We start from the raw sequence: 56,567 nt of genomic DNA, 5'->3' as shown, positions 1-56,567 counted from the left end.
ACCGGTACGCGTGGGGCTGGGGCGACCCGCACCACGCCCAGCCCAGGATCGTGTCCATCACCCAGAGCACCGAGATGGGCACCCTCTACACGGCCGAGGAGGTCGCGGCGCTCGCCGCGTGCGCGCACGAGCGCGGAATGCTGCTGCACATGGACGGCGCCCGCCTGTCCAACGCCGCGGCCGCGCTGGACCTGCCGCCGCGGGCGTTCACCACCGACGCCGGGGTGGACGTCCTGTCGTACGGCGGCACCAAGAACGGCCTCATGGTCGGCGAGGCGATCGTCGTGCTCGACCCGTCCGCCGTGCGGGGCATGGAGTTCCTGCGCAAGATGGGGATGCAGCTGGCGTCCAAGATGCGCTTCCTGTCGGCGCAGCTGATCGCCCTGTTGGAGGGCGATCTGTGGCTGCGCAACGCCGCGCACGCCAACGCGATGGCCCAGCACCTGGCCTCGGCGGTACGCGCCGTACCGGGGGTGCGGATCACCCAGCCGGTGCAGGCGAACGCAGTGTTCGCCATCATCCCGCCGGACGTGGCCGACCGGCTGCGCAAGCGCTACGCCTTCTCGACATGGAACGAGCACACCGGCGAGGTCCGCTGGATGTGCGCCTTCGACACCACCGAGGACGACATCGCCGCCTTCGCCCGCGCCCTCACCGACGAAATGACCACCTAACCCACCAGCGGCCCGACACCCCGCCCCAACCGAACGCACCGCGCCCCCGCATAGCCGCGCGGGCACACCGCATCCCCGGCGAACAGCACTGCCCCGACAAATCACACCCTGCGTCCCGCAGCGCCCCGACGTACGGCATCCCCTGGGCACAGCGCCGAGGGCGCGAGCAGATGCGGCAAGTACCACGGCCAACCTCATCGAGGACGGCCGCAGGGCACCAAAGCGGCTGCGATCCGGTGGGCGGGCAAAACGACCGCACAGCACTGGCCTGGCACACCGCAGCGTCCTGGGGTGGAACGTCTCCGCAGGTGGCACCGGGGTTGCGGGGAGCCGGGGCGGGCACTCTCGTGCGCATGGGAACTGTGAGCGTGCGCTACATCGTGGACGACGTCGACGCCGCCGCCGCGTTCTACCGCGATCGGCTGGGCTTCGAGGTGAAGTTCCAGCCCGGTCCGGGGTTCGCCATGCTGTCGCGGGGCGACCTGCGGCTGCTGCTGAGCGCGGTGTCGGGGCCGGGCGGGGCGTCCCAGCCCATGCCAGACGGCAGGCGCCCCGAGCCGGGCGGGTGGAACCGCTTCCAGATCGAGGTCGCGGACCTGGCCCGGACGGCCGAGGAGCTCCGGGAGGCGCGGGTGACGTTCCGCGGCGCGATCGTCGAGGGCCGGGGCGGGCGGCAGCTGCTGATCGAGGATCCCGCGGGCAACCCGGTGGAGCTGTTCGAACCGGCGCCGCGCGGCTGACGTCCCGCCCGAGCGAGCGCTCGATCGGGCCGCGCGTTATCGTGAACCCGAACTGGATTCGGTATGAGGAGGCGGGCCTGATGGGCCAGCGCACGTTCGTCGTCGGCGTCGGCATGACCAAGTTCGAGAAGCCGGGCTCCCGCGACTGGGAGTACCCCGACATGGCCAAGGAGGCCGTCGGCAAGGCCCTGGAGGACGCGGGCGTCGCCTTCGACCAGGTGGAGCAGGCGTACGCCGGATCCGCCTACGGCGCGATGGGCCAGCGCGCGCTCTACGAGACCGGCATGACGGGCATCCCCGTGATGACCGTCTCCAACGCGTGCGCCACCGGGTCCAGCGCCCTGTTCATGGCCCGGCAGGCCGTCAAGGGCGGCCTCGCCGAGTGCGCGCTCGCCTTCGGCATGGAGAAGATGGAGAAGGGCTCGCTCGGCGCCGGCATGGGCAAGTCCAAGGTCACCATCATCGACCACCACCTCAACTCGATGGTCGCCGGGCGCCCGTGGGAGATGGACAAGGCGCCGATGCCGCAGATGTTCGGCAACGCCGGCCGCGAGCACATCGAGAAGTACGGCTCCACCCCCGACCACTACGCCTGGATCGGCTGGAAGAACCACAAGCACTCGGTGAACAACCCCTACGCCCAGTTCCAGGACGAGTACTCCCTGGACGACGTCAAGAACGCCACGATGATCTACGAGCCGCTCACCAAGCTGCAGTGCTCGCCGACCTCCGACGGCGCCGCCGCGGCCATCGTGGTCAGCGAGCGGTTCGTGGACGAGCACGACCTGTGGGGCCGCGCCATCGAGATCGCCGGACACCACATCGCCACCGACACCCCCGACAGCTTCGCCGACCACTCCTCCATCCGCGTCGTCGGGTTCGGGTGCTCGCAGCGCGCCGCGCGGAAGGCGATGGACGAGGCGCAGGTCGGCATCGACGACGTCGACGTGATCGAACTGCACGACTGCTTCAGCGCCAACGAGCTCATCACCTACGAGGCCCTCGGCATGGCGGAGGCCGGCGAGGGCCACAAGCTCGTGGACGACGAGGCCACCACGTACGGCGGCAGGTGGGTGGTCAACCCGTCCGGCGGACTCATCTCCAAGGGCCACCCGCTCGGCGCCACCGGCCTCGCCCAGTGCGCCGAACTCACCTGGCAGCTGCGCGGCGAGGCCGGCAAGCGCCAGGTCGAGAACGCCCGCGTCGCCCTCCAGCACAACATCGGCCTGGGCAGCGCCTGCGCGGTGGCCGTCTACAAGCCCGCCTCCTGAAGCACTCCACCCCCGTTCCCGGAACTCACCCGCCCCCCGGGAACGGGGAGGGCCCGCACCTGGCCCGCGCCAGATCTAGACATTAGACAAATTACTTCTCTTGTCTCATCATGGCGTCAGCGGCTCGCCGTCACTGGAGGTGCGATGTCCACGCCCACCACCCACATGGCCCCGCTCGGCCCCGGCTCACTCCTGTGGTCGTACGCCGCGGACATGCGCTCCCTACTCCCCGGAGCCGCCGCCGGACTCATGCAGCTCATGCATCCCGGCATCGGCGCGGGCGTCTCCGAGCACTCGCAGTTCTTCGACGCCCCGTTCGACCGCATCTACCGGTCCGTCCCGCAGATCTGGGCCACCGTCCTCGCCCCCGACGGCGAGCAGCGCGCCCGCGGCATCCGCGACCTGCACCGCGCCATCGGCGGCGTCGACGAGCACCGCCGCCGCTACCACGCCCTCGAACCGGAGACCTACTGGTGGGCGCACGCCACGTTCACCTGGGAGATCTTCAAGGCCGCCGAACTCTTCCACCCCCGCGCCCTCACCGCCGAGGACCACGAGCAGCTCTACGCCGAGACCGTCACCTGGTACTCCCGCTACGGCATCAGCATGCGCCCCGTACCGCCCGACTACGCCTCGTTCCAGTCGAAGTTCTGGCACATCTGCGCCAAGCGGCTGGAACTCACCCCGGCCGCCGCCCGCGCCCTCGACATCGCCAAGCACGGCTCCGAGACCGTCTCCCTGATGCCCGTCGGCGGCGCCCGCCTCGAACGCGCCGGCCGTTTCGTGGCCGAACGCCCTCTGCGGCTGCTCACCTTCGGCTGCCTGCCCTCGATCGTCCGCGAGCGCTTCGACATCCCGTGGTCCCCCGCCGACCAGGTCCGCTTCTCCGCCCTGGCCCTGGCCAACCGCCAGGGCTACCGGGTCGTCCCCACCCGCCTGAACCACTGGACGCTCCGCAGCACCCTCCGCTACATCGGCTCCCAAACCCGCCCCGCCCGCTACCAACCCGCCGCCTGACCCGCCCCCGCCGCTGAACAGGACGCCCAGTCATCGTCGAGGTGCCCCAGGTAGGAACCGGGCAAGACCCACTCTTGAGCCGAGCAACGTGCTCATCCGCAACACATCCCGTGCCCATCAGCCCCAACCCGCCATCGACCCCACACACCGAGCACCAAACACCCGCTAAGCGGGGCCACCCTCCCACCCCCAAGAGCCGCTCAGCCCTCCACACACACACCCAAACCCCCGCGCCAAGGACACCCCCGACCTGAACCCCACGCCCCCACCCGCTGAACATGGGCCGACCTCCCAACCAACGTCGCCCCCAAGAGTCATCTCCGCCTTTCCACACACACACCCAAACCCCCGCGCCAAGGACATCGCCAGTTTGAACCCCACGCACCACCCCACCCGTTGAGCAGCGGCCGACCTCCCGACCGACATCCGGACCCCGAGGCCACCCCACCCTCCCCAGCGTGCACCCAAGGGCTCCCGCGCCCAAAGGGTGCCGTTTGGAAACCCGCGCCCACCCACCCACGCTTAGGCCCGGTGGGGCCCGGCGCGTCGGCCGCCGCTCTCGGGGCGCGCCCGCCCAGTTCGGGCTGCGCCCACCGCACCGCTTCCCCTCACACCAGCTGCGCCCGGTCATCTACGCCGGGGCTGCCCGCCCGCGCCACGCACGCCCTCCCCTCCCCACGCTTGGAACCTCCGCGCCCAGGAGGCCGCCCCCCGAAGACAAAGACCAGCCTCCGCCCACGACAACCCGCGCCCCTCGACCAGTGCTGACCCAAGCCTCGTAAGCCCGCGCCCCGAAGCACCAGCGCCAAACCACGAGCGTCCCCGACAACCCACGCGCCCGCGCCGTTCACGTGCTGACCAGCCCAGGTCCGAGCCGCCCAGCGTTCCGAAGAACGCCGCGCTGTAAACGCCCTCGCAAAGCGCACCGCCCCTGCGTTGCAACACTGTCGTACGGAAACGACGGCATTGGGATCGGCGCGTCTTGCCTGGTGGCGAGCTAGGTGATGGAGCGTGCCTTGTTGTTCGTCTGAGGTGTAGCGGGCAGTCGCATACTCTTCAGACAACTAGCCGACAACTGAAGGTGTGGAGACGATCGCCGCCGGCGCCGAACGCGCGGTGTCCGCCGGGCTCCCGGCCCCCAACGGTGACGCCGCGAACATCACGACCACCCCCACAACACCGCAGCCGCTCCAAGCGTCTCCCGACCAGACGCCCGCCACCCCCGCGTCCGCACGTCCACACGACGCACGCAGGCATGCACAAGGCACCGCACAGCCGCGAGGCGCCCCAACAACCACGGAGAGCGCCCCGGCAACCGCGCAAGGCTGCCCAGCAAGCGCGCAGGCCGCCCCGCCAACGGCGCAAGACGCCCTTGAAACCGCGCAAGCCGCCCCCACAACCGCGCAAGGTCCCCCGGGAACCGCGCAAGGCGGCGCAGCAACCACACAGGACACCTCGGCAACTGCGCAAAGCACTCAGGCAACGGCGCAAAGCGACCCACCAACCGCGCAACACACCCCGACAACCGCACAGACCACCCCCACAACCACGCAGGCCGCCCCGGCAACCGCACAACGCAACCCAGCAACCGCACAGGCCGCCCCCACAACCGCGCAGAGCGCCGCGGCAACCGCGCAAGGCTGCCCAGCAAGCGCAGAGGCCGCCCCGACAACCACGCAAGACGTCCCAACAACCGCGCAACGCAACCCAGCAACCGCACAGGCCACCCCGCCGACAACGCAAGACGGTCCCGAAACCGCGCAACGCGCCCTGACAACGGCGCAACGCGCCTCGGCAAGGACGCAAAGCGGCCCAACAACCGCGCAGGGCACCCCGACAACAACGCAACACAGCCCGGCAACGGCGGGCGTCCTGGCAACCGCAGAGCCCACCCCGGCACCTGCGCAAGGTGAACTTTCGGGGCCACAGGTGCCCACCACGGGTCTGCACAACTCCACCGCATGCCAGCCGGAGACCTGTGAACCTCCGCCGGCCACCTGCGAACACCCGCAGGTTGGTGAGGTGCAGATGCAAGGCGCCTCCGTGTGCCCGCAAGATGGCACCGCAAGTTCACCAGCCGCCTCGGGTCGCCTGCGAACTGTGGCCAGCCGCGTGCACCCGCGCACGATGCTTGCCCGGCTCCTACCAGGACCCTTTGCACGTGGCTACGAGCGCATCGCGACAAGCGGGCAGAGGCGTTCCAAGTCGCCCTCCCGCCCACTCCGCCGCTGGAACTGGGTCCTGCACTGCGTGCTGGGCGCAGCGGTCGTGCTCGGGTTGCTCGCCGCACTGTTCGCGCTCTATGGCGACGACCCCTGGCGTTCCATGGCGGCGGCGTTTCGCAACGTCCGCTGGGAGTTCGTGCCCGCGTTGGCGGTGCTGTCGGTCCTGCACTACGTGCTGGCCGCCATCGCGTTGCGCGGCGCAGCCGGGCACAGGCTCCCGCTGTACGAGACGACCCTGACCCAGTTCACAGCGGCCGCCGCCAACCGCGTCACGCCCAGCGGTCTGGGAGCCGTGGCCGTCAACACGCGCTACCTGGTGTGCAGGGGCATGCCCCTCCGCAAGGCGGCCGTGAGCGTCGCCTCCCTCCAGGTGGCCGGAGCACCGGCCGACCTCATCCTGCTGATCATCGTGCTGCTGATCGCCCAGGACTCGCGCATGCTGGAGACGGTGGCCGGCCAGGCCGCCAAGATCGTCGACCTCCTCCCTCCCCTCCCGGCGCTGCTCGCCGCTGCCCTGCTGCTGCCCGTGACCGTCCTCCTCGTCCGACGGGCCATGCGCTCCCCCGCGGTCGGCCAGGCGCTCACCGGGATGACCGACCTGTGCCGCCGCCCCGGAGACCTTGCCCTCACCCTCACGGCCTCCGCCGCGACCACGTTCGTGCTCGGGCTGGCCTTCGCGCTCAGCGTCCTGGCCGTCCCGGGAACCGCCACACCGAACGACATCCTGCCGCTGCTGGCCGCCTACCTGGTGGGCGCCGCCGCCGGCGCGGCACTGCCCGCACCCGGGGGGCTCGGCTCGACCGAGGCCGCGCTGGTCGGCGCGCTCGCCGCGGTGGGCATCGGCGCCGGTACGGCCCTGCAGGCCGTGCTGCTCTTCCGCGCCATCACCTATTGGGCACCGGTGCCGGTCGGGCTGCTCACCTGGCGCACGCTCCGCACCCGGATCAGTCCCGAACCAGCTGCTCCAGAAGCGACTGGAACTCCGCGCTGATCGACACGGCCAGGGTGTCGTCCTGCTCCTCGACCGCGCCCGCCAGCCGCAGTTCCCCCTCCTGCCACCAGTAGACGTTCGGGCTGACCGAACGCGGACCCTCCTGGAAGCCCGCCCACGCCAGCCTGATCAGCATGTTCATGGCGCCCGGCACGTCGTCGCCGCGCACCGGAGCGGCGTGCACCACGCCCTGCGCGGGCACGACGACCAGCGCCCCGTGCGGACCGGTCACCGAATAGTCGCCCGCCCACAGCGCATGCGCCGTGACGTATGCGGTCTCCCCGCCGAGCGAGCACAACCGCACCCCGTCGAAGTCGCCGTCCTCCATCTCCAGCGGGCCGTCGGCCCGCACGTTGTCACGTGCGACGCGGAACAGCTCGTCCGACTCGGTCTCCCACTCCGCCGCCATGTCGGTACTCACGATCAGCAATGAGGTCGGCTTGTCGATGACCAGCACCTCCACCAGGCCGGGCGCCACCGATCGCTGCACGATCTCCAGACCGGCCTGGAAGTCGTCGGCGTACAGCCGCATCCGCAGCAGGGGACGAACCAGCGCGTAGTCGCCCAGGTCGAGCGCGTCGTCGCCCTCGACCTCGGTCGTGGCGATCAGCGTCCCCACGAAGTCGGCCACGATCGCGGGCCACTGGCCCTCGGGCTCTCGCGCGACCCACTGCCGCAGGTTGGTGAGGTACATGCGCACCGGCTCCTCACGCCCCTGCCGCCGGAGTTCCAGCTCGTCACCGTCGACGACCGTGAACCCGTACCCGTGGTGCTCGACCACCGCGCACACCAACCCGACGAGCGGATCATTGGTGACGTCCACCACGGCCCCTCCCCCGACGTCACCGTCACGGCCGTCACCGGCATTTCCTGCTCCACCTCGGGCCGAGTCGCGCCTGCCGAACCACTTCATGTTCTCCGCCCTTCGGCGCTTGTCGTCCACCGGACGGGCTCAGCCTAGGGGCCCCCTCCGACATTCCCGGGAAGCCTGCAAACATCATGCGAATGGAGGTCACGAGGCCATTCCCACTTGACACCACGCCGCCAGAGACCGCTGCCTCTCAAACCATGCCCGGCCCGTGCGACCCACCGAGACGATGAGCCTGATGGCCGACCCACATCAACTACCCGTGCATCGGTACAAGCCATACAGAAGCCCGTTCGCCGCACTCACCCACGCGGCCGACGCAAACCAGTCTTCACTACAACTCGGCCCGGCACCTTCCACCCTTTCAACGAGAGGGCACCGCTTTCATCGCCTCCCCCGAGAGGGAAACCCTCCTTCAACCAGGGCCAGCGACCTCGGATCGATCCGGCGCCTATCATGTACCGACTCCCTGGCGCATTGAAGGACTCGCTACAAGGCCGAACGCTCGAGTGTTCCAGTCTCCCCACCCCCCGATTCGTTTGAACGAGCCAGGCAAGAACGGCTGGGCAACGAGGAACGTCCCTCGTCCGAGCCACGAAGCCACCGAATCGCCACTTCATGGCCATCTCCACTGAGGGCATATAGCACTTCAGTCGATTTCGCACCCACCGAAACGCCAATCAGTCCCACCCGACCTCATCGAACCCCAGCCGTTCACCAGGAAGCACACCCAACAGCGCAGGAGCGCTCTCCGAGTATGCCGCCACGGCACTTCCCCTTCTCGGGAAGCTCTGAAGTGCCGACTCACCGACGATCAGACTGTTCCGCGGGTACCTTCCACACGGATCGGCGCACATGCTCGAAGGGTTCGTCTCCGGCCGGTGCCTTTACATTGTAGATCACAAGCTGAAAACCTTTTGCGCGTTCCCTGCCAGGAACGCCTCTCGCTGCCCGTCCTCCAGCCCCAGGTCGTCCAAACCGCGCAGTGCCCGCTCCGCGGTGATCATCGGGAAGTTGGTGCCGAACATGACCTTGTGGCCGCGCTGCTTCATGTAGCGCACCAGCTCAGGTGGATAGCGCTCCACGGTGTACGCCGAAGTGTCGATGTAGACGTTCGGATGCTTGCGGCATACCGCGACCATCTCCTCCGTCCACGGGTAGCCGATGTGGCCCCCGACGATGACCAGCTCGGGAAAGTCCAGCGCGACTTGATCGATGTACGGAATGGGCCGTCCAACTTCGCTCGGGCGCAACGGCCCGGTGTGGCCCACCTGCGTGCAGAACGGAATGCCCAGCTCGACGCATTCCGCGTACAACGGGTAGAAGAGCCGGTCGGTGGGCGGCCGCTCCCACAGCCAGGGCACCACGCGCAGCGCCTTGAAACCGAGCTCATTCACGCAACGCCGCAATTCCCGTACGGCCTCCATGGGTTTCCGCAGGTCGACCGAGGCAACTCCCACCAGCCGGTCCGGCGCCACCGCCACGAACCCGGCCACCTCGTCGTTGCTCACGAGGTCGCCCTCGGGCCCGTACCAGGCGCTGATGAGCCCGACGTCAACGCCCCCGGAGTCCATCGCGGCCACGGTGACATCGACCGGGACCTCTTCGTCCGAAGGCTTCCGCCCGATCCACCGCCACAGCGAGTCGAGCATCTCGTGCTGCAGGAACCGGACCGTGCCGTGCTGCATCCACGCGTCAACGATCATCCTTGTCTCCTTCCAGAGACCTCCAGGCGGCCTGCCCCAGCCGCGCGATCTGCCGGTCGTCCGGTGCGGGAATCTCCCCGTTGAGCCAGAGCCGGCACAGTTCCTGGGCCGGCCCCAGCCACAGCACGAAGGCGGTCACCAGATCCAGCTCGGGCAAGGCGCCATGGTGTGCGTGCGCCCGCCACCAGCCCTGCACCTCCCCGTAGAACGACCGGTTGCGCCCCCGCAGGACGTTCCCCCCAGGCGGCCGTTCGGTGAACAGGAACCTGGCCCGTTCCGGATGCTCCATGCACCACCGCACGTGGAACGCCACCACGCTGGCGACACCCTCATGCGGATCCGCATGCTCACGCAGTTCCACCAGGAAGTCGGCCTGGTAGAACTCGATGCACTCCACGAACAGCGCTTCGGCGACCTGCTCCTTGGACGCGAAGTGGTGGTAGAAGCTCCCGACGCTGACACCGCCGGCCTCCCGCAACCGGCTCAGCGTCGTCCCGTTCACCCCGTCCCGCCCGAACAGCTCCAGCGCGGCCCGAAGAATCCGCTCCCGTCCCATAGAGCTGAATTCTGTTCTACTAGAACATTCTTCTACAACCCTAGAGAAGCCCCCAGTCGGTACCCCTCCCCCTCACCACGGCCGCCCGGCCACCTCCCTAACCGCAGAAGGCCGCGAGACGCTTCCACCGACCGCAGCGCCAGCCTTGACGAGGACGCACCCGCGGCCCAGGGGCTCACCGTGCGCCAAAGCCCTGACCTGCGGCGGCACGCCTGGCGGCGCTCACCTCACTGGCAGCCGCCTACCGGGTCTTGGCGGGCTCGGTTTTGCTTCGCGATCTGGACGGTGACGCTCGCCTCCGGCACCGCCTCACCCAGGTATCGCGCTTGCGCGGTACCGAGGACGCACCGAGACAGGCTCTAAACACCGGCCGGGGCGACGCGACGGTCGCAGGAACGGCGCCTGTGGTAGTCGACAGTGACGACCATCAGGAGCGGCGCCCAAGCCAGCAGCGGGGCATAGCAGATCACCTCCAGTTGCCCGGCGAGCCCCGATGGCGGCGGGATGGGCTGCTCCCCACCTATCACAACGGGGCCCTGGTCCACCCAGTCGAAGATGTTGTTCAACAAGAGGTAGGCGTAGAGCCCGAAGATGCAGATGCTTCCGGCGACGGCGGGAACAACCGCCGCCATCGGGGGGACCCGCCTGCCTCCGAGCAACGGGATCCATCGCGGCAACGCCTCTCCCCACGGCTGGACGAGTCCCAACGTGAGCAGGGCCAGCACCATGGAAACGACGCTGAGCGACGGCACGTAGATCTGCTCCGCCAACGACCCGCCGATCGGGTGCACCTCGTCTTCGTCGAAGAGCCCGGCCACCAGTGCGAGCCGCCACAGAGCCGACGGCAACACGCACAGCGGCACGGCGTAGGCCGCCCACACGATCCTCTTGGGCGGTGACGGGGCAACGACAAGTTCGTTCGACATGAAGCTCCTCTCTTCGCTCCGTCACCCTCTGCCACCCACTACCGGGTCGGCTTCCCTCGCGAGCACTGGCCGCCTCCCCCTCGAGGACCATCCCAGCCGCCAACCACCACCGCCCAACCCCGCACCCGGCGGCGTCTGGACCGGCTGCTCGGCGGACTCGTTCTCGGCGGCGGTGTCGGTCACCTGGCGTCTCCTTGATCATCGGATCCGCCGTTCATTAGACACTCCCGGCTCCGACAGCGGCCGAAGCATGGCCCCTGGACTGTCGAGCGGCCCGTGCCGCCAGGGGCCCGCCGATCACGGCGCAGCCCGTTGCCTCGCTGAACGAGATTGCGGCTCGCAGAACAAGGTCAAAGCGGGGATGGCCCCTGCACCGGCGACCACACCGCTGGATGGAAACTCCATTGAACGGGCCAGCGCCCGTTGATCGGTGGCGGTCTGCAAATGAGGGCTGGCGTCTGGAACGGCGATTTGGTGGAGTATTGGTTCGTCGTCGGCCACCAACTGCAGGTCATGGTGTGACGGCAGGGAGAGCATCGGCGGGGCCTCGTCCCTCCTCGATGCTGGAGGCGTTGGCGGTTCAGCAGCGCGCACGTGATCTCCTTCTGAGTCCGCTACGGGCGAGATCGCATTGGTTGGGTGGGAGCGTGGACGCGGGGTTCATCCGTTGCTCCCCAAGCCTCTGTGGAGGCGGGCCAGGCGGTCGGCTATGCGGTCCATGGTCTTGTCGTTCGGGTTCCAGCCGCGGTGGAGGAGAGCCGTGAGCAGGGCCTCGAGGTAGGGGCCCGGGCGTGGGAGGAAGTCCCTGGTGACGGGGATGATCTCCCATCCCTTCTGGCGGGCGAGCCAGCGGCGGCGTCCCTCGTCCCTGGCCCTCGCCCGGGGGCCGATGTGGTGCGGTTCGCCGTCGTACTCCATGCCGACGCGGAACTCCTCGTAGCCGAGGTCGATGTAGAAAGGGTCACCGCGCGGGCCCATGACGGGAATCTGCGTCTGGGGCCTCGGAAAACCCGTGTCGACGAGGACGAAACGGGTCCAGCTTTCACCTGGGGACGCGGCGCCCGGATCGCCCAAGCGGAGCATTTCGCACAGACGGGAGGAATGGGGAAGCCCTTTCAGATCTTGGGCCATGCGTTTGAGCGTGGCCGGCTCGACTCCCGCGCGCAGGAACTGGTCGAGGGCCGCGATCGCTTCGAGGCGGGGAAGCCAGCGGGCGCAGTCGAGGGCCGTCCGGGACACGGACGTCAGCCGTACTCCCGCCTCCTCGACGATGTGGGACGGCGGCAGATCCTCGCCGGAGGTCATGTCGATCTCCCGATCCGGCTCGGGCGGGCCGGGCGGTAAGACGTCCAGGCCCCAGATCCACGCGGCGGTACGGCGCGCGACGACCTTGGGCGGACGGAGCCTGCCGATCAGGGCCGCACGAGCTGCGGTGGAGGTCGCCTGGTCGTGGTCGAGCGGACCGACGGTGGTGCCGGCGAACCGCCAGCTGAGGTTCGTCGTGGTCATGACGTCGATGCTGCCGACCGGGCCGGGTGATCGGAAGAAGGTCCGCGAACTGTGGATAACCGGGGAGACTACAAGCATGATCATGGAGCATCGGGGACGGCGGCCGGTGGTGCCGGAGTCGGCGTACGTTGCGCCCTCGGCGGTGTTGTGCGGGGCGGTGGTACTGGGCGAACGCGTCCGCGTTTTGCACGGGGCCGTGTTGACGGCCGAGGACGGCGAGGTGCGGATCGGCTCGGACGTCGTGGTGATGGAGAACGCGCTCGTCAGGGGACGGGCGGCGCATGCGGCAACGGTGGGCGACGCGGTGCTCGTCGGTCCTCACGCGCACGTGAACGGGGCGACGATCGAGGACGAGGTCTTCCTCGCGACAGGAGTGTCGGTGTTCCCCGGAGCGGTCGCCGGGGCCGGATCGGAGCTGCGCATCAATAGCGTGCTGCACGTCAATTCGCGGCTGGCCCCTGAGACGGTGCTGCCCATTGGGTGGATCGCTGCAGGGGACCCCGCGGAGCTGTTCTCACCGGACCGGCATGAGGAGCTGTGGGAGGTCCAACGCGAGATGGACTTCCCCGGCACGGTATATGGGCTTCCCAGGGGTTCGTCCATGCGCGAGGTGATGGCGCGCCAGGTCGACTATTACGCGGCTCATAGGCACGACCGGCTCGTTGAATGACGCGCCTGGCACACCGCGGTCTGCATACAGGTGGGCCGAATGCACGTCTTGTTGACGATGCGCCCTGAGTGACCGTGCCCCGGGCGGCTGTCGCGTCTGGAGGAAGGCACTTCCTCTTGGGCGTTGCGCCTTGGCGAGTACGCGGCCGTGCAGGGATGGGGCTTTGGGTGGCTTGGCCTAGCGTTGCGCGAGGGCCCACTTGCCTATGCGCTTGATGAGGTCTGGGGTCGCCGCCACCTCGGCGTGCCCGAATCCGGGTTCGATCCACAGCTCACGTGGGTCACGCGCCGCGTCGTACAACTGGTGGGCGTGCTCCAGGGGTAGGAACGGGTCGGCGTCGCCGTGGACGACCAGCAGCGGAGTCGGGGCGATGCGTGAGGCGACCATGTGCGGCGCCTCCGGTTCAGGGTTCCAGCCATTCGCGGCGACGCGCGTACCCCGGGCCAGGCGCACCGCGAGTCGGCCCACGCGACGTTCGATCACCCAGTGAACGCGCCGCATGGGAACCGTGTCGCGGTAGTACCAGCGTGCGGGTGCGCTCACGGAGACGACGGCATCGACGCCGCCGTACAGGGCCGCGTGCCGTACGGCCACGGCTCCGCCCAGGGAGAAGCCCGCCACGGCGACGCGTTCGTATCCGCGGCGGCGGGCCGCGGCGACGGCGGCCTCGATGTCGAAGACCTCCCTGTCGCCCACCGTGGAGCGGCCGCCGGACCGTCCATGACCGCGAAGATCGAGGCCGAGCACGCCGCCGTGGGCGCTGAGCACGACGGCGATCCGGCGCAGTGGGGGCTGCCGCCAGGAGCAGGTGAACCCGTGGGCCAGGACGATGCACAGTCTGGGGTCGCCCGGGGTGTGACCCGCGTCGATGCGAACGCCGTCGCGGGTGAACAGGGTCAGCGGCTCGGTTTCCCTCACATCCGTATCATCGCGAACTTCCGGATTTGTCCGATTAGCGGGTCCCGATGCCGCATGCCGCTTCGCCTCGGCGGCCTCGCCATCGTCCGGCTTCCACCCGCCCATCCCCGCCCCCGTTCAGAACCCGCAGCCCCAAGCATCCCCTCTGGGGCGCGCGATCATCCCGCGCAAGCGGCCGTGTCCTGCGATTTCAGCCGCAGGGCTGACACCTGACGCTCGCCATGGCGTCGATTGTGCCGGGTGACGGCACGCGGGTGATCGGCCTCCGCATGATTCGCCCAGAGGATGCCCACGCGTACGAACCGCCCACCTCGGATAATTTCTTATAAAAACGGTATGTATAGTCAGCTAGCCAGGGATATGGCTGCAAGAAGGAGGGCATGTGACGGCGGCGAGCGGCCGGGGGCTGCATCTGAACGCCTTCATCCAGGGCGTCGGGCATCACGAGGCGGCATGGCGGCATCCGGAGACCGACCCGGCGCGGCTGACCGACGTGCGGTCCGGAGCGGATCGGGCAAGAGCACGCTGCTGCGGGCCCTGGCACGGCTCGATCCGGACGTGAAGGGCTCCGGGCACCTAGAGGTCCCCGAGAACCGTTCAGTGATGTTCCAGGACTCCCGCCTGCTTCCCTGGGCACGGGCACTCGACAACGTCGTCCTGGGCCTGGACGCCCCCGACTCCACCGTGCGGGGCCGCGAGGCGTTGGCGGACGTGGGCCTGGCCGGACGGGAACGCGCCTGGCCCAACGCACTGTCGGGCGGCGAGCAGCAGCGCGTCGCGCTGGCACGTTCCCTGGTGCGCGAACCGGCACTGCTCCTGGCCGACGAGCCGTTCGGCGCCCTGGACGCACTGACCAACTGCGCAAAGCACCGTCCCGCAGTGCTTCTGGTGACACACGACGTGGACGAGGCCATCACCCTGGCCGACCGCGTCCTGGTACTGGACGAGGAGCGCATCGCCGTCGACCTGCAGATCGGCCTGGCGCGGCCAAGGGACCACGAGCACCCCGACTTCCTGGCCACGAGAAGGACCCTGCTGCAAGGGCTGGGCATCACGAAGGAGGACGCCCGCGATGGCGCCGGACCGACTGCACCTTAACGTTTTCGTGATGGGCCACGGCCACCACGAGGCGGCCTGGCGCCATCCGCGTTCCACCACCGCCGCCATCACCGATGTCACCCACTACAGGCGGCTGGCGCAACGCGCCGAGGAGGGCCTGCTCGACTCGGTGTTCTTCGCCGACCAGCTCATCGTGGGCGGCGACACCGAGCACCGCCCCCGCAGCGGCCTGGAACCGCTGACGCTGCTGGCCGCGCTCGCCACCGCGACCGAGCGGATCGGGCTGATCGCGACGGCGTCCACCACCTACACCGAGCCGTACAACCTCGCCCGGCAGTTCGCCTCGCTCGACCACATCAGCCATGGCCGGATCGGGTGGAACATCGTCACCTCGTGGGCGCGGGGCGCCGCGCGCAACTTCGGGCTGGACCGGCCCATCCCGCACGACGAGCGGTACGCCCGCGCGTTCGAGTACATGGAGGTCGTCACCAGGCTGTGGGACAGCTGGACCGACGACGCGATCCTGCACGACCGGGAGTCCGGGCGCTTCGCCGACCCCGGCAGGATCAAGGGGGCCGGGTTCGAGGGCCGCTACTACCGGGTGAACGGCGCGCTGACCGTCCCGCGGCCGCCGCAGGGGATCCCGTCCTCGTGCAGGCCGGGTCGTCGGAGGAGGGCCGCCAGTTCGCCGCGCGGTACGCGGAGGCGATCTTCACCGCGCAGCAGGATCTGGCCGCGGCGCGCGACTTCGCCGCCGACGTCCGGCGCCGTGCGTCCGCCGCGGGCCGCGACCCCCGGCACATCAAGATCCTGCCGGGGATCAGCCCCATCATCGGCTCGACCGAGGAGGAGGCCCGGCGGCTTGAGCGGGAACTGAACGAGCTGACCGTCCCCGAGGTGGGGCTGCGCCACCTGTCGGCCCGCTTCGACGGCGTGGACCTGTCGGGCCTGCCGCTGGACGAGCCCGTCCCCCTCGACGCGCTCCCACAGCCCGGCGACGTGCAGGGGCCGCAGAGCCGGGCCGCGCTCATCACCGAGCTCGTCCAGCGGGAACGTCCCACCCTGCGCGAGCTCCTGTACCGCCTCGCCGGGGGCCGCGGCCACCTGGTCGTGACCGGGACGCCCGAGCAGATCGCCGACCGGATCGAGGAATGGGCCGAGGCGGGCGCCGCCGACGGCTTCAACGTCATGCCCCCGTACCTGCCGGGGGGCCTGGACGACTTCATCGACCACGTGGTGCCCGAACTCCAGCGCCGCGGCCTCTTCCGCAAGGAGTACACGGGCACGACGCTGCGCGACCACTACGACCTGCCCCGCCCCCGCAACACCGTCTTCGAGCCCGAACCGAACGCCTCGAACGAGCCCGCCTAACGCCTCGTACGGGACCGCCTGGCCCGCGCCCGACATCGCCGGGCTGGGCCGGGCGGTCGCAGCGGTGCGGGCCGTCGCGGCGGTCCGGAGGCCCGGACATCGTCGACAATACGCCCGGTCACGATCAAGCGCTGATCGATTACGCTGAGTGATGGGATTTTTTCCGCGTCCGGGCGTCGGAGATCCCGGGCGTCGAGCGATGGAGGGGTATGGGACGACCGAGGCAGGAGGTGGAACCGGACCCGGGCCCAGCGCTGCTCTCCCTCTACGACAAGGCGCTGCCCGAGGTCTACGGCTACCTGCTGTCCCGGTGCGGTCGGCGGGCCCTCGCCGAGGATCTGACCGCGGAGACGTTCCTGGCCGCGGTCGAGGCGGTGCGCAAGGAGCCGCCGCCCGACCTGTCGGCGGCCTGGCTGGTGGGGGTGGCCCGGCACAAGCTGGCCGACCACTGGCGGCGCGCGGCGCGCGAGGAGCGCGGGCTGCGCGAGGCCGACGCCGGCCGCCCGGACACCGACGACCCCTGGGAGGAGCGGCTGGACGCGCTGGTGGCCCGGGACGTCCTGGCCGCGCTGGGCCCGCACCATCAGGCGGCGCTGACCCTGCGCTACCTCGACGGGCTCCCGGTCCCGCAGGTCGCCGACCACCTGGGCCGCACCCTGCACGCCACCGAGGCGCTGCTGGTACGGGCGAGAGCCGCGTTCCGGCGCGCCTACAACGAACGCTGCCACGGAGAGGAGGGCCGCGATGGCTGACCCGTTGGAGGCCCTCCGCGCCTCGATCACCCCGGCCGACCCCGATCCGGTCTTCGCCGCCCGGCTGCGCGAGCGGCTGCGCCGGGAACTCCTGCGCCCCACGGGCGCCGACACGGGAGGCATCATGCCCACCACGACCGCCCGCACGGGCGGGGCCTCGGGCCCCGCGACCCCGGCCGAGCCCGCGGAGCCCGAGGCCCGGGTGCACTCGCTCACGCCCTATCTGTGCGTCGACGACGCCCCGCGCGCCCTCGAGTGGTACGCCCGGGTGCTCGGCGCCCGGCGGCGCGGCGAGCCGGTGATGATGGAGGACGGCCGCGTCGGCCACGCCGAGCTGGAGATCGGCGACTCGGTGCTGATGCTGGCCGACGAATGGCCCGAGCTGGAGCTGCTGGGGCCCAAGACGCGCGGCGGCCCCAGCCAGTCCGTCTACCTCACCGTGCCCGACGTCGACACGGTCGTCGCCCGCGCCGTCGAGGAGGGCGCCGAGCTCGCCCGGCCGGTCGCCGACTACCCCCACGGCCGCAACGGCGTGATCGTCGACCCCTTCGGTCACCGCTGGATGGTCACCTCCCCGCCCGCGCCCACGCCCGGTCCCCGGCACGGCGACATCGCCTACGCCTCGCTGTTGCTGCCCGACGTCGAACGGGCCACCGACTTCTACGGCTCCGTCCTGGGCTGGCGCTTCGCCCCCGGCAGCGCCGCGCAGGGCCGCCGGGTCCAGGGGCTCCCCCACCAGCGCATCGGGCTGTGGGGCGGCCAGGGCCACCGCACCCTGTTCCTGTACTTCGCGGTCGACGACGTCCACGCGGCCGCAGAGCGCGTCCGCTCAGCCGGCGGAGCAGCCGAGGAGCCGCACGACGAGCCGTTCGGGCGGGTCTCGAAGTGCACCGACGACCAGGGAATGGACTTCGCCCTCTTCAACGAGCCCGGAAGCGCCCCGGCATCCTCCACCGGCGCCGGCCGGCCCTCCCCGCCCGTGAGCGCGTCCCAGGGGGAGATCTCCTACCTGACCCTGCAAGTCCCCGACTCCGCGCGCGCCCGGGCCTTCTTCGGGACGGTGCTCGACTGGAACTTCTCCCCGGGCCGCGTCCCCGACGGCTGGTCGGTGCAGATCGACGACGGTGAGCTCCACCCCATGACGGGCATGCACGGCGGCCACGACCGTCCCACCATCGTCCCCGTGTACGCGGTCGACGACATCGACGCCGCCGTCTCCCGCGTCCGGGCCGCCGGCGGCACCGCCACCGAGCCGGAACGGCGGCCCTACGGCACCCTCGCCGAATGCGTCGACGACCAGGGCAGCCGCTTCTACCTGGGAAGCGAGTGACCGCCCCCGCGAGCCCGATCTCGGCCCGCGACCGGGCCGAGATCGCTGCGGGGGGCCGCGGTGAGCTGCGGACCGCGACGCATCCGACCGCGCCGCATACTGCCGCACAGCCGGCGCGCGCCCGCCGCCGGCGACGCGGCCCCGGTGGCGAGGTAGCCGCGTTCGAGTGCGCCGGCCACACCGGACTCCTCCACCTGACCAGTCGCCCGGCGGGTCGGCCTCGGCGTGAGTCAGGAGGCGGGGAGGCCCAGGGCTCGGGCGATGAGCATGCGCTGCACCTCCGACGTCCCCTCCCCCACCTCGAGGATCTTGGCGTCCCGGTAGAACCGGCCGACGGCGTACTCGTTCATGAAGCCGTAGCCGCCGAAGATCTGGGTGGCCTCCCGCGCGTTGTCCATCGCGGCGTTGGAGGCGGCGAGCTTGGCGATGGCGGCCTCCTTCTTGAACGGCTGCCCGGCCAGCAGCTTCGCGGCCGCGGCGTAGTAGGCGAGACGGGCGGTGTGGGCGCGCAGCTCCATGTCGGCGATCTTGAACTGGATGGCCTGGTAGCGGCCGATCTCCTTGCCGAACGCCTCGCGCTCCCGGACGTAGCGGAGGCACTCGTCCACGCAGCCCTGGGCCAGCCCGACCGACAGGGCGGCGATCGCGATCCGGCCCTCGTCCAGGATGCGCAGGAACTGGGCGTAGCCCCGGCCGCGCTCGCCGACGAGGTTCGCCGCCGGTACGCGGACGTCGTCGAACGACAGCTCGCGGGTGTCGGACGCCGACCAGCCGACCTTGGAGTACTTCTTCCCCACGGTGAAGCCCGGGGTCCCGTTCGGCACGATGATCGTGGAGATCTCGCGTTCCCCGGTGAGGGCCGTGACGGTGACGAACGCGGTGATGTCGGTGCCGGAGTTGGTGATGAACGACTTCGTCCCGTTGATGATCCACTGGTCCCCGTCGAGCCGCGCGGTGGTGCGCATGCCACCGGGGACGTCCGAGCCCCCGCCCGGTTCCGTGAGCCCGAACGCGGCGAGCCGCTCGGCGGAGGTCAGGCGGGGCAGCCACTCGGCCTTCTGCGCGTCGGAGCCGAACCGGTAGATGGGCATCGCCCCCAGGGACACCCCCGCCTCCAGGGTGATGGCGACGGAGGAGTCGACGCGGGCGAGCTCCTCCAGGGCGAGGCAGAGCGCGAAGTAGTCGCCGCCCATGCCGCCGTGCTCCTCCGGGAACGGCAGGCCGAACAGCCCCATCTTGCCCATGGCGGCGACGATCTCGTACGGGAACTCGCCCCGCTCGTACAGGTCCCCGATGACGGGGGCGACACTCTCACGGGCGAACCGTTCGACGGTGCGCCGCAGCTCTTCCTGCTCGTCGGTGAGCGTGAAGTCGATCATCGGGGGTCACTCCTTCGTCGTCGATGGTCGCGCCCTGGGCGCTCCCCGTTCAGCGGTGTCACGGCCCCGCGCGGGGCGGGTCGTCGCGGCGGGGGTCTTCACTCGGTGCGGTCAGGGGGACAGGGCCTGCACCACGCGGGAGGGGCTGGGACGTCCCAGACGGCCCGCCATCCAGCGGCTGGTGGCGGCGAGTTTCTCCAGGTCGACACCGGTCTCGATGCCCAGCCCGTGCAGCATCCACACCAGGTCCTCGGTGGCGAGGTTGCCGGTGGAGCTCTCCGCGTACGGGCAGCCGCCGATGCCGCCGGCGGAGGCGTCCACGACGGTCACTCCCGCACGGAGCGCGGCGAGGGTGTTGGCGAGGGCCTGGCCGTAGGTGTCGTGGAAGTGGACGGCGAGCCGGTCGGGGCCGATCCCGGCCTCGGCGAGCGCGGTGATGAGCGCGGTGACCTGGCCCGGCGTGCCGACGCCGATGGTGTCGCCCAGGCTGAGCTGGGAGCAGCCCAGGTCCATCACGCGCCTGGCCACGGAGACGACCTGCTCGATCGGCACGTCGCCCTCCCACGGGTCGCCGCAGGCCATCGAGACGTACACGCGGACCCACAGCCCCTCGGCCCGGGCCCGCTCGACCACGGGCGCGAACATGGCCAGGGACTCGTCGACCGTGCGGTTGAGGTTGCGGCGGGCGAACGACTCGGTGGCGCTGGCGAAGATGGCGATGTCGGTGACGCCGTTGGCGAGCGCGCGGTCGAGCCCGCGCTCGTTGGGGACCAGGACGGGCCTCCGCACCGCGTCCGTGCCGGGCAGCGCGCCGATGAGTTCCTCCGCGTCGGCGAGCTGCGGGACCCACTTGGGGTGGACGAAGCTGGTGGTCTCGATGGTCCGCAGCCCGGCGTCGGCGAGCCGCACGATGAACTCGGCCTTGTCGGCGACCGGGATGATCGCCTTCTCGTTCTGCAGCCCGTCGCGGGGGCCGACCTCGTAGATCGTCACCCGTTCGGGGAGCCCGTCAAGCGGAACCTGCATCGCCCACGCCTCCATATGTCGTTCTCCGGCCGCCGGTCGGATCGGGCCGGCTCGGTCGTCGCGTCCCGGCGTCCGCCGCCCGCGGCGGGGCCGCCCGGTGGCGGGTGCGCGTCATCGGTCCGCGCTCTCGATCACGGCGAGGACGGCGTCCAGGGCCACCTGGGCCCCGGTGCGGGCGGGCAGCTGCGCGACGACGCCGGTGACCGGCGCGGTGACCGTGTGCTCCATCTTCATCGCCTCCACGACGACCAGCGGCTGGCCCTCGGTGACGTGGTCGCCCTCGGCGGCCTTGACGGCCAGGACGGTCCCGGGCATGGGGCTGCGCAGCACGCCGTCGCCTGCGGTGGACGCGGCGGCGCCGGTCTCCGCCCTGACGTGCTCGGCCAGCGCCCAGGTGCGCCCGCCCCGGCCGAGCCACAGCGTGTGGTCCTCGCGGGCGGCGGTGAACACGGTCGTCCTGCCTCCGAAGCCGAGGATCAGCGCCGGTCCGTCCGCCCGCAGGGACGCGGGCACGGGCGCGTCACCGCCGACGGCCACGCGGGCGTCGTGCGCGCGGCCCTGCACGCGCACCTCGACCGGGTCGCCGCCGGACGGGGTGATGATCCACGGGGTCCAGGCGGGCGCGCCGGGGCGCCAGCCGTCCGGTACGGCCCACGGGTCGGGGTCCCCGGTCTCCAGCGCGAGCATCCGTTCGAGGGCCGCGGTGGCCAGGACCTCGGGCGGGGCGGACGCGGAGGCGGCGGTCCCGGTGAGGTCGTCGAGGGAGCGTTCGACCAGCCCGGTGTCGAGGCGTCCCGCGGCCACCTCGGGATGCCGCACGAGGGCCCGCAGGAAGGCGACGTTGGTGGGGACGCCCAGCAGCGTGTACGAGGCCAGCGCGCGGTCGAGCCGGCCGAGGGCCTCGGCGCGGTCCGCGCCCCAGGTGATGACCTTGGCGAGCATGGGGTCGTAGGAGCCGCCGACCTCGGTGCCCTCGGCGAGCCCGGAGTCGACGCGGACGTGTTCGCCCGCCGGCTCGTCCAGCGACAGCACGCGGCCGCCCGTCGGCAGGAAGCCGCGGGCGGGGTCCTCGGCGTAGACACGGGCCTCGACCGCGTGCCCGCGCAGCGCGACCTCGTCCTGGGTGATCGGGAGGGGCTCCCCCGCGGCGACGCGGAGCTGGAGTTCGACCAGGTCGAGGCCGGTGACCAGCTCGGTGACGGGGTGCTCCACCTGGAGGCGGGTGTTCATCTCCATGAAGAAGTACTCGTCGGGCCGGTCGGCGGAGACGATGTACTCCACCGTTCCGGCGCCGGTGTAGCCGACCGCGCGGGCCGCGGCGACGGCGGCGGCGCCCATGCGCTCCCGGGCGGCCTCGTCCAGCAGCGGCGACGGGGCCTCCTCGACGATCTTCTGGTGGCGGCGCTGCAGGCTGCACTCGCGCTCACCGAGGTGGACCGCGCCGCCGTGCGCGTCGGCGAAGATCTGGATCTCGATGTGCCGGGGGTTGCCGACGTACCGCTCGGCCAGCAGGGTGGCGTCGCCGAACGACGCGCGCGCCTCGCGGCGGGCGGAGGCGATCGCGTCGGTCAGTTCGCCCTCCTCCCGGACCAGCCGCATGCCCTTGCCGCCGCCGCCCGCGGAGGGCTTGAGCAGCACGGGCAGCCCGATGGCGAGGGCGGCCTCGGCGAGTTGCTCGTCGGACAGGCCCGGTTCGTCCCGTCCGGGCACGACCGGGACCCCGGCCGCGGCCACGGTCCGCTTGGCGCGGATCTTGTCGCCCATCGTCTCGATCGCCTCGGCGGGCGGTCCGACGAAGGCGATCCCGGCGGCCGAGCAGGCCCGCGCGAACGCGGCGTTCTCGGCGAGGAACCCGTATCCCGGATGGATCGCCTCGGCCCCGGCGTCGCGGGCCGCCTCGATGATCGCCTCGATGTCCAGGTAGGACGCGATCCGCACCGCCTCGTCGGAGTCCCGCACATGCGGTGCCCCGGCGTCGGCGTCGGTGTGCACGGCCACGGACCGGATTCCGAGGCGGCGCAGCGTCCGGAACACCCGGACCGCGATCTCTCCCCGGTTGGCGACCAGGACGCTTTCGAACATCACGCTCCCCACACCCTCAGGCCTCCACATTCCCCGATACCGGCGATCCCGCCCGCACGCTCCGTCCCGACACCCTCCGCACGAACGCGGACGTGGACGCCGTGGTCTTCACGGCCGTGCACGGCAGGTCGGGTTGATTTCTCGGCATCCCGGGCCGCCTCACATGCGGAAGACGCCGTAGCCGACAGGCTCCAGCGGCGCGTTGGCGGCGGCGGACAGGCCCAGGCCGAGGACGCGGCGGGTGTCGCGGGGGTCGATGACGCCGTCGTCCCAGAGCCGGGCGGTGGAGTAGTACGGGTTGCCCTGGTGCTCGTACTGCTCGCGGATCGGCGCCTTGAACTCCTCCTCGGCCTCGGCCGTCCAGGAGTCGCCGAGCTGGTCGCGGCGCACCGTGGCCAGGACGCTGGCGGCCTGCTCGCCTCCCATGACCGAGATCCGGGCGTTCGGCCACATCCACAGGAAGCGGGGCGAGTAGGCGCGGCCGCACATGGCGTAGTTCCCGGCGCCGAACGACCCGCCGATCACCACCGTGAACTTCGGGACGCGCGCGCACGACACCGCCGTGACCATCTTCGCGCCGTTCTTGGCGATGCCGCCCGCCTCGTACTCGCGGCCGACCATGAAGCCGGTGATGTTCTGCAGGAACACCAGCGGGATCGAGCGGCGGTCGCACAGCTCGATGAAGTGGGCGCCCTTCAGCGCCGACTCGCTGAACAGGATCCCGTTGTTGGCGATGATCCCGACCGGGTGGCCGTGGATGCGGGCGAAGCCGGTGACGAGCGTCGTCCCGTACTCCTTCTTGAACTCCTGGAAACGGCTCCCGTCGACGACCCGGGCGATGACCTCGCGCACGTCGTAGGGGGTGCGGGCGTCGGACGGGACGACGCCGTACAGCTCCCCGGGGTCGTATGCGGGCTCCTCGGGGGCGGCGACGTCCCAGGGGCGCGGCTCGCGCGGGCCGAACGTGCCGACGATGTCGCGGACGATCGCCAGCGCGTGCGCGTCGTTCTCGGCCAGATGGTCGGTGACGCCGGAGGTGCGGGAGTGCAGTTCGCCGCCGCCGAGCTCCTCGGCGGTGACGACCTCGCCGGTGGCGGCCTTCACCAGCGGCGGGCCGCCCAGGAAGATCGTGCCCTGGCCGCGCACGATCACGGCCTCGTCGCTCATCGCCGGGACGTACGCGCCGCCGGCCGTGCACGAGCCCAGCACCGCCGCGATCTGCGGGATGCCCTCGCGCGACATGGTGGCCTGGTTGTAGAAGATGCGCCCGAAGTGCTCGCGGTCGGGGAAGACCTCGTCCTGGCGGGGCAGGAAGGCTCCGCCCGAGTCGACCAGGTACACGCACGGGAGCCGGTTGTGGAGGGCCGCCTCCTGAGCGCGCAGGTGCTTCTTCACCGTGACCGGATAGTAGGTGCCGCCCTTGACCGTGGCGTCGTTGGCGACCACGACGCATTCGCGGCCCGCGATCCGCCCGATCCCGGTGATGATCCCGGCGCCGGGGGCCTCGTCGTCGTACATGCCGTGCGCCGCGAGCGGGGACAGCTCCAGAAACGGCGAGCCGGGGTCGAGCAGCGTGTCGACGCGGTCGCGCGGCAGGAGCTTTCCGCGCGCCACGTGCCGCTCGCGGGAGCGCGGCGGCCCGCCCTGCCCGGCCCGGTCGATGTTCTCGCGCAACTCGGCGACCAGGGCCTCGTTGTGCTCGACGTTGCGCTTGAACGCCTCGTCGCCGGGATCGGCGCGGGTGCCCAGCTCAGGTGGTCCGCTCATCGTCCGTCCTCGCCCGTCCTCGTTCTCTGGCGCGACAGTTAATGGTCATTAACAAAGCCGATGTTAACCACTATTAACAACGCCAGTCTAGACTGTCCCCATGACCCGGGCCACCAGCGACCCCGCCCGCTCCCCCAGAGGCGGCTCCACCCCAGCCCAGGGGCGCCCCGACCCTGCCCCGGGCGCACCGGACTCACCTGCGGACGGAGGCGGCACGCGACGGGCCGCCCCGGCGAATCCGCGGCGGACCGAGATCCTGGGAGCGGCGGCCGAACTGTTCGCCCGGCGCGGCTACCACGGCGTGTCGATCGGGGAACTAGGACGCGCGGTCGGCCTGACCGGGCCCGCGCTCTACCGGCACTTCCGGAGCAAGGAGACGGTGCTGGCGGAGATGCTGCTGGACATCAGCGAGCGGCTGCTCGCGGAGGGCGCCCGCCGGGCTGCCTCCGGCGACCCGGCCGAGGCGCTGGACGCCCTGCTGCGCGGGCACATCGCGTTCGCGCTCGACGAGCCCGCGCTGATCACCGTGCACGGGCGGGAACTGGACAACGTCCCCGAGGCCGAACGCCATCGCGTCCGGCGGTTGCAGCGGGCCTACGTCGAGGAGTGGGTGGGCGTCCTGCGACGGCTGCGCCCGGACGAGCCCGTGGACCGCGCCCGCGCCGCCGTCCACGCCTGCTTCGGGCTGATCAACTCCACCCCGCACAGCGCCAGCGGCCTGGACCGCGAGGCCATGGCGTCCCTGCTCCACACCATGGCCCACGCCGCCTTGTGCGCCACTCCCCCCTCTCACTGAGCACCGGCGCCCATCCGACGGTCTCGCCACCCGGCACCAGGCACGGCGTCCGCCGCCGCCTCCTCGTCGGCCGCTCCGACGCCATCGTCGACCGAGAGGTAATCGGCCACTTACTTTGGACCGATCCAAGCCTTGACTTCCCGGCGGTGGCGTAGCTCCATGGACGGACCACCCACCCCGCCGGAGGAGCACCGCATGGGAATCGAAGGCGTCAGCTTCTACGAGATCGCCGCCGCGCATCCCGACCGGCCCGCGTTCCTGGGCACCCCCGCCGGAACGGTCACCTACGGAGAACTGCACGCCGAGGTCAACCGCCTCTCACACGGCCTGCGCGCCCTCGGACTCGGCAAGGGCGACACGGTGGCCACCGTCCTGGGCAACCGGCCCGAGTTCCTGACCGTGCTGCTGGCGGCCATGCAGACCGGCCTCTACCTGGTCCCGGTGAGCCGACACCTCACCGCCCCCGAGATCGGCTACATCCTCGCCGACAGCGGCGCCAAGGCCGTGATCACCGAACCCGCGTACACGGACACCGTGACCGGCGCGGTGACGGAACCCAGCCCGCACGCGACCACCAAATCGACCGCAGGAACCGCCCCAGCCACGGCAACCGGCACCGGAAGCGCCACAAAGACGATCACAGGCACGGCGACTGCCCCAGACACCGAGACTGGCCTGCGCACGGGGACCGGCACGGGCGCGGAGACCGGCTTGGCAATCAATACGGGTGCAGGAAGCAGCACGGAGACGGGGGCCGGCACGGGGACGGGGAGCAGCACGGGCACCGGGGGCGGCACGGGAAGTGGCATGGGGGCGGGGGGTGCTGCGGATGTGGTCGGTGGGGTTGGGGTTGGTGCTGGGACGGGGGGTGGTGGGGTGGGGGGTTCCTCGCGGGTGCTGATCACGCTCGGTCCGTCCACCGAAGCGCCTGACGGGTACACGAGCCTTGCCGAGCTTGTGCGGGGCGGGTCGGGTGAGCCGCCGGCCGAGCGCACGATGGGCTCGATAATGCTCTACACCTCCGGGACGACCGGCAGGCCCAAGGGCGTACGGCGCCCGCAGCTCGACTTCCCACCCGAGCTGCCGATGAGCGTGTTGAGGCAAACCCTCGCCCAGCACCTGGCCCTCGAACCGGGCGACGAGGTGCACCTGGCCATCGGGCCGCTCTACCACTCGGCGCCGTGCGTGCACGCGCTGCTCGCGCTCAATCTGGGGCACGCGGTGGTCGTCGGCGAGCACTTCGAGCCGGAGGACACCCTGGAGCTGATCCAGCGGCACGGCGTCACCAACGCGTTCATGGTGCCGACGATGTTCCACCGCATGCTGAACCTGCCCGCCGAGGTCCGCGACCGGTACGACGTGTCGTCGCTGCGGCAGGTGTACCACAGCGCCGCGCCGGTCCCGGTGGACACCAAGCGGCGCATGCTCGACTGGTGGGGCCCGGTGCTGTACGAGTACTACGGCTCCACCGAGAGCGGGCCCGTGGTGGTGGCGCGGCCGGAGGAGTGGCTCGCCCACCCCGGCACGGTCGGCCGCGCGGTCGAGGGCGTCGAGGTCAAGATCTTCGACGAGGCGGGCGAGGAACTGCCGCCCGGCGAGCCCGGCCTGATCTACGCCCGCGGGCAGGCGGGCTTCGAGTACCACGGGGACCCGGCCAAGACCGCCTCCAGCATGCTCGGCGACTTCTACACCCCCGGCGACATCGGCCACCTGGACGAGGACGGCTGGCTCTACATGAGCGACCGCCGCACCGACCTCATCATCTCCGGGGGTGTGAACATCTACCCGGCGGAGATCGAGGCGGCCCTGCTGCAGCACCCGGCGGTGGGCGACGTCGCCGTCATCGGCGTCCCGGACGAGGACTGGGGGCAGAGCGTCGTCGCCTTGGTCGAACCGGCGAACGGGGCCGCACCGGGCGGGGACCTCGCGGCGGCGCTGCTGGCGCACTGCGAGCCGCGGCTGGCACGGCTCAAGCACCCGCGGCGGATCGAGTTCCGGGCGTCGCTGCCGCGCACCCCTTCCGGCAAGCTGAGCCGCGGCCGGGTCAGGGAGGACTACCTGCGGGAACAGAGCGAGCGGGGATAACGGCCCGGTTCGGCCGGCGAATTGGGACGGCAGTGGCGAATTCGTCGGGCGATGCGTCGAACGATTCGGGACGCGCCTGCGTACAACGGCACATGACGGACCAGAAGGTCGCTCCACTCGGCGATGACGCGCTCACCTGCCGGACCGCACGCGGCGAGGCGGCGACATCGGCCCGGCATGCCCGCCATTCGGCGGCCGCCCCGCCGAACGGTCCCTCAGGCGCCGCCTCGCCCTCCCTCACGTCCACTACCACCATGCCCCTCCCGACCCTGGCCCCCGGCTCGTCCCGTCCAGAGCCCGCGCCTTCGCCGAGCGACGCGGGTCTTGGACGGGCAGGGCCGGCGGCGGGCGATCCTGACGACACCCATCGAGACCTGCCGATCCTGGGCTTCGAGCAGCAGAACGTACGGGCGACCGTCACCGATCTGGAGACGACGCGTTCGCGTGAGACCGCTCCAACGCCCATCGACACCTGCCGCCTGCCGGGGGAGGAGACCGTAGCCTTTCGGTTCCGGCCCTGCGCCACGTGTGGGCGTCCCGTACAGCAGCCCCTGGACGGCTCGCACGCGGTGCGCTACTGCCAGGACAACGGCGGCGCGTGCAGCGACGAGGCACAGCGCTGGCGCGAACGCGGGCACGATCCGTCCAGCCTCACCGGCCAGGTCGCCTGGGTCGGAGAGATGGTCGACCGGCTGCAGACCATGACGGAACGGCTCGCCGGTTCCCTGTCCTCGGAGCTGAGCGTCGCCGGCGTCGAACGCCAGGTGTCCAGCGCGCGCGCAGAAGCCGCCATGCAGGTGGCCATCGCCCAAGAGGAACGCGACGCCTCCCAACGCCACGTCGAAACGGCATGGCGGGAGACGAATTCGGCCCGTGCGCGTGCGGAGAACGCCGAACGTGATGCGGCGGCGGCCCGTGCCGAGGCGGAGAAGGCGGTCGCGGACCGGGACGCCGCGGTCCGTGAAGCCGTCCAGGCCAAGGAGTCCGCCGAACAGGCGGGAGCGGCGCGGCTCGCCGCCGAAAGCGAACGCGACCACGTGCGGGGACGCGAGGGCGAACTGCTGGCCGCCCTGGAGAACGCACGATCGGAGCTCGTCAGCCTGCACGCGCGGCTGTCGGAGTCGGAAACCATCGTGGAAGGCCAGCGCATCGAGGCCGCCGCCGCGCACCGCGCCTCCGAGGACCTGCGCTCCCAGATCCGGGAGGCCGAGACCAAGCGCGGGCACGCGGTCGCCGACCGCGACCAGATGCAGGCGCGGCTGCACGAATTCGAGCAGCACAACTGGCAGTTGTCCCACACCGTCGACGAGTTGCGCGCCGCCGTGTCGGCGCTCACCGGCGAACGGGACGCGGCACGGGCCGAGGCCGAGCGCGCGCGCCGACGTGTGGACGCCCTCGTCCAGCTGAACACCCCGCGCGACGGCGCCCGCCCGCCGACCGAGCAGGAGCCGCCCACCGGCCTGCACCGGCTGAACGGCATGCGCCTCCCCCACGCCGGCTGAGTCCCCAATGCCGGCCGAGTCGGCGTAGAGGAGGTGGTCTCTTCCCACACACAGCATCGGCCCTGGTGGGCCGCCGCGCCGCACCGGGGTGGCGCGGCGGCCCCGCCTGCCACGCCCAGGCCGAAACCAACGCGCGTGCCCGCCTCCGTCCCTAGAAGCCCCTTGCTCGTGGAAGCCGTTGCTTTGGAAGACGCCTCCGCCCTAGAAGCGCGCGTTCTGGAAGGGCCTGTCCTCGGTCCTCGGTCGTTGGTCCTCGGTCCTCGGTCGTTGGTCCGTGGTCCTTGCTCCGTGGTCCTTGAACAGCGCCCACCTCGGGCAGCGCTCGTCTTGGGAAACACTCGCCTGGGGAAGCGCCCACCTCACGCCCACCTCGGCTCGGGCAGCCCCACCACCTCGCCTCGGGAGCCACTTCTCTTGGGAGGCGCTCGCCTCGGGCAGCGCCTGCCTCGGGAAGCACCCGCCTTGGGAACTGCTCGCCTCGGGAAACACCCACCTTGGGAGCCGCTCACCTCGGGAAGCACCTCCCCGGCTCGGGCAGCTCGGCTCGGGCAGCGCCCACTTTGAGAAGCGCTCGCCTCGAGAGCCGCTCGCCTCGGGCAGCACGCCTGGGGAAGCCCCCGCCTCAGACAACGCCCGCCTCGGGCAACGCCCGCCTGGGGACGCCCCTGCCTTGAGCGCTCGCCTCGGGCAACGCCCGCCTCGGGCAGCGCTCGGCTTGGGAGGCGCCTCTTCTAGACAGTCTCGCCGTTCCGGTTTTTGAGCCACTCGGTGTAGTCAAGCGCGCCCTCATAGACGGCGGCGTGTACGGCCCGGGCGATGCGCGCGCCCCACAGAGAACGCGGCCCCGCGAACGGTTCCGCATCGACCTCGGCGGGAATCGGCGCGGCGATGCAGACTGCGTCCGAGGCGGTGCCCGTGCAGGAGTAGCCCGCTTCGAGGAGCGCCTGTGTTTTGGCCTCCGTCGCTGTCATGACGGCGTTCACCAGCGCCGCGTCCGACAGCGCCACCGGGACCTCGACCACGACGTTCACCGTCCCCGGCCGCCACCGTGGCACCGCCACACCATCCGCCCCGCTGACGGGCTCCCCCTGGCCGTCCTGGCCCGTAACGCTGCTCGGGGAGGGTTGCGTCCGTTGAGGCCGGCTCGGCTGTGTTCCGCTACTTGGGACTGGCTCCATCCGGGCGCCCTGGCCTGTAGCGCTGCTCGGGGTGGTTTGCGCCCGGTCGCCTGGCTGGCTCATTTGCGACCCGCCAGGCTGTGCCCTGGTGCCTTGGTCTGGTTGCGTCCTGCCGCCTCGGCTCTGCTCCGTCCCCGCTCTTCCGCTGGGAACAGGTTGTGTCCGTTCAACCTGGCTCGTTCGGGTCATGCCGCTCGGGAGCGGTTGTGTTCTGGCGACCGCGCCGCTGGTTGGGACTGGTTGCGGGGTGGTGCTCGATGTTGGGGCGGTCGCGGGGGCGCTGATCGGGGCCAGTTCCGGGTCTCGGGCATCGGGTGGTGCGGCGGCCCAGGTGGGGACGCGGAGGCCTACCGTGGCCGCGGCCTGTACGCCGCCGTCGGAAGCGCGCGCCGTACGGTCCACCGCGGCGGCGGTGAGCAGGCCGACGCCGGGACCTCGCAGTCCCGACGCGGCGGCCAGTTCGCGCAGGTGCTCGGCGGGGTCCAGCCGCGCGTACTCCCCCGCGACCTGGGCGTTGAGGACCCAGCCGCCCGGGGCGATCCCACCGCCCAGCATCGCCGAGGAGATCATGCGCATGCCCGGGCCCGCGCGCCACACGGTGGACGCGAGCCTGGTGCCGTCTTCGGCACGCCACGTGGTCTGCAGTCTCATGGACGCTCCGGGGAGAGGATGGGACGGCCGTCGGCGCCCGACGTGACCTGGACGCGGGCGTCGAAGTGCGCCGCGACGGCCTCCCGCGTGAGCACCTGCGCGGGCGGCCCGGCCGCCGCCACCCGTCCCGAGGACAACAGCAGCAACCGGTCAGCGTACTGCCCGGCCAGCGTCAGGTCGTGGATCGTGGTCACCACGGTGAGCCGGTCGGCGATCCGCAGCCGGTCGATCAGCTCCAGCACCTGCTGCTGATGCCCGATGTCCAGCGCGGTCGTGGGCTCGTCCAGCAGCAGGACCGAGGTCTGCTGGGCGAGGGCCCGGGCCAGGACGACGCGCTGCCGTTCGCCGCCCGAGAGCTGGTCGAGGGGGCGGGCCGCCAGCCCGGTCAGGTCCAGCCGTTCCAGGACGTCCCGGGCGATCTCACGGTCACCGGTGCTCTCCCGTCCCAGGTGCGGGATGTAGGGGGAACGGCCCAGCAGCGTGTAGTCGAACACCGTCATCCCGACGGGCAGCTGGGGGTTCTGGGGCGCGTAGGCGAGGAGCCGGGCGCGCTGCCGGGGCTTGAGGGTGCGGGGGTCGGTGCCGGCGACCGTGATCCGGCCGGGTCCGGGGCGCAGGCCGAGGACGGCGCGCAGCAGCGTGGACTTGCCCGCGCCGTTCGGGCCGATGATCGCCGTCCAGGAGCCCGGCGGGGCCTCCAGGGACACGCCGTCCAGGACCTTCCGCCCGCCCAGGGTGACGCTGAGGTCGCGCACCTCGATCGTCACGTCCCGACCTCCCTGCGGACGGCGCGCAGCACCACCACGAAGAAGGGCCCGCCGACGAACGCCGTCACCACGCCGAGCGGCAGCTCGCCGGGGGCGACCGCGCTCCGCGCGACCAGGTCCGCCAGGCCGAGGAAGGCGGCCCCGCCCAGCAGCGACAGTGGCAGCACGATCCGGTAGGAGCCGCCGGCGAGGCGCCGCACGATGTGCGGCACCACGATCCCGACGAAGCCGATCAGCCCGCTGACCGCCACCGCGCAGGCCGTGGCCAGCGACGCGGCGACCAGCACGACCAGGCGTACGCGCGCGGCCGCCACCCCGAGCGACGACGCCTCCTCGTCGCCCACGCCCAGCACGTCCAGGAGCCTGCCGTGCAGGAGCAGCACCAGGGTGGAGACCAGCGCGTACGGGGCGACCAGGCCGAGTTGCCGCCAGTCGGCCGAGCCGACGCCGCCGAGGATCCACGAGTAGATCCGCTGGAGTTCCTGCGCCCGCGCCTGCTGGAGGAAAGTCTGGACCGCGGCGAGGAAGCTGGAGACGGCCACGCCCGCCAGGACGAGCGTGGCCGCGCCGGATCCGCCGCCCCCGGCCATGTTGCCCAGCGCGTACGCCAGGAGCACCCCGCCGATCGCGCCCGCGAACGCCGCCACCGGCACGCTGTAGCCCGGGTCCCCGGGCATCAGGACGATGACGAGCGTCGCGCCCACCCCGGCTCCGGCGGCGGCGCCGAGCAGGTACGGGTCGGCGAGGGGGTTGCGGAAGACGCCCTGGTAGCCCGCGCCGGCCAGGGCGAGCATCCCGCCGACCATCGCGGCCATCAGCACGCGCGGGAGGCGCAGCTCGAACAGCACGTTCTGCTCCACGACGCTCAGTCCGGACGCGACGTCCACGAACGGCAGCCGGTCGAGCAGCGCCTTGAGCACCCCGCCCGCGGGCAGTTCCGCCGCGCCGACCAGCAGCCCGGCCACGAGGGTGGCCAGCAGCAGGAGCAGCGTCACCGCCAGGGGCAGGGGCCGCAGCCGCGCGGGCATCGGCCCCGCGGCCACCTCCGCCGCGGACGGTTCGCCCGTGGGGCGGCGGTCGGTCACTGGGCGGCCGGGGACTTCTGCACCGCGTCGCCGATGGCCTGGACGAACTCGGGCAGGCGGGGGCCCCAGCGGGAGGCGATGTCGTCGTCCAGCTCGATGACGCCGCCCTTCTTCACCGAGGTGAGGTCCTGCCAGCCGGGACGCTTGGCGACGGCGGCGGCGTTCTGGCCGCAGCACTTGGTGTCGCCCAGGAACACCAGGTCGGGGTCGCTCTTGACGAGGTACTCGCGGGACAGCTGCGGGTAGCCTCCCGCGGCCTTCTCGGCCTTGTCGGCGATGTTCTCCAGGCCGAACAGGCCGTAGACCTGCCCGATGAAGGTCTTGGACGTCACCGTGTGCAGCTGGTTGTCCAGCTCGTGGTAGTAGGTGAGCCCCTTGCCCTTGGACGAGGCGGCGACGGTCCGCTGGATGCGGGTCCGCATGTCGTCGGTGAGGCGCTTGGCCTCGGCGGAGCGGCCGGTGGCGGCGCCGAGGTCGAGGATCTCGTCGTACGCCTCGTCCAGCTTGGTGGCCGAGGGCTCCAGGAGCACGGGCACCTTGACCTTCTCCAGGGCCTTGACGATGCCGTCCATGTCGTCCGACAGCACCACCAGGTCGGGCTTGTGCCCGATGATCGCCTCGGCGTTCGGCTTGAACCCCGACAGCTTCGTCTTGGGCGCGTTGGCGGGGTGGTTGGAGTACTCGTCCACCGCGACCACCTGCGGGCCCGCGCCGATGGCGAAGAGCGTCTCGGTGTGGGTGGGCGACAGCGACACGATCCGCTTGGGGGTGGCGGGGATGGTGACGGCGCCGTTGGCGGCCTGGACGGTGACCGCGCCGCCTCCCGCCCCGGCCTGGCCGCCGTCGTCTCCGTCACCGGAGCCGCAGCCGGCCGCGAGCGTCACGACACCGATCAGCAGGGCCGCGCCCAGGGCACGTAGGGGTCTCAAGGGGGCCTCCATGGCCGCGGGGGGGGCAGGGAGCCGCCGCCATTGGGGGGACGGATCGCCCCTCCGCGAGGTCGATGATCGTCGGCGCGCGGGGAGGCGACCTGGCTCGCCCATCGGAGGAGGTTCTCGGAGGGGCATCACAGTTGCGGGACAGCGCCGGGATCGCACCGGACTTCGCTCCATGACGCGCTTGAACTGGAACGGTATCAGCCCTCTGATCGGCGTCCCGAGGGCGGGCGGCCGCGGGGCGCGCCTCGGTGCCGGTTCCGGGCGCGCGACCGGAAGCCGAGCTGAAACCGGGACGAACCGGGAGGTGTGGGGTGGGCCACATCGCGGAGGCGGGCGATGAGTCCCGGCGCCGCGCGGGGTCTGCCCTGGTGACGCCGGGGGACGGTGTCGCCTGTGTCACACGCGCTTGACCTCCACTCGACTGGAGGTTCGAGGGTGGCGAGGTGACACGGGGGTTTTGTCGGACCCCGGTGGAATACTCCCTGACCCCTGGAAGTTTAATGGTTCGCAAAAGTGTCAGTCACTGCAGTATTTTCTGCGCATACCTCCCCAGCCCTCTTGACCCCCTTGACGCTGCCCGCGTGCCCGCACGCCCGGGCCCGATGATTGGAAGGCACAGTTGACCGCTACCGCGTCTCCAAAGACCGCGGACTCAGATGGAGGGCTTGACCGCGGCGTACTGGCAGTGGCCATGGTCGTGGTGCTCGGCGCGATCATGTCCATCCTGGACGTCACGGTCGTCAACGTCGCGCTCAAGCATCTGACCGAGGACTTCAACGCCCCGCTGGCGACCATCCAGTGGGTGGCGACCGGCTACACCCTCGCGCTGGCCACGGTGATCCCGGTGACCGGCTGGGCCTCGGCCCGGTTCGGCACCAAGCGCCTCTACATGGTCTCGATCGGCCTGTTCGTCATCGGCTCGGCACTGGCCGGGATGGCGTGGAGCGCCGAGTCGCTGATCGCCTTCCGGATCCTGCAGGGGCTGGGCGGCGGCATGATCATGCCGGCCGGCATGACGATCCTGACCCAGGCCGCCGGACCCCAGCGGGTCGGCCAGGTGATGAGCGTCGTGGGGATCCCGATGCTGCTCGGCCCGATCGCGGGTCCGATCCTGGGCGGCTGGCTCGTGGACGACGTGTCCTGGCGCTGGATCTTCTACATCAACGTGCCGATCGGCGCGGTGGCGCTGGTGCTGGCGGCGCGGATCCTCAAGCGCGACGAGCCCCGTCCGGCCGAGCGGCTGGACTTCCTGGGCCTGGTGCTGCTGTCGCCCGGCCTGGCCGCGCTGCTGTACGGACTGGCCACCGGCGCCGAGAAGCAGGACTTCGGCCGCACCGACGTGCTGATCACCACGATCGGCGGCGCGCTGCTGGTGCTGGGCTTCATCGCGCACGCGCTGCGCCGCTCCAACACCAACCCGCTGATCGACCTGCGGCTGTTCCGGCGCCGCTCGGTGGCCGCCGCGTCCGGCACGCTGGTGCTGTTCGCGTGCGCGTTCTTCGGCGCGATGCTGATCCTGCCGCTGTACTACCAGACGGTCCGGGGCGAGAGCGCGTTCGCCGCGGGCCTGCTACTGGCGCCGCAGGGCTTCGGCGCGATGGTCACGATGCCGATCGGCGGCAGGCTGACCGACCGGCTGGGCCCGGGCAAGGTGGTCCTGGTCGGCCTCACGCTCGTGGTCGCGGGCGTGGCGGGCTTCGCCACCCAGCTCACCCCGGACTCCTCGTACTGGGCCCTGGGCGGGGCGCTGTTCGTGATGGGCCTGGGCATGGGCATGACGATGATGCCGACCATGTCGGCGGCCATGCAGACCCTGCAGCACGACGAGGTCCCGCGGGCCAGCACCTCGCTGAACATCATCCAGCAGGTCGCGGGTTCCATCGGCACCGCGTTCATCGCGGTCATGCTGGCCACCCAGCTGCGCGACCGGGGGCTGGACATGGGCGGCGGCCTCGGCGCGGAGGCGCCCGCCGGCGCCCAGGTCCCGCCGAACATCATGGCGCAGATCATGGACAAGATGGCGGACGCGTTCCAGACCACCTACTGGTGGTCGCTGGGCCTGCTGGTCCTGGCGTTCCTGCCGGCGCTGCTGCTGCCGCGCAAGAAGCCGGTCGCCGACTCCGACGACGCCGTCCCGCTCGAGAAGCCCATGGTCATGCACTGACCGCACGGCGCGTGACGCCCCGTCCCGGGTTTCCGGGACGGGGCGTTCCCGTCTCAACGCCGCGTCGAGCCTCGGGGCTTGGAGCTCGGGGTGAACGCCGGGCCCGCCCGGTCCGGCCGCGGGGTCCTCGCGCTCCGTGTCACGTCCAGGACGGCCCTCAACCGGCCGTGAGGGGCTCGCTAGGCCGTCAGCGTGCCCTTGTGGTCCTTCCAGTACTCGTCGCGCAGGAGGCGCTTGTAGAGCTTGCCGGTGGGGTGGCGGGGCAGCTCGGACCGGAAGTCGACCGTGCGGGGGCACTTGTAGTGCGCGAGGTGCTCGCGCGCGTAGGCGATCAGCTCCGCCTCCAGCTCCGGACCGGCCCCGGCGGGGTCCTGGGGCTGCACGACGGCCTTGACCGCCTCGCCCATCTCGGTGTCCGGCACCCCGAACACGGCCACGTCGGCGACCTTGGGGTGGACGGCCAGGACGTTCTCGGCCTCCTGCGGGTAGATGTTCACCCCGCCGCTGATGATCATGTAGGAGCGGCGGTCGGTGAGGTAGAGGAAGCCGTCCCCGTCGACGTAGCCGACGTCGCCCAGCGTGCTCCAGCCGTGTCCCCAGGGGTCGCGGGACGCCTTGGTCTTGGCCTCGTCCCCGTGGTACTCGAAGACGGGCCCCTCGCCGAAGTAGAGGGTGCCGGCGGTGCCCGGCGGCACCTCCCTGCCCTCCTCGTCGCACACGTGGATCTGGCCGAGCAGGGGGCGCCCCACGGTGCCCTTGTGGGCGAGCCAGTCCTCGGAGTTGGTGTAGACGAAGCAGTTGCCCTCGGTTCCGGCGTAGTACTCGTGGAGCACCGGGCCCCACCAGTCGATCATCCGCTCCTTCACCGGCACGGGGCAGGGCGCGGCGGCGTGGACGGCGCAGCGCAGCGTCGACAGGTCGTACCTGGAGCGCGTCTCCTCGGGCAGCTTGAGCATGCGGATGAACATGGTCGGCACCCACTGGCTGTGGGTGACCCCGTACTTCTCGACGGCCTCCAGCGCGCGCTCGGGATCGAACTTGTCCATCACCACGACCGTGGCGCCGAACCGCTGGAAGGTGAGGCAGTAGCGCAGCGGGGCGGCGTGGTAGAGCGGCGCGGGCGAGAGGTAGACCGAGTTCTCGTCCGGCTGGAAGAGCAGCGAGATGAGCTGGAAGAGCGGGCCGGGAGTTCCCATGGGGGCGAGCGACAGGTTCGGCTTGATGCCCTTGGGGCGGCCCGTGGTGCCTGAGGAGTAGAGCATGTCCACCCCCTCGCACTCGTCGTCGATGGGGGTCGCCGGGTACTCGGCCACCGCGTCCTCGTACGGCTGGAAGCCGGGCGCGGTGCCGTCCAGCATGAGGCGCAGCCGCACCCCGGGGGTCTGCTCGGTGATGGCCCCGGCCGTCTCGGCGAGCGCGTGGCCGGCGATGAAGACCTTGGCCTCGCAGTTGTCGACGATGTAGGCGAGTTCGTCGGCCTGGAGGCGGGAGCTGATGGCGGTGTAGTACAGCCCGGACCGCTGGGCCGCCCAGGCGATCGCCAGGAACAGCGGGTGGTTCTCCAGCATGAAGGCGATGTGGTCGCCGGGACGCAGCCCCTCGGCGCGCAGGAGGTGGGCGAGGCGGTTGGAGGCCTCGTTCAGCTCACGGTAGGTGATGACCAGCCCGGAGCCCGCCATGATGACGGCGGGCTTGCCGGGGGTCCGTTCAGCGATCTGCCCCAGGTGCATGAAACCGCACGCTACCGGGCCGAACACTGATTTGGAATGGGATTCGGTTTACTCGGGCCCGGGACGGTTCAGACCAGCATGTGATCGAAATCACCGTCCTTGGCGCCGCCGACGAAGGCCTCGACCTCCTCTCGCGTGTAGATGAGGACCGGCCCTTCCGGATACCGGGAGTTGCGCACGGCGATCTCCCCGGTCGGGAGCTCCGCCATCTCGACGCAGTTGCCGCTCGGGTTGCTCCGGCGGCTCTTCTGCCAGGCGAGTTCGGCTCGCCGGACGTCCGACAGCTCGGCGCCGTCCATCTTCTGCCCCCTCTAGGCGTACTGCCTCCCAGCGGGAGGCCGCGATCTCGCCCCACCCCAACGTCATGGTACGAGATGCACGTGCATTCGTTCTTGCATCGGTTCATGCAGACGGTCTTGCATCTGCACGACATGGGGAGCAAGATAGCGAACGCTCGGCCCGTACCGACCCGCACGCCTCTGGGGTTTGACAATGATCGTTGACCAGGCAGACGACGTGGCGGCCCCGGCCGCCCCGCGCGGACGCCGGCACCCGCGCCATCACCAGCCGCAGGACCACCCGTCCCGCCCGGCCCTCCGCACTCCGCCGGCGGCGCAGCACGCCACCGGCGCGCCGGTGCCGGTCCCGGGGCTGGCGGGGCTGTGGCCCGCCCCCGCGGCGGGCAGCCCGCGCACCGCGCGGCGGGTCCTGCCGGCCGAGAACACCGCACCGAAGGAGGCCCGCTCCTTCACCAGCGCCACGCTGCGCGAATGGGGCCTGGACGACACCGCCGACGACGTGCTCATCGCCGTCTCCGAGCTGGTGACCAACGCGCTCCAGCACGGTCTGCGCGGACTGCCCAAGCCGCTGCCCGCCGGCCCGATCCAGCTGGTGCTGCTGGGCCACCCGCGGCGCCTGCTGGTGACCGTCACCGACCCCGGGGTGCGCGCGCCCGAGCCCCTCGACATCGAGCCGGGCCGGTTCGGCGAGGGCGGCCGCGGCCTGCTGGTCGTGGGCGCCGTCAGCGGCGCCTGGGGCTGGGCTCCGCTCACCACCGGCGGCAAGGCGGTCTGGGCGGCCTTCGACCTGCGGAACGGCTCCAGGGCGGCCTGAGCACCGCCCAGGCGGAACCAGAACCCCACAGAGGTGGTCGGCGGCGGCCGACCGGCCCGCCGCGGGTGCCGAAGGTCGCCACCGGCGGGCTCAAATGGCGGATTTGGGACGGCCGCAGACGGCCCAGACGGCCCGCCAAAGGGTCTTAATGCAGTGACCCGGCGGTTAGCCCATTGCCGCGCCCAGGGTCTCGGGACGGTGCCGTGACTCCTCCAGCGCGCTCAGGAAGTCCCGGGCCCAGCGGTCCACGTCGTGCTCGATGACCCGCTTGCGCATGGCCCGCATCCGCCGCGCCTGCTCGGCGGGCTCGGCGCTCAGCGCCCGCAGCAGGGTCTCCTTGAGGCCGTCGATGTCGTACGGGTTGACCTGGTACGCGCGGCGCAGCTCGGCGGCCGCCCCGGCGAACTCGCTGAGCACCAGGGTGCCGCGCAGGTCGGACCGGCACGCCACGTACTCCTTGGCGACCAGGTTCATCCCGTCCCGCAGCGGCGTCACCACCATGACGTCGGCGGCGAGGTAGAGCGCTGCGAGCTCGTCCCGGTTGTAGGAGGTGTGCATGTAGTGCACCACCGGGAAGCCGATCTCCCCGTACTCGCCGTTGATCCGGCCGACCTGCTGCTCGATCTGGTCGCGCAGCAGCTGGTACTGCTCGACCCGCTCCCGGCTCGGCGTGGCGATCTGGACGAAGACCGCCTGGCCGGGCTTGAGGTGCCCGTCGCCGAACAGCTCCCCGAACGCCTCCAGCCGCTGGGTGATCCCCTTGGTGTAGTCGAGCCGGTCCACGCCCAGCAGGACGGTGGAGTCCCCCAGGTCGGTGCGGATCTCCTCGGCCCGCTCCCGCACCGAGGGCCGGGCGATGAGCTCGTTCAGCTCGTCCACGTCCACGGAGATGGGGAACGCGCGGGCCCGCACGACCCGGTCGTCCCAGTACACGTCCTGCTTGTTGTAGCGCGCGTCCAGCAGCCGGCGGCACAGCCGCACGAAGTTGGACGCCGCCCCCGGGAGCTGGAACCCGACCAGGTCGGCGCCCAGCAGCCCCTCCAGGATCTGCCGCCGCCACGGCATCTGCCAGAACAGCTCCAGCGGCGGGAACGGGATGTGCAGGAAGAACCCGATGCGCAGGTCGGGGCGGAGCCCGCGCAGCATCGCCGGGACGAGCTGGAGCTGGTAGTCCTGCACCCAGACGATGGCGCCCTCGGCGGCCACCTCCGACGCCGCCTTCGCGAACCTCTCGTTGACGCGGACGTAGGCGTCCCACATCTCGCGGCTGTACACGGGGGGCGCGACCACGTCGTGGTAGAGCGGCCACAGGGTCGCGTTGGAGAAGCCCTCGTAGTAGAGCTCGACGTCCTGGGCGGACTGCGGGACGGGGACCAGCTTCATGCCGTCGGTCTCGAACGGCTCGAGGACCTCGTCGGGCGCCCCGTGCCAGCCCACCCAGGTGCCCTCGCGGCGCCGCATGACCGGGGCGATCGCGCTGACCAGGCCGCCCGGACTGCGCCGCCACGCCGCCCCGTCACCCGTCCCGGTGCCCGGCACCCGATCCACCGGAAGCCGGTTGGCGACCACCACGAACTCACTGACTTGCGACACGAGCGACCAGCCTCCCGAGAGCGTTAACGATCACCATGTGCCCAGAAATGCCGTTGTTAGCCCATTGTGTCAGGTTGACGTTAACTGGCGGTTGCGCGGTACCGGCCGCGCGGTCCCGGCCGACGCCCCTGCTCGAGGCGTCCACGCAGGCCAGAGCGCGTTTTCCGGCGTTATTCGGGACGGGACGCCTCAGGCGTGCGGCACGGCGAGCACCCAGGATTTGACGGAACCGTGGCCTTCCCAGGGGAGGTAGTCGGCGATGTGCGCGAACGCCTCGCTGCTGTCGCCGTTGAGCAGCGTGACCTCGGTGCGGGGGCCGTCGGGCATCCGGGCCGCGTACACGTACGCCCACAGCGGCCGCTCGGGGATCGCGTACCCGGTGAACAGCTCCTGGACGAGGGCCATCGCGGGGGGCCGTTCGGCGGCGGCCTGCCACAGCCTCTCCGCCAGCCCGCCGAAGTCGCGGATCGCCAGCGGCCCGCAGTAGACGTCGGCGGTGCGGTCGCCGCTGGCGATGACGAACGGATGCGCCCGCCCCGCCAGCTCGCTGCCGGGCATCGCCATCGCGGCGAAGACGGGGAAGACGTTGTGCACCCAGCCGTCGACGGCGTCGGCGACCGGATGGCGCTCACCGGAGGCGACGCCCACGGCCTGGTCCCAGGCGAACGCCTCGCCCCACGCCGGATGGTTGACCCCGATCGGGATCCGGATGACCTTGCCATGCGACTCGGGGTCCGGGGCGTCCACGGCGACGCGCAGCCCGGACTCGGGCAGGTGGACGACCGCGCCCTCGACCCGCGTCTCCAGGGCGTGCCCCTCGCCGAGCAGGCGCGCCACGAAGGCCGCGACCTCGGCCGCGTTGATCTCCATCCGACCTCCTCGTCATGACGGAACGCCCACGGTAGTGGGGCAAAGAGGGATCGGTCGCCTCATTTCGATCAACGCCACGTCCGGCGGGGACAGGCCGCCGCCCCGAAGTCAGGAGCCCGGCCATGAGCCGGGCCCGCGGCCGTTCGGGCGGGACGGCGCCGGCGAAGCGGGCCGGTGTCGTCCGGCCCGGCCGAGACCTGACCGAGACCTGACGGACGTCCGCTCCAGGCCCGGTGCGGGGAACGCGGCGCGGGCCCGGTTTCGCACTGTAGCGATCGGGTGACCGGAGGCCCGCGGACGGGAGCGGCGCTCTCTGACTGCGCCCATGACACGGGCTCGGTCATCGACGCCCCGCCACCGGACCGGCGGCCACCCATTACGGTCGAGCAGGAAGACGGGACCAGGGACGGCCGACCGACGCCGATGACGGCGCTGACCTGGACCTATACCGGATATCTCGATTCGGTCGCCCCGAAGAGGGGATTCGCCGGCTTGTTTTCGGTTATCGCCTGGTCGGCGTGTCGCGGCGCCTCGGAGACCCGTTCCGCCCCGATCTCGGGCGGAACGGCCCCGATGCCGCAAATGCGCACGTCACCGGCATTCACCCTCCATACCGGGCCACGGTGAGCCCATCGGCCATCTACGGAGAGTGACGCACCATCTCGCCGCACCCCCAATTACGGACAGGCGAGATATGTAATTTGAGGCGACCCGATCTGGAGAAAGTTGGTGAAGTTGGTGATGTAGGCAGGATTAGGCGGGCTCGATCGGTTTCGGATGCCTTTTCGGCTCTTGTCCCGGGTGGAGGTGGCGGTGCGCCGGCTCGTCCGCCGTGATCGAGTCGGCCAGGGCGCGGGCGAGCGCCTGCCGCACCGCGTTGGCATGCGCCTCGCGAGGCGTCGCCGCCTGACCGTGGAAGCGCGCGCCCGACGTCAGGTGGGTGATGGTGATCGAGGACGGCGGCTCCGGCGAGCGCGTGCAGTAGAGGTCGATGCGCCAGTCCCGCTCCGAGCCCGGCAGCGCCACGCCCTCGTCCGCATGAGGAAGCACCGTCACCCGCGCCGACCGGACGCCCGGGCCGGCGTCCGGGCCGGCGTCCGGGCCGGCGTCCGAGCCTGGAACCGGATGGGGGGTCAGGGGGTGCAGGCCGTTGTGGGTCTTGAGGAGTGACCATGCGCCCGGGCCGCCCTCCCCGGCGGTGATCGCCAGGACCGCCCGGCGCCGCCCGCCGGGCTCGCCGTCGAGGGGCTCGGCCCGCCAGCCTTCCGGGCGTCGCGCGGCCAGGTCGCGGTAGCGGTGCCAGAGCAGCTCCACGTCCGCGGGCTCGGCCTCGATGGCGAGGACCACGTCGTACGGGTCGTAGCGGTCCCACTCGGTCTCGCCGTCCTGGATGTCGTCCAGGAGGTTCTCCAGGGCGGCCACGGCGCGGCGCATGCGCCGGGCGAGCCGGTGGTCGCGGAGGACGGCCGGGTCGGTGAGGCGTTCCTCGAGGCGCGCGTGCTCGGCGAACACCGCCTCGGCCAGCGCCTCGTCCATCCGTCCATGAAAGCACGCGAGCCCCCGGCGCACGGGGGCTCGCGTGAAGGCGGGAGGCGGGAGGCGGGTTCAGACGTGGGCGTGGTCCCGGCCGGAGCGGTCTCGGGCCTCGCTCCGGCCGAACAGGACGGCGTCGAGGCCGAAGCGGCCCGAGCCGGTGCAGGCGAGCAGGAAGGCCGTGGCGCCCAGGATGAGCACCAGTTCGTAACCGCCCTCCGAGGCGAAGAGGCCCTTGCCCATGTGCGCGAACCAGAACGCGCCGATCATGTCGAGCGCCAGCAGCAGCCCGGCCACCGGCACCAGGAGGCCGGCCACCAGGGCGATCCCCCCGACCAGTTCGACCCAGGTGGCGTAGTGGGCGGCCAGGCCGGGCAGCGGGATGCCCATGCCCTCGAAGCCCTTGGTGACGCCCTCGTGCCCGGTTCCTATGAGCTTCTGCCAACCGTGCGCGATGAAGATCGCGCCGAGTGCGACACGGCCGACCAGCAGGCCCACGTCGGCCAGGTACGGGATGCGGCGGGCGGGGAGCATGTGTCCTCCAGGTCTGGATAGGGCGGCTGTCGCCGTTCGCGCATCCGGCGTCCGGTTCCGTTCCGTGGCGGGACGGGCATGCGCGGTTGCTTGAGCGCTCAACTTCTTGAGACCGTACCAGTGGCCGGTTCAAAGACAAACCAACTACTCTCAACGCATGGATGACGGTCCCCTACACGCCCGGGAACCACGCGCCCGGGTCGCGTTCCTGGAGGCCGCCCCTCTGGTCGAGCACGAGGTCGGCCCGCTCACCCCCGCCGAGCTCGACACGCTCGGCGACGCCCTCGGCCGGGTCGCCGACCGGCTCCGGGCCCGGTGACCGGCCCGGTGGCACTGGGCGACTTCGGCGACATGGTGCGGAGGACCCCGGTCGAGGTGGTGCGGCCCGCGTCCGCCCGCGAGGTCGCGGACGTGATGCTGCGGCACGGCCCGGCGCGGCCGCTTTCCGGGGACGGGCACGGCCCCTCTCCGGGAGGCCGGCAGGGCGCCCAGGCCGTGGTGCCGCGCGGCTGCGGGCACTCCACCGACGGGAGCTCCCTGACCGGCGGCGTCTCGCTCGACATGCGCGCCCTCGCCGCGATCGGCGAGGTCCGCGGCGACCGGGTGCGCGTGGAGGCGGGCGCGACCTGGCGGGAGGTCCTGGACGCCGCGCTCCCGCACGGGCTGACCCCGCCCGTCCTCACCGACCTGCTCGACCTGACCGTCGGCGGCACCCTCTCGGCGGGCGGCGTGGGCGGTGCCTCCCACGTCCACGGGCCGCAGACCGCCAACGTGATCGACCTGGAGGTGGTCACCCGGGAGGGCGCGGTCGTCCGGTGCTCGGCGTCGGAGAACCGGACGCTGTTCGGCGCGGTGCGGGGCGGGATGGGCCGGCACGGCGTCATCACCGCCGCCACGCTGCGGCTGGTGCCCGCGCCGCGGCGCGTGCTGGCGTGCACGGTGCCGTGCCGCGACGCCGCCGGGCTGCTGGCCGTCCAGACCCGGACCCGCGCCGATCACATCTCCGGGCAGGCCAGGCCGTCGGAGGGCGGCGGCTGGCGGTTCGAGGCGAAGGCCGTCCTGTACGACGCCGACGAGCCGCCGCCGGGCCTGGAGTGCACCGAGGCCGAGGCGCTCCCCTACCCCGGCTTCGCCGACCGGATGCGTCCCGATGTGCAGGAGCTGATCGTGCTCGGGGAGTGGGCGCGGCCGCACCCGTGGGCGATGGCGTTCCTGCCCGGAGCCGCGGCGGCCCGCCTCATCGAGGACACGCTGGCCGCCATGGGCCCGGCCGATCTCGGACTCAGCGGGATCGTGCTGGTCAAGGCGTTGACCGGCATCGACGGCGTGCCCGATCCCGTGCTGTTCGGGCTGCTGCGCACCGCCTCACCCGGCTGTGCCTCGACCGAGGAGATGATCGAGGCCAACCGGGTCTTCCTTGCCCGCGCCCGCGCCGCGGGCGGCCGCCCCTACCCGGAGGACGGCCGGCCCACCGCGCCGCGGGACGGTCAGGCGGCCGCCACCGGATGAGTCGACTGGTAGGCGATCCGCCGGTCGGCGCCCTCGGCGATGCCGCCGAGCACGTCGTCCAGCATCAGGAACGCCTGCCAGGGCGCCTCCCCCGCCGCCACCGCCAGCCGGTCGACGAGGAGCTGCTCAAGGTCGCGCACCCGCTTGGCCTTCCACACCTTGTCGGCGAGGCTGACCAGCAGGTCGTCGATGCCGATGCCGTCCTCGTGCCAGGCGGCGTGGGTACGGGCGAAACGGGCCAGCCGCTCGTCCACGCCGTAGGAGAGCAGCAGCTCGTAGCCGGCGGGCTCGTGCTCGGCGCCCGGCCCCGACAGCTCGTCCGGGTGCAGTGCCTTGCCGATGTCGTGGGTGGCCGCGCCGAACGCCACCGCGGCCGGGTCGGCGCCCGCCGCCGGGTAGCGCCCGTCGACCCAGCCGGCCAGGTCGCAGGCCACGTCGTGCACGATCCGCAGGTGGGCGGCCAGCCGGGGCGGTGCCTCGACGGCCTCCAGCAGCACGGTGACCGGTCCGGGGAGGGGGCGGAAACCGGGCTCGTCCAGGGCCCGGCGGAGCCCCTCGGTGGCCGTCACCGCGTCCCGCCCAGGGCCAGCGCCAGCACCTCCGCGCCGGGCAGGTCGGCGACGGCCTTGCCCGGCAGCAGCAGCTTGGAGCGCCGCACGCCGCTGCCGATCACCACCTCGGGGGTGGCGGCGACCGCCTCGTCCACCAGGATCGGCCAGCCGGACGGCAGCCCCACCGGGGTGATCCCGCCGTACTCCATCGAGGTGAGGGAGGTCGCCTCCGCCATCGGCGCGAACGAGACCTTGCGGGCCCCCAGATGCCGCCGCACGACGCCGTTCACGTCGGCCCGGCCGGTGGCCGGGACCATGCAGGCGGCGTAGGTCACCTCGCCGCCGCGCTTGGCCGCGACGACCACGCAGTTGGCGCTGGCCTCCGGCGGCACCCCGTACCGCTCGCAGAACGCCGCCGTGTCGGCCAGTTCGGGATCGATCTCGGCGACCCGGGCCTCGGGCCGCGCGCCGATCACCGCGGCGACCGGCCCGGCGAGCAGTCCGGGCCGCTCCGCCGCCGGTCCCCACTCCAGGCTCCCCACCATGGGCGTCCCTCCCCTTTCCGGAAGATTCCGCTCCCTCGCGGAACACGGCTCTCGCCGCCATCGTCGCGGCGGCCCGCCACGGGCACCGCCGCACAGGTCACAAACGATCCACGGACTCCAGGCCCTCCATGAACAGCCGCGGCGCCGCCCGCCCGTCGGCGCCGCGCCAGGCCACGGCCAGCTCGGCGGGCTCCAGCCCGAGCACGGGACGGCACGTCACGCCCGGCCGCCGGTACAGACCGGCGTTCCCCTCGGCCAGCAGGACCACGCCGAGGCCGGAGACCACGGCCTCGAACACCTCGTCGGGCGCGGCGGCCTCGGCGCCGATCCGCGGCGGACGGCCGCCGCGGGCGGGGGTGGCCAGCCAGAAGTCGCGCAGCGGCCCGGCCTCGCGGGGCAGCGCGATGAACGGCTCGTCCAGCAGGTCGGCGAAGGCGATCTCGGTCCGCCCGGCCAGCGGGTGGTCGTCGGGCAGCGCCACCCAGCGGCGCTCCCGGGCCAGCGTGCGGGCGCTGATCCCCGCGGACGTCACGGGCAGCCACACGAACGCCACGTCGCTGGAGCCGTCGGCGAGCCCGGCGGTGGGATCGTCCCAGCCGACCAGGCGCAGCGACACCGACCAGCCCGGCGCCAGCTCGCGGAACCGGGCCAGCGCCCTGCGCTGCAGGTCGCGGCCGACGGCGGTCTGCATCCCGACGGTCAGCGTCGGCGGCCGGTCCAGGGCCCGCGCCCGCGCGTACGCGCCGTCCCAGGTCTCCAGGACCTCCCGCGCGGCCGGGAGCAGCTCCGCGCCCTGCCCGGTCAGGACGACCTCCCGCGACCGGCGCTCGAACAGCTCGAAACCGAGCCGCCGTTCCAGGGCGCGGATCTGCTTGGACAGCGCGGGCTGCGACACGAAGAGCCGGGCCGCCGCCCGGGTGAAGCTCAACTCATCGGCGACCGCGGCGAAATAGCGCAGCTCCCGTAGATGCGCGTCCATAACCCCTGGTTATACCAAGATGTCTTGGACAGGGCGCGCCGGGTCCGGCGAACGTGGACACATGCCTCTATTTCCGGCCCGTCCGGGCCCGGTCGCCGTCCTGCCCCTGGTCCTCGCGGCGGGGATGCTCGCGGGCGGATGCGGCGGCGGCGCCGAGGAGGGCGCCCGCCCCGCGTCCGCCCCGTCCCCCGGCGGGAGCGCGGGCCCGGGGACGACGGGCTCGCCGGCCGTCGCGGGCGTCGACCCCGCGATCGGCGCGTACGTCGCGGCCGTCGGCGCGCGCGACCTGGACGCGCTGGCGGCGGCCTTCGCATCGGACGCGCGGATCGTCGACGTCTCGCGCACGATCTCCGGTCGCGAGGCCATCCGCGCCTGGGCGCGCGACGAGGTCATCGGCGGCGCGCTGCGCGTGCTGTCCATCGCCGAGCGCCGGCCGGACGGGCAGCGGCTGCTGGTCCACTGGGCCCCGTCCGGCTCGCCGGGTTGGCGCGCCCACTACGACTTCACCCTCGCCCGCGGGCTGATCACCAGGGCCGACCTCCAGTACGCCTGACCCCGGGAAGCCACCGAAAATCTTCGTCGATGTGTAGAAACGTGACCCGGGGTAGAAGTCGGCGTGAGGGAGACCTCGAACGACCACGAAGAACCGCGAACACGACAGACGAGGAGTTGAGAAGGATGCGACGCATCGCCGCCGCGCTTCAGGCCGTGATCGCGACCATCGTCAACGTCATCACCCTGCCCTTCCGCGTGCTGTCCCGCCTGATCGGCGGTGGCGGCGCGGCGCCGGCCAGGCGCAGCCGCAGGCCGCGGGGCCGCGCCGCCTGACGCCTCCTGAACGCCGCCCGACGCCGCCGGGCCGCACGGCACCGGCAGGCAACCGGCACCCGGCGGGGCCGCGGGCCGGCCCCGCGACGACCGCCCGGACTAACGGAACCGCCCGGTTCCCGCCGCTCCCCGGCGGGGGGCGGGCGGACGGCCGTACGGCCCCCCTCCCCCGGCGCCCGGCGCCGGTCAGTCGCTCGGGTGCTTGATCATCACCTCGGCGCTCTTGTAGTCGGGGATGCCGGCCTGCGGAGAGCGGCGGGAGCGGTCCAGCAGGACCTCGCCCTCCGGCCAGTGGACCTGCAGGTTTCCGGGGGCGATCGGGGCGCGCAGCACCCGGCCGCGCATCTCCCCGGTCGCGCTGCTCAGCACCACCGGGTCGCCGTCGGAGTACCCCTCCCGGTCGGCGTCGGCGGGGTTCATCAGGACGGCGTCGCGCACGGCCCCGGTCAGGGAGTCCTTGCGCTCGTGCACCATGGAGTTGAACTGCTTGCCGCGCCGGGTGGCCACCGTGTACGAGCCGTCGGCGCGCCGGAGCGGCGGCGGGCTGACGGCGCTGAAACGGGCCTTGCCGTCGGGCGTCGGGAACGTCCAGCCGGCGCACAGGCGCGGCCCGCCGTACTGGAACTGGTCGCCGAAGCGCGCCAGGTTCTGGATGCCGTCGTAGGCGGGCGCGGCCGCGGCGATCTCGGCGCGGATCTGCGGAGTCCCCTCGTAGCGCACCTTGTCCGCGATCTCGGGACGGGCCCGCGCCGCCAGCTCGGTGAAGATCCTCCACTCCGGCCAGGCCCCCTCGATCCGCGGGCCCTCGACCTCGGGGCTGAAGATGACGCGGCGTTCGGTGGAGGTCTCGGTGACGCCGCCGACCATCTCGTACCGGGTCTGCGCGGGCAGCAGCAGCACGGTCTCGGCGGGGTCGACCAGCATCTGGCCGGACACGCAGATGTCGATGTGCACGCGCAGCCGTGCGCGGGAGAGCGCGGCGCGGGTGTACGCGGGGTCGGGCAGCACCTCCAGGAAGTTGCCGCCGGAGCTGACCAGCACGTCCAGCTCGCCGTCGTGGGCCGCGTCGATCATCTCGGGGGCGGTCCGCCCCTTGGCCGTGGGCACCTCGAAGCCCCACAGCTCCGAGAAGCGCGCCGCGTCGGCGAGCGGGCTGCCGCCGGGCAGCACCGTCGCGTACGCGCCCATCTCGGCGCCGCCCTGCACGCCCGAGTGGCCGCGGATCGGCATCAGCCCGCAGCCCTCGCGGCCCACGAAGCCCTTGGACAGGCCCAGGTTGACGATCGCACGGACGTTGTCCTCGCCGAACTCGTGCTGGGTGATGCCCATGCTCCACACGAACACCGCACCGCGCGCCTGCCCGATCATCGTCGCCAGCCGCAGCATCTCCGCCGAGTCCAGGCCGCAGCCGGTCTCCAGCTCCTCCCACGACAGCCTGCCGAGCAGGTCGCGGGTCTCGCCGAAGCCGGTGGTGTGGTCGGCGACGAACGACTCGTCCGCCCAGCCGCGCTCCACCAGGTGCTTGAGCACGCCGGTCAGGAACGCCACGTCGCCGCCCGTGTGGATCTGGAAGTACGCGTCGGCGATCCGGGTGCCGAACACCGCGCTCTCGACGTTGGAGGGCACCCAGTACTTCTCCATGCCCGGCTCGCGGTACGGGTTGACCACCGCGATGCGGGTGCCGGCCTTCTTGGCGTGGTAGAGGTACTTCATCGCGACGGGCTGGTTGTTGGCCACGTTCGAGCCGATGAAGACGATCAGGTCGGTGCCGATCCAGTCCTCGTAGGAGCAGGTCGTCGCCGCCACCCCGAGCGTCTCCTTGAGCATGACCGTGCTCGGCGAGTGGCAGACGCGCGCGGCGTTGTCGATGGAGTTGGAGCCGAGCGCGCGCACCGCCTTCTGCGCGGCGAAGTAGTTCTCGTTCGGCTCGCCGCGGCTGGTCATGTAGAAGCCGAACCTCCCGGGCGCCGCCTCGCGCAGCGCGCCGCCCGCCAGGTCGAGCGCCTCCTCCCACCCGATCCGGGTGAAGCCGGGCTCGCCGCGGCGGCGGACCATCGGGTACGGGAGGCGGCCCAGCTCGCGCAGCTCCGCGCCGCTCTTGCGGGACAGCGCCGCGGCGTCGGCGAGCAGCGCCGGGTCGAGCGCGGGCATGGTGTTGAGCCGCAGCAGCCGCAGCCGGATGTTGCACAGATGGATCTCGTCCATCGTCCAGTCGTGCATGCCCTTGGTGCCCAGCGCGCAGCCGTCGCAGGTGCCCTGCCTGAGGATCCGCCACGCGTACCGCAGCCGGCCGCGGTTCTCCTTGGCCGCGCGCCACAGCTCGGCGTAGTTGTTGGGCCGGTTCTCGCCGATCCCGAACGGCTTCAGGCTCGCCCAGTTGCCCGGGTCGATGAGCTTCTCACGCTTCGCCATGGTGGCCTCCGCGCCCGCCGGTACGCCCCCCGTTTCACCACTCACCGTGACATGAATCACCGGCTGCGGCAATCCGCGCCTTCCGCTCAGTGAAAACGCATTGCCGAGAACGGCTGCGCGTTCGGCCGGAGGGGCGCTTCGGGAGCCCTCAGGAGCCCAGATAGCGGAGGACTGCCAGCACGCGGCGGCTGTAGCCGGCCGCGTGCGACAGATCCAGCTTGTCGAAGATCGCGTTGGCGTGCTTCTCCACCGCGCTCTGCGAGATGTACAGCTGCTCGGCGATCGCCGCGTTGGTCCGGCCCTGCGCCATGTGCCCCAGGACGTCGCGCTCGCGGGGCGTCAGCCGGCTCAGCGGATCGGCGTGCGAGCTGCGCGTCAGCAGCTGCCGCACCACCTCCGGGTCGAACGCGGCGCCGCCCGCCCCCACCCGGTCCAGGGCGTCCAGGAACTCGTCGACCTGCGCCACCCGGTCCTTCAGCAGGTAGCCCACCCCGGTGGTGTCGGCCGTGATCAGCTCGGTGGCGTAGCGCTTCTCCACGTACTGCGACAGCACCAGCACGCCGATCCCCGGGCGGCGCCGCCGGATCTCCAGCGCCGCCCGCAACCCCTCGTCGGTGTGCGTGGGCGGCATCCGCACGTCCACGACCACCACGTCGGGCGCCAGGCCGTCCTCCAGCACCGCCGCCAGCAGCGCCTCGGCGTCGCCGACGGCCGCCAGGACCTCGTGGCCCTCCTCGGCCAGCAGCCGGATCAGGCCCTCCCGCAGCAGCGTGGAGTCCTCCGCCAGGATCACCCGCACGGGAACTCCGCCCCGATCACCGTCGGCCCGCCCGGCGGGCTGTCCACCCGGAACGCCCCGTCCAGGGCCGCCACCCGCCGGGCCAGCCCGGCCAGCCCGCCGCCGGCGGGGTCGGCCCCGCCGCGGCCGTCGTCCTCGATCCGCACCCCGATCACCCTTCCCCCTTCGCCGCCCGCGGTCCCGGACTCCATCTCGGTCTCGGTCTCGGCGACCTGGACGGCGACGCGGGTGGCCCCCGAGTGCTTGGCCGCGTTGGTCACGGCCTCGCAGACCACGAAGTACGCGGCGGTCTCCACCGCGTGCGGGGGCCGCCCGGTCGGCTCGTAGTCGATCGTCACCGGCAGCGGGGACCGCTCGGCCACCGTCTCGAGCGCCGCCCGCAGCCCCTCGCCGTCCAGCGCGGCCGGGTAGACCCGCCAGGTGACCTCGCGCAGGTCCTCCAGCGCCCGCTGCGACTCCTCGTGCGCCTGCCGCAGCAGCTCCCGGGACCGTTCCGCGTCCCCGGCGCGCCGCGCCCGGCCGATCAGCATGCCCAGCGCCACCAGCCGCTGCTGGACGCCGTCGTGCAGGTCCCGCTCGATGCGGCGGCGCTCGTCGTCCACCGCGTCGACGACCTCGGCCCGGGACGCCGCCAGTTCGGCGATGCGGCGCTCGTACTGGGCCAGCGGGCTCGGGCCCAGGCAGCGCCGCGCCACCTTCCGCTCCAGCGCCACCACCCCCGCCAGTCCCTGCACCGCGATGAACAGCAGGATCGCCCCCAGGGCCGCGACGTAGAAGACGATCCACGGCTCGGGCGGGATGCCGTCCAGGTACCGGCCGGTGATCCACCAGCTGCCCGCAAGCGCCACCCCCACGACCGCCCCGTAGGCGGTCAGGACGAGGATCGCCCCGCCGAGCAGCCCCAGCGGGACCCGCAGCACCAGGTAGGCCAGCGCGCGCAGCGGGCCGTACTCGGCCGGCTCGTCATGGCCGAAGAACGCCGCCAGCCTCCTGCGCTCCCAGCGCGCGCCCGCCAGCGCCCCCGCCGCGACCACGCCCGGGACGGCGCGGCGGCCCCGCGAGAACGCGAACGCGTACGCCATGAACAGCGCCGCCAGCGCCAGCAGCACCGCTTCCACGCCCGCGCTGACCGCTCCCAGCGTCAGCCCGGCCGGCGCCCTCACCAGGCGCGCGGCCAGGCCACCGCGTTCCGGCTTCACGACCGCCCCCGCCCGAGGCCGTCCGCTCCGGTCGCCCTCTGCGTTTCAGTTGCCGTAGTGGCCGTACCCCTGCTGCTGGGGCTGGTGCCCCGGCCCCTGCTGCGGGTACTGCCCCTGCTGGGGGTACTGGGGCTGCTGGCCGTAGCCCCGGGGCGGCTGCTGCCCGTAACCCTGCTGGGGCTGCTGCGGTTGCTGCCCATAGCCCTGTTGAGGCTGCTGCTGGCCATAGCCCTGCTGGGGCTGCTGCGGTTGCTGGGGCTGCTGGCCGTAAGCCTGCTGCTGGCCGTAGCCCTGCCCGCCGTGGCCCTGCTGCTGCGGCTGCTGGCCGAACTGCTGCTGGCCGTAGGGAGGCTGCTCATCGGCCTCCTGGTCGGGGGCGCCCGTCCCGTTCTTGCGGCGCGACTTCACGACGCGCAGCACGATGAAGACCACCACCGCCACGGCCGCCACCGCCAGGACGCCCTTGGAGTAGACGCCGACGTACTCCTCGACCTTGTGCCACTGGTCGCCGAGCCCGTACCCGAGCATCACGAACACGGTGTTCCAGATCAGGCTGCCCAGCGTGGTGAACAGCAGGAAGACCGGCAGCGGCATCCGCTCCACGCCCGCCGGAACCGAGATCAGGCTCCGGAAGATCGGGATCATCCGGCCGAAGAACACCGCCTTGGTGCCGTGCTTGGCGAACCAGGCCTCGGTCTTGTCCAGGTCCGACAGCTTGATCAGCGGCATCTTGTCCACGATCCGGCGGATCCGGTCACGGCCGATGACCGCGCCGATCCCGTACAGCGCCAGCGCGCCGACCACCGAACCGAGCGTGGTGAAGATCAGTGCCGCGGCCAGGTTCATCTTGCCCTGCGCGGCGGTGAACCCGGCCAGCGGCAGGATCACCTCGCTCGGCAGCGGAGGGAAGATGTTCTCCAGGGCGATGGCGAGGCCCGCCCCGATCGCGCCGAGGCTTTCCATGAGGTCGGTGGCCCAGCCCGCGATCCCCCCGGCGGGTGCGTCCCCGCCGTTCGCCGCGGCGGCCGCCGTCAGAGTCGTGATCATATGCATACGTTATGGAGTGGTGAGCCTGTTCACCATGGAGACGACCACCGGCGTACCCGGGTACGCGCCGCAATCCTCCCCTGCGGAAAACCGCACCCGCCACGGAGGCTCAGGTGGCGGCGGAAGCGGTCCGATCACGGGCGGCCAGGTAGGCACCGCGCTCGCGTTCGTCCTCGAATACTAGAACGGTTACCGTGAGCGGTCCGTCATTCCCGGCGATCGGGACGACCAGCAGGCACGGCAGCCCGGCGCGCTCGGCCAGGTAGGTGATCTGTTCCGGGGTGCGCTCGTACGACCGGGCGCCCGGGAAACCGGCCAGGACGCGGTGGTCGTAAGGGAAGGTCTGCTCGCGCATGCGGGCCCTCCGAAGGTGCGGGCGGGTCGGGGGTGCGGGGCGGCCGGTCCCGCAGGGGACACGGCGGTGCGGCCCCCATTTCCTCACAGGGGTGTGACGCGCCCGTGTCAGCGCGATGACGGCCCGCCGAACGCCCGGCCACCCTCGCCTCCCGGTCAGCCGCCCCGGGCCCGCGCGGCCGCCCTGCCCTCCATCGGGTCGAGGTCGGGCGGGGCCTGCGGGACGGCGGCGCCGCCGGAGGCCACCGGGAGCCACAGGACGAACGTGCTGCCGACGTCCGGGGTGGAGAACAGCCTGACGTGGCCGCCGTGCGCCTCCACGATGTGCCGGACGATCGCCAGGCCCAGCCCGGTGCGGCGGTCCCGGGAGCGGCGGGCGTCCGAGCCGCGCCAGAACCGGTCGAACACCCGCTCCTGCTCGTCCGGGCCGATGCCGGGCCCGGAGTCCTTGACCGCGACCCACTGCCAGCCGCCGGACCGGTCGGCCGCCACCGTGATCGCGGATCCGGCCGGGGCCAGCCGCACCGCGTTGGACAGCAGGTTGCCCACCGCGCGGCGCAGCGCGTCGTGGTCGCCGATGAGGGTGAGGCCGCGGCGCAGGTCGCGGTCGATGGTGAGGCGGCGGGCGGCGGCCAGCGAGTCGAACTCCTCGGCCGCCTCCCGGGCCACCACCGACAGGTCGACGTCGGTGTCGTGGAAGGCGGGCGCGGAGCGGCGGGCGGTGGCCAGCAGGTCCTCCACCAGCCGGGTCATGCGGGTGGTGGCGCGGTCGACGACCTGGACGGCGCGGCGCCGGTCGGCGTCCTCGGCGTCCGGCGCGGTCAGGACGGTGTCCAGGTTGGCCCGGATGATGGCCAGGGGGCTCCGCAGTTCGTGCGAGGCGTCGTCGATGAGCTGCCGCTGCGCGCCGAACGCCTCGTCCAGCCGGTCGAGCATCGAGTCGACGGTGTCGGCCAGGTAGCGCAGCTCGTCCTTGGGCCCCTCCAGCCGGATCCGCCGGGACAGGTCGGTGGCCTGGATCTCCTCGGCGGCGCGGGCGATCGCGCGGACCGGTTTGAGCGCCCGGCCCGACAGCACCCAGCCGATGCCGAGGCTGGCGACGAACATCCCGCCCAGCATCAGCAGCGAGTAGCGCTTGAGGGCCTGCTGGGTCTCGTAGTTGACGGCCCGCTCCACCTGCTGGACCTTGACGACCTCCACCTCGGCGTACGGGACCAGCGAGCCCTGGTGGTACTTGCCGGCGCGCATCGTGCTGGTGATCGGCTCGGCGTCGGTGCTGGCGTCGACCGCGAGGTAGATGCCGCCGAGCACCGCCGCCGTGAGGACGAACAGCAGGGTGGAGTACATCACCGTCAGCCGGAACCGGATCGACTGGACGAACCCGGGCGGGCGGAGGCGGAGGCGCGGACGCATGATCAGTCGGTCATCTCTCGTGCTCGCCCCGCGGGGGCGCCCGTGGTGGTGGACGTGGTGGCGGACGTGGCGGCGGACGTGGTGGACGCGGGCTCGGATTCGCTCCCCGGGTCCCTGAGCCGGTAGCCCTGCCGCACGACGGTCTCGATCAGCTGCTCCTCCGGCTCCACGGTCAGCTTGCGGCGCAGCGTCCCGATGGTGACCCGGACGGTGTTGGTGAACGGGTCGGCGTGCTCGTCCCAGACGTGCTCCAGCAGATCCTCCGACGACACCACCTGCCCGGGGCGGCTCATCAGGTAGCGCAGCACCGCGAACTCCTTGGGCGTCAGCTGCAGCCGCCGCCCGCCGCGGAAGACCTCGTGCCGTCCCGTGTCCAGCCGCAGCGCGCCGACCTCCCAGACCGCCGAGGCGGCGGGGCCGGTGTCGCGGCGCAGCAGGGCGCGGACCCGGGCCAGCAGTTCGGGGAAGGCGAACGGCTTGACCAGGTAGTCGTCGGCGCCCAGGTCGAGGCCGTGCACGCGGTCGGCCAGGCGGTCCCGCGCGGTGAGCATCAGGATCCGCAGGCCGGGGCCGCTCTCCCCGTCCAGCTCGCCACCCCGGAGGGAGCGGCACAGGTCGAAGCCGTCCCCGTCCGGCAGGTTGAGGTCGAGGATCATCAGGTCGTAGGAGGCCGCGTAGAGCTTCTCCGACGCCTGGGCCACGTCGTAGGCGACGTCGACCGCGTAGTCGGCGCGGACCAGCCCGTACCGGAGCGCCTCGGCGAGGTCCTCCTCGTCCTCGACCACGAGAACCCTCATGCGCCCGTTACCTCCCTCTTCGCCTGCTCGTATCTTCTCAGCCCGGACGCCCGCCGCCGGTCAGCGGATGATCCGCTCGGCGCCGTCCACGGCCCGGTCCACCGGGATGGCGAACCCGATGCCGATGGAGCCGCCCCCGCCGCCCCGGCTCAGCGTCGCGATCGCGGTGTTGACGCCGACGACCTCGCCGCGCGCGTTCACCAGCGGGCCGCCGGAGTTGCCGGGGTTGATGGACGCGTCGGTCTGCAGCGCGGTGCGGCGCCCGCCGTCGCCCAGCCGGACCTCCCGGTCGAGCGCGCTGACGATCCCGCCGGTGACCGTCCCGGCCAGCCCGAGCGGGGAGCCCAGCGCCATCACCGGGTCTCCCACCCGCACGTCCGCGGACCGGCCGAAGACCAGCGGCGACGGGCTGTCGGACGGGCTGATCGACAGTACCGCGAGGTCCTGGTCGGGCAGCGCGCCCAGCACCCGGGCCGAGAGGCGGCGCCGGTCCGACAGCACCACGTCGACCTGGCCCGCGCCCTCCACGACGTGCGCGTTGGTCAGGATGTGGCCGGACCGGTCGATGACGAAGCCGGACCCACCGCCGCGCCCCGACCCGGTCCGGACCTCGACCGACACGACGCTGGGCTGCACGCGCGCCGCGACGTCGCTGAGGTCGCCGGGGCCGTTGGCCGGGCCCGCGGTCGACTGCGCGAGCGGCGCCGCGGCCTGCCCGCCGGTCGCCCGCCCGGCCGCGGCGCCGGCGAGGCCGCCGG

The 56,567-nt window shown here is 72.1% G+C and carries 50 protein-coding genes, 2 pseudogenes and 1 riboswitch (1 of these 53 running past the window's edge); of the genes and pseudogenes, 21 read left to right on the top strand and 31 right to left on the bottom strand.

The annotated features are described in order from the left end of the window. The 5 genes from ACFPZN_RS19455 to ACFPZN_RS19435 form a co-directional block, all read left to right on the top strand. On the top strand, positions 1-674 hold the 3' portion of the coding sequence (locus ACFPZN_RS19455; RefSeq protein ID WP_378283428.1) for a threonine aldolase family protein. The gene continues 379 nt to the left of window position 1, outside the view; only the last 674 of its 1,053 coding nucleotides appear in the window; its start codon lies beyond the left edge, outside the window; it ends in the stop codon at positions 672-674. 353 nt (positions 675-1,027) lie between these two features. After that, positions 1,028-1,414: a VOC family protein gene (locus ACFPZN_RS19450; RefSeq protein WP_378283427.1), complete on the top strand. Its 387-nt coding sequence runs from the start codon at positions 1,028-1,030 to the stop codon at positions 1,412-1,414. Positions 1,415-1,494: 80 nt separating this feature from the next. Further along, entirely contained in the window at positions 1,495-2,685 is a 1,191-nt protein-coding gene (locus ACFPZN_RS19445) for a thiolase C-terminal domain-containing protein (RefSeq protein ID WP_378283426.1), read from the top strand. A 144-nt stretch (positions 2,686-2,829) separates the two neighbouring features. Next, entirely contained in the window at positions 2,830-3,702 is an 873-nt protein-coding gene (locus ACFPZN_RS19440) for an oxygenase MpaB family protein (protein ID WP_378283425.1), read from the top strand. Positions 3,703-5,952: 2,250 nt separating this feature from the next. After that, positions 5,953-6,918, top strand: a complete 966-nt coding sequence (locus ACFPZN_RS19435; protein ID WP_378283424.1) for a lysylphosphatidylglycerol synthase domain-containing protein — start codon at positions 5,953-5,955, stop codon at positions 6,916-6,918. On the opposite strand, the gene ACFPZN_RS19430 is transcribed toward ACFPZN_RS19435, so the two are convergent. From ACFPZN_RS19430 to ACFPZN_RS19410, 5 genes are all read right to left on the bottom strand, one after another. Continuing rightward, complete coding sequence (locus ACFPZN_RS19430) at positions 6,872-7,741, bottom strand: DUF1444 domain-containing protein (RefSeq protein WP_378283423.1); 870 nt, start codon at positions 7,739-7,741, stop codon at positions 6,872-6,874. The genes ACFPZN_RS19435 and ACFPZN_RS19430 overlap by 47 nt on opposite strands. A gap of 944 nt (positions 7,742-8,685) precedes the next feature. Continuing rightward, on the bottom strand, positions 8,686-9,492 hold the full coding sequence (locus tag ACFPZN_RS19425; protein WP_378283422.1) for an amidohydrolase family protein: 807 nt from the start codon (positions 9,490-9,492) through the stop codon (positions 8,686-8,688). Next, entirely contained in the window at positions 9,482-10,048 is a 567-nt protein-coding gene (locus ACFPZN_RS19420; RefSeq protein WP_378283421.1) for a TetR/AcrR family transcriptional regulator, read from the bottom strand. Before ACFPZN_RS19420 ends, ACFPZN_RS19425 begins: the two co-directional genes overlap by 11 nt. A 359-nt stretch (positions 10,049-10,407) precedes the next feature. Further along, on the bottom strand, positions 10,408-10,974 hold the full coding sequence (locus ACFPZN_RS19415) for a hypothetical protein (RefSeq protein ID WP_378283420.1): 567 nt from the start codon (positions 10,972-10,974) through the stop codon (positions 10,408-10,410). Positions 10,975-11,634: 660 nt separating this feature from the next. Beyond that, positions 11,635-12,483, bottom strand: a complete 849-nt coding sequence (locus ACFPZN_RS19410; protein WP_378283419.1) for a hypothetical protein — start codon at positions 12,481-12,483, stop codon at positions 11,635-11,637. Here ACFPZN_RS19410 and ACFPZN_RS19405 point away from each other — a divergent pair. Continuing rightward, positions 12,482-13,153 (top strand): gamma carbonic anhydrase family protein, encoded by a 672-nt coding sequence (locus ACFPZN_RS19405; RefSeq protein ID WP_378283418.1) that lies wholly within the window; start codon positions 12,482-12,484, stop codon positions 13,151-13,153. The two genes, ACFPZN_RS19410 and ACFPZN_RS19405, sit on opposite strands and share 2 nt — an antisense overlap. 177 nt (positions 13,154-13,330) lie before the next feature. Here the strand turns inward: ACFPZN_RS19405 and ACFPZN_RS19400 are convergent, their stop codons facing one another. Next, positions 13,331-14,071 (bottom strand): alpha/beta hydrolase, encoded by a 741-nt coding sequence (locus ACFPZN_RS19400; RefSeq protein WP_378283417.1) that lies wholly within the window; start codon positions 14,069-14,071, stop codon positions 13,331-13,333. Between the two features lie 382 nt (positions 14,072-14,453). On the opposite strand from ACFPZN_RS19400, the gene ACFPZN_RS19395 reads away from it, so the two are divergent. The 6 genes and pseudogenes from ACFPZN_RS19395 to ACFPZN_RS19370 all read left to right on the top strand — a co-directional run bounded on the left by ACFPZN_RS19395 (position 14,454) and on the right by ACFPZN_RS19370 (position 18,583). After that, positions 14,454-14,633 (top strand): hypothetical protein, encoded by a 180-nt coding sequence (locus ACFPZN_RS19395; protein ID WP_378283416.1) that lies wholly within the window; start codon positions 14,454-14,456, stop codon positions 14,631-14,633. Then, entirely contained in the window at positions 14,630-15,169 is a 540-nt protein-coding gene (locus ACFPZN_RS19390; protein ID WP_378283415.1) for an ATP-binding cassette domain-containing protein, read from the top strand. The genes ACFPZN_RS19395 and ACFPZN_RS19390 overlap by 4 nt, the downstream gene beginning before the upstream one ends. Next, positions 15,144-15,728: pseudogene (locus ACFPZN_RS19385) on the top strand (LLM class flavin-dependent oxidoreductase); the annotation flags it as partial. The gene ACFPZN_RS19390 and the pseudogene ACFPZN_RS19385, both read left to right, overlap by 26 nt. Before the next feature lie 53 nt (positions 15,729-15,781). Continuing rightward, positions 15,782-16,501, top strand: coding sequence for an LLM class flavin-dependent oxidoreductase (locus ACFPZN_RS19380; RefSeq protein WP_378283414.1), 720 nt, complete (start codon positions 15,782-15,784; stop codon positions 16,499-16,501). Between the two features lie 209 nt (positions 16,502-16,710). Continuing rightward, entirely contained in the window at positions 16,711-17,253 is a 543-nt protein-coding gene (locus ACFPZN_RS19375; RefSeq protein WP_378283413.1) for an RNA polymerase sigma factor, read from the top strand. After that, positions 17,246-18,583, top strand: a complete 1,338-nt coding sequence (locus ACFPZN_RS19370) for a VOC family protein (RefSeq protein ID WP_378283412.1) — start codon at positions 17,246-17,248, stop codon at positions 18,581-18,583. The genes ACFPZN_RS19375 and ACFPZN_RS19370 overlap by 8 nt, the downstream gene beginning before the upstream one ends. Before the next feature lie 230 nt (positions 18,584-18,813). Here ACFPZN_RS19370 and ACFPZN_RS19365 read toward each other — a convergent pair whose 3' ends face one another. From ACFPZN_RS19365 to ACFPZN_RS19350, 4 genes are all read right to left on the bottom strand, one after another. Further along, on the bottom strand, positions 18,814-19,962 hold the full coding sequence (locus ACFPZN_RS19365; RefSeq protein ID WP_378283411.1) for an acyl-CoA dehydrogenase family protein: 1,149 nt from the start codon (positions 19,960-19,962) through the stop codon (positions 18,814-18,816). 111 nt (positions 19,963-20,073) lie between these two features. Continuing rightward, entirely contained in the window at positions 20,074-20,988 is a 915-nt protein-coding gene (locus tag ACFPZN_RS19360; protein ID WP_378283410.1) for a hydroxymethylglutaryl-CoA lyase, read from the bottom strand. Between the two features lie 111 nt (positions 20,989-21,099). Further along, positions 21,100-23,070, bottom strand: coding sequence for an ATP-binding protein (locus ACFPZN_RS19355; RefSeq protein WP_378283409.1), 1,971 nt, complete (start codon positions 23,068-23,070; stop codon positions 21,100-21,102). 159 nt (positions 23,071-23,229) lie between these two features. Beyond that, positions 23,230-24,837, bottom strand: a complete 1,608-nt coding sequence (locus ACFPZN_RS19350; RefSeq protein WP_378283408.1) for a carboxyl transferase domain-containing protein — start codon at positions 24,835-24,837, stop codon at positions 23,230-23,232. Positions 24,838-24,937: 100 nt separating this feature from the next. On the opposite strand from ACFPZN_RS19350, the gene ACFPZN_RS19345 reads away from it, so the two are divergent. From ACFPZN_RS19345 to ACFPZN_RS19335, 3 genes are all read left to right on the top strand, one after another. After that, positions 24,938-25,633 (top strand): SACE_7040 family transcriptional regulator, encoded by a 696-nt coding sequence (locus ACFPZN_RS19345; RefSeq protein WP_378283407.1) that lies wholly within the window; start codon positions 24,938-24,940, stop codon positions 25,631-25,633. 195 nt (positions 25,634-25,828) lie between these two features. Continuing rightward, positions 25,829-27,718, top strand: coding sequence for an AMP-binding protein (locus tag ACFPZN_RS19340; RefSeq protein WP_378283406.1), 1,890 nt, complete (start codon positions 25,829-25,831; stop codon positions 27,716-27,718). Between the two features lie 254 nt (positions 27,719-27,972). Next, entirely contained in the window at positions 27,973-29,220 is a 1,248-nt protein-coding gene (locus ACFPZN_RS19335) for a coiled-coil domain-containing protein (protein WP_378283405.1), read from the top strand. 731 nt (positions 29,221-29,951) lie between these two features. Here ACFPZN_RS19335 and ACFPZN_RS19330 read toward each other — a convergent pair. The 4 genes from ACFPZN_RS19330 to ACFPZN_RS19315 form a co-directional block, all read right to left on the bottom strand. Continuing rightward, positions 29,952-30,953: an adenosylcobinamide amidohydrolase gene (locus tag ACFPZN_RS19330; protein WP_417281729.1), complete on the bottom strand. Its 1,002-nt coding sequence runs from the start codon at positions 30,951-30,953 to the stop codon at positions 29,952-29,954. 92 nt (positions 30,954-31,045) lie between these two features. Then, positions 31,046-31,816 carry an ABC transporter ATP-binding protein gene (locus ACFPZN_RS19325; protein WP_378283403.1) on the bottom strand — a complete coding sequence of 257 codons (771 nt, stop codon included), beginning with the start codon at positions 31,814-31,816 and terminating at the stop codon, positions 31,046-31,048. After that, entirely contained in the window at positions 31,813-32,844 is a 1,032-nt protein-coding gene (locus ACFPZN_RS19320) for a FecCD family ABC transporter permease (RefSeq protein ID WP_378283401.1), read from the bottom strand. The genes ACFPZN_RS19325 and ACFPZN_RS19320 overlap by 4 nt, the downstream gene beginning before the upstream one ends. A gap of 53 nt (positions 32,845-32,897) precedes the next feature. Beyond that, on the bottom strand, positions 32,898-33,830 hold the full coding sequence (locus ACFPZN_RS19315; RefSeq protein ID WP_378283400.1) for an ABC transporter substrate-binding protein: 933 nt from the start codon (positions 33,828-33,830) through the stop codon (positions 32,898-32,900). A gap of 100 nt (positions 33,831-33,930) precedes the next feature. Then, positions 33,931-34,002, bottom strand: a riboswitch (cobalamin riboswitch). Between the two features lie 528 nt (positions 34,003-34,530). Here ACFPZN_RS19315 and ACFPZN_RS19310 point away from each other — a divergent pair. Next, positions 34,531-36,003, top strand: a complete 1,473-nt coding sequence (locus ACFPZN_RS19310; protein ID WP_378283468.1) for a DHA2 family efflux MFS transporter permease subunit — start codon at positions 34,531-34,533, stop codon at positions 36,001-36,003. A 179-nt stretch (positions 36,004-36,182) separates the two neighbouring features. Here ACFPZN_RS19310 and ACFPZN_RS19305 read toward each other — a convergent pair whose 3' ends face one another. After that, entirely contained in the window at positions 36,183-37,733 is a 1,551-nt protein-coding gene (locus tag ACFPZN_RS19305; protein WP_378283399.1) for an AMP-binding protein, read from the bottom strand. A gap of 68 nt (positions 37,734-37,801) precedes the next feature. Further along, positions 37,802-38,032: a DUF397 domain-containing protein gene (locus ACFPZN_RS19300; protein WP_378283398.1), complete on the bottom strand. Its 231-nt coding sequence runs from the start codon at positions 38,030-38,032 to the stop codon at positions 37,802-37,804. 193 nt (positions 38,033-38,225) lie between these two features. Here ACFPZN_RS19300 and ACFPZN_RS19295 point away from each other — a divergent pair, with 193 nt between their 5' ends. Beyond that, positions 38,226-38,846 carry an ATP-binding protein gene (locus tag ACFPZN_RS19295; RefSeq protein WP_378283397.1) on the top strand — a complete coding sequence of 207 codons (621 nt, stop codon included), beginning with the start codon at positions 38,226-38,228 and terminating at the stop codon, positions 38,844-38,846. A 165-nt stretch (positions 38,847-39,011) separates the two neighbouring features. On the opposite strand, the gene ACFPZN_RS19290 is transcribed toward ACFPZN_RS19295, so the two are convergent. From ACFPZN_RS19290 to ACFPZN_RS19275, 4 genes are all read right to left on the bottom strand, one after another. Beyond that, positions 39,012-40,439 (bottom strand): alpha,alpha-trehalose-phosphate synthase (UDP-forming), encoded by a 1,428-nt coding sequence (locus tag ACFPZN_RS19290; protein ID WP_378283396.1) that lies wholly within the window; start codon positions 40,437-40,439, stop codon positions 39,012-39,014. A 189-nt stretch (positions 40,440-40,628) separates the two neighbouring features. Then, positions 40,629-41,309, bottom strand: a complete 681-nt coding sequence (locus ACFPZN_RS19285) for a DUF6348 family protein (RefSeq protein WP_378283395.1) — start codon at positions 41,307-41,309, stop codon at positions 40,629-40,631. A gap of 753 nt (positions 41,310-42,062) precedes the next feature. After that, positions 42,063-42,845: a hypothetical protein gene (locus ACFPZN_RS19280; protein ID WP_378283394.1), complete on the bottom strand. Its 783-nt coding sequence runs from the start codon at positions 42,843-42,845 to the stop codon at positions 42,063-42,065. Positions 42,846-42,914: 69 nt separating this feature from the next. Beyond that, on the bottom strand, positions 42,915-43,376 hold the full coding sequence (locus ACFPZN_RS19275; RefSeq protein ID WP_378283393.1) for a DoxX family protein: 462 nt from the start codon (positions 43,374-43,376) through the stop codon (positions 42,915-42,917). Positions 43,377-43,533: 157 nt separating this feature from the next. On the opposite strand from ACFPZN_RS19275, the gene ACFPZN_RS19270 reads away from it, so the two are divergent. Together ACFPZN_RS19270 and ACFPZN_RS19265 are read left to right on the top strand one after the other, a co-directional pair. Then, the gene (locus ACFPZN_RS19270; protein ID WP_378283392.1) at positions 43,534-43,695 is read left to right on the top strand and encodes a hypothetical protein; all 162 of its coding nucleotides are present in this window, start codon (positions 43,534-43,536) and stop codon (positions 43,693-43,695) included. 8 nt (positions 43,696-43,703) lie between these two features. Further along, a complete protein-coding gene (locus ACFPZN_RS19265) occupies positions 43,704-44,885 on the top strand; it encodes an FAD-binding protein (protein WP_378283391.1) in 1,182 nt (393 codons plus the stop codon). Here the strand turns inward: ACFPZN_RS19265 and ACFPZN_RS19260 are convergent. The 3 genes from ACFPZN_RS19260 to ACFPZN_RS19250 all read right to left on the bottom strand — a co-directional run bounded on the left by ACFPZN_RS19260 (position 44,864) and on the right by ACFPZN_RS19250 (position 46,960). Beyond that, a complete protein-coding gene (locus ACFPZN_RS19260) occupies positions 44,864-45,454 on the bottom strand; it encodes an HD domain-containing protein (RefSeq protein ID WP_378283390.1) in 591 nt (196 codons plus the stop codon). The genes ACFPZN_RS19265 and ACFPZN_RS19260 overlap by 22 nt on opposite strands. Then, positions 45,451-45,981 carry a YbaK/EbsC family protein gene (locus ACFPZN_RS19255; RefSeq protein WP_378283389.1) on the bottom strand — a complete coding sequence of 177 codons (531 nt, stop codon included), beginning with the start codon at positions 45,979-45,981 and terminating at the stop codon, positions 45,451-45,453. The genes ACFPZN_RS19260 and ACFPZN_RS19255 overlap by 4 nt, the downstream gene beginning before the upstream one ends. A gap of 97 nt (positions 45,982-46,078) precedes the next feature. Further along, positions 46,079-46,960 carry a LysR family transcriptional regulator gene (locus tag ACFPZN_RS19250; RefSeq protein ID WP_378283388.1) on the bottom strand — a complete coding sequence of 294 codons (882 nt, stop codon included), beginning with the start codon at positions 46,958-46,960 and terminating at the stop codon, positions 46,079-46,081. A gap of 61 nt (positions 46,961-47,021) precedes the next feature. Here ACFPZN_RS19250 and ACFPZN_RS19245 point away from each other — a divergent pair, with 61 nt between their 5' ends. Continuing rightward, on the top strand, positions 47,022-47,513 hold the full coding sequence (locus tag ACFPZN_RS19245; RefSeq protein ID WP_378283387.1) for a nuclear transport factor 2 family protein: 492 nt from the start codon (positions 47,022-47,024) through the stop codon (positions 47,511-47,513). A gap of 125 nt (positions 47,514-47,638) precedes the next feature. Beyond that, entirely contained in the window at positions 47,639-47,788 is a 150-nt protein-coding gene (locus ACFPZN_RS19240) for an LPFR motif small protein (protein WP_378283386.1), read from the top strand. 186 nt (positions 47,789-47,974) lie between these two features. Here the strand turns inward: ACFPZN_RS19240 and ACFPZN_RS19235 are convergent, their stop codons facing one another. The 8 genes and pseudogenes from ACFPZN_RS19235 to ACFPZN_RS19200 all read right to left on the bottom strand — a co-directional run. Beyond that, positions 47,975-50,200 (bottom strand): FdhF/YdeP family oxidoreductase, encoded by a 2,226-nt coding sequence (locus ACFPZN_RS19235; protein WP_378283385.1) that lies wholly within the window; start codon positions 50,198-50,200, stop codon positions 47,975-47,977. A gap of 148 nt (positions 50,201-50,348) precedes the next feature. Next, positions 50,349-50,999 carry a response regulator gene (locus ACFPZN_RS19230; protein WP_378283384.1) on the bottom strand — a complete coding sequence of 217 codons (651 nt, stop codon included), beginning with the start codon at positions 50,997-50,999 and terminating at the stop codon, positions 50,349-50,351. Further along, positions 50,990-52,198: a sensor histidine kinase gene (locus tag ACFPZN_RS19225; protein ID WP_378283383.1), complete on the bottom strand. Its 1,209-nt coding sequence runs from the start codon at positions 52,196-52,198 to the stop codon at positions 50,990-50,992. The genes ACFPZN_RS19230 and ACFPZN_RS19225 overlap by 10 nt, the downstream gene beginning before the upstream one ends. 45 nt (positions 52,199-52,243) lie before the next feature. After that, positions 52,244-53,245, bottom strand: a complete 1,002-nt coding sequence (locus ACFPZN_RS19220; protein ID WP_378283382.1) for a DedA family protein — start codon at positions 53,243-53,245, stop codon at positions 52,244-52,246. A 109-nt stretch (positions 53,246-53,354) separates the two neighbouring features. Next, positions 53,355-53,600 carry a hypothetical protein gene (locus ACFPZN_RS19215; RefSeq protein WP_378283381.1) on the bottom strand — a complete coding sequence of 82 codons (246 nt, stop codon included), beginning with the start codon at positions 53,598-53,600 and terminating at the stop codon, positions 53,355-53,357. A 155-nt stretch (positions 53,601-53,755) separates the two neighbouring features. Continuing rightward, entirely contained in the window at positions 53,756-55,012 is a 1,257-nt protein-coding gene (locus ACFPZN_RS19210) for a sensor histidine kinase (RefSeq protein WP_378283380.1), read from the bottom strand. Positions 55,013-55,128: 116 nt separating this feature from the next. After that, positions 55,129-55,809, bottom strand: a pseudogene (locus tag ACFPZN_RS19205) (response regulator transcription factor); the annotation flags it as partial. Positions 55,810-55,869: 60 nt separating this feature from the next. After that, positions 55,870-56,567, bottom strand: a 698-nt coding sequence (locus tag ACFPZN_RS19200; RefSeq protein WP_378283379.1) for a S1C family serine protease, incomplete at its 5' end; no start/stop codon positions are given.

Source organism: Actinomadura rugatobispora (genome assembly GCF_042656285.1).
Classification (GTDB): Bacteria; Actinomycetota; Actinomycetes; order Streptosporangiales; family Streptosporangiaceae; genus Spirillospora; species Spirillospora rugatobispora.
The sequence above is the reverse complement of the archived record's forward strand: the minus strand, read 5'-3'. Positions and strand labels throughout refer to the sequence as shown.

Excerpts from the sequence above, each read along its gene's own strand:
- ACFPZN_RS19330 (WP_417281729.1), bottom strand. The coding sequence starts at position 30,953 with ATGCTGGGCGGTGGGATCGCCCCGGGCGGCTGGGTCCTCAACGCCCAG.
- ACFPZN_RS19420 (WP_378283421.1), bottom strand. The coding sequence starts at position 10,048 with ATGGGACGGGAGCGGATTCTTCGGGCCGCGCTGGAGCTGTTCGGGCGG.
- ACFPZN_RS19275 (WP_378283393.1), bottom strand. The coding sequence starts at position 43,376 with ATGCTCCCCGCCCGCCGCATCCCGTACCTGGCCGACGTGGGCCTGCTG.
- ACFPZN_RS19450 (WP_378283427.1), top strand. The coding sequence starts at position 1,028 with ATGGGAACTGTGAGCGTGCGCTACATCGTGGACGACGTCGACGCCGCC.
- ACFPZN_RS19285 (WP_378283395.1), bottom strand. The coding sequence starts at position 41,309 with ATGGAGATCAACGCGGCCGAGGTCGCGGCCTTCGTGGCGCGCCTGCTC.
- ACFPZN_RS19310 (WP_378283468.1), top strand. The coding sequence starts at position 34,531 with ATGGTCGTGGTGCTCGGCGCGATCATGTCCATCCTGGACGTCACGGTC.
- ACFPZN_RS19350 (WP_378283408.1), bottom strand. The coding sequence starts at position 24,837 with ATGAGCGGACCACCTGAGCTGGGCACCCGCGCCGATCCCGGCGACGAG.
- ACFPZN_RS19255 (WP_378283389.1), bottom strand. The coding sequence starts at position 45,981 with ATGGTGGGGAGCCTGGAGTGGGGACCGGCGGCGGAGCGGCCCGGACTG.
- ACFPZN_RS19375 (WP_378283413.1), top strand. The coding sequence starts at position 16,711 with ATGGGACGACCGAGGCAGGAGGTGGAACCGGACCCGGGCCCAGCGCTG.
- ACFPZN_RS19295 (WP_378283397.1), top strand. The coding sequence starts at position 38,226 with ATGATCGTTGACCAGGCAGACGACGTGGCGGCCCCGGCCGCCCCGCGC.
- ACFPZN_RS19360 (WP_378283410.1), bottom strand. The coding sequence starts at position 20,988 with ATGCAGGTTCCGCTTGACGGGCTCCCCGAACGGGTGACGATCTACGAG.
- ACFPZN_RS19300 (WP_378283398.1), bottom strand. The coding sequence starts at position 38,032 with ATGGACGGCGCCGAGCTGTCGGACGTCCGGCGAGCCGAACTCGCCTGG.
- ACFPZN_RS19440 (WP_378283425.1), top strand. The coding sequence starts at position 2,830 with ATGTCCACGCCCACCACCCACATGGCCCCGCTCGGCCCCGGCTCACTC.
- ACFPZN_RS19320 (WP_378283401.1), bottom strand. The coding sequence starts at position 32,844 with ATGCCCGCGCGGCTGCGGCCCCTGCCCCTGGCGGTGACGCTGCTCCTG.
- ACFPZN_RS19335 (WP_378283405.1), top strand. The coding sequence starts at position 27,973 with ATGCCCCTCCCGACCCTGGCCCCCGGCTCGTCCCGTCCAGAGCCCGCG.
- ACFPZN_RS19345 (WP_378283407.1), top strand. The coding sequence starts at position 24,938 with ATGACCCGGGCCACCAGCGACCCCGCCCGCTCCCCCAGAGGCGGCTCC.
- ACFPZN_RS19340 (WP_378283406.1), top strand. The coding sequence starts at position 25,829 with ATGGGAATCGAAGGCGTCAGCTTCTACGAGATCGCCGCCGCGCATCCC.
- ACFPZN_RS19425 (WP_378283422.1), bottom strand. The coding sequence starts at position 9,492 with ATGATCGTTGACGCGTGGATGCAGCACGGCACGGTCCGGTTCCTGCAG.
- ACFPZN_RS19305 (WP_378283399.1), bottom strand. The coding sequence starts at position 37,733 with ATGCACCTGGGGCAGATCGCTGAACGGACCCCCGGCAAGCCCGCCGTC.
- ACFPZN_RS19270 (WP_378283392.1), top strand. The coding sequence starts at position 43,534 with ATGGATGACGGTCCCCTACACGCCCGGGAACCACGCGCCCGGGTCGCG.
- ACFPZN_RS19370 (WP_378283412.1), top strand. The coding sequence starts at position 17,246 with ATGGCTGACCCGTTGGAGGCCCTCCGCGCCTCGATCACCCCGGCCGAC.
- ACFPZN_RS19250 (WP_378283388.1), bottom strand. The coding sequence starts at position 46,960 with ATGGACGCGCATCTACGGGAGCTGCGCTATTTCGCCGCGGTCGCCGAT.
- ACFPZN_RS19215 (WP_378283381.1), bottom strand. The coding sequence starts at position 53,600 with ATGCGCGAGCAGACCTTCCCTTACGACCACCGCGTCCTGGCCGGTTTC.
- ACFPZN_RS19220 (WP_378283382.1), bottom strand. The coding sequence starts at position 53,245 with ATGATCACGACTCTGACGGCGGCCGCCGCGGCGAACGGCGGGGACGCA.
- ACFPZN_RS19240 (WP_378283386.1), top strand. The coding sequence starts at position 47,639 with ATGCGACGCATCGCCGCCGCGCTTCAGGCCGTGATCGCGACCATCGTC.
- ACFPZN_RS19415 (WP_378283420.1), bottom strand. The coding sequence starts at position 10,974 with ATGTCGAACGAACTTGTCGTTGCCCCGTCACCGCCCAAGAGGATCGTG.
- ACFPZN_RS19365 (WP_378283411.1), bottom strand. The coding sequence starts at position 19,962 with ATGATCGACTTCACGCTCACCGACGAGCAGGAAGAGCTGCGGCGCACC.
- ACFPZN_RS19445 (WP_378283426.1), top strand. The coding sequence starts at position 1,495 with ATGGGCCAGCGCACGTTCGTCGTCGGCGTCGGCATGACCAAGTTCGAG.
- ACFPZN_RS19410 (WP_378283419.1), bottom strand. The coding sequence starts at position 12,483 with ATGACCACGACGAACCTCAGCTGGCGGTTCGCCGGCACCACCGTCGGT.
- ACFPZN_RS19280 (WP_378283394.1), bottom strand. The coding sequence starts at position 42,845 with ATGGACGAGGCGCTGGCCGAGGCGGTGTTCGCCGAGCACGCGCGCCTC.
- ACFPZN_RS19245 (WP_378283387.1), top strand. The coding sequence starts at position 47,022 with ATGCCTCTATTTCCGGCCCGTCCGGGCCCGGTCGCCGTCCTGCCCCTG.
- ACFPZN_RS19405 (WP_378283418.1), top strand. The coding sequence starts at position 12,482 with ATGACGTCGATGCTGCCGACCGGGCCGGGTGATCGGAAGAAGGTCCGC.
- ACFPZN_RS19210 (WP_378283380.1), bottom strand. The coding sequence starts at position 55,012 with ATGCGTCCGCGCCTCCGCCTCCGCCCGCCCGGGTTCGTCCAGTCGATC.
- ACFPZN_RS19235 (WP_378283385.1), bottom strand. The coding sequence starts at position 50,200 with ATGGCGAAGCGTGAGAAGCTCATCGACCCGGGCAACTGGGCGAGCCTG.
- ACFPZN_RS19355 (WP_378283409.1), bottom strand. The coding sequence starts at position 23,070 with ATGTTCGAAAGCGTCCTGGTCGCCAACCGGGGAGAGATCGCGGTCCGG.